The organism is Actinocorallia lasiicapitis, assembly GCF_054778695.1.
In genome coordinates this window covers 1-56941 of sequence record NZ_BAAGZI010000001.1, presented here as the reverse complement: position 1 = coordinate 56941, position 56941 = coordinate 1, and the positions used below count along the sequence as shown (strand labels likewise).

Below are 56941 nucleotides of genomic sequence, written 5' to 3'. Positions count from 1 at the left end.
GGCAAGACCATACCTGCTGGAAGAAGGGGATCTCCTTTTTACGCGGAGCGGCGCCACTGTTGGCAAGAGCTTCATGTATCGAAAGGGATGGGGGCCATCCGCTTTTGCCGGGTACCTAATCCGTGTGAGACTGGATCCTAATAAGGCGGATCCTCGATACGTTTCCCACTTTTGCAAGTCCTCTCTATTCTGGAACCAAATTTCCCGAAGCTCCGTTCAGGCCACGATTCAGAATGTTAATGCGGAGCAATATGGGAATCTGGAGATTCCCTACTGGAGCGTGGAAGATCAGCGGCGGATCGCGGACTTCCTCGACGCCGAGACCGCCCGCATCGACAAGATGCAGGATGCCCTAGTGGGGTTGAAGGCGGGGTTGCTTGAGCGCCGCGCCAGCGCTCTTCATGGTCACGTGACTGGTGCCCAATGGGAAGAGAGAAAGTCGTCTGGTCTCGCTTGGGTCGAGAAAATACCGCGACACTGGAAGTCGGCCCGACTTAACCTCTTTGCCCGGATGGGAAGTGGTCATACCCCGAGTAGGTCTCGCCCGGAGTGGTGGATCAACCCAGAATTTAACTGGATTACAACCGGCGAGGTTTCGCAGGTGCGAGATGATCGGCGGGAGGTCATCACTGCGACACGAGAAATGATCAGTAGAGCTGGTCTTGATAACAGCTCGGCTGTGCTCCACCCGAAGGGGACGGTGGTTCTTTGTCGTACCGCATCGGCCGGATATTCGGCGGTAATGGGTCATGAGATGGCGACCAGCCAAGACTTTGTAACTTGGACCTGCGGGAACGAGTTGAACACTTTCTATCTACTCTGGTGCCTACGTGCAATGCGGTCGGACCTGCTTGGGCGGTTGGCAATGGGATCTACCCATAAGACCATCTATGTTCCGGATCTCCAAATGCTTCGCATTCCGATCCCTCCGCTCGATGAGCAGCGGGTCATTGTCGAAAAGATCCGCGCGGGCAATGCGAAGGTCGATGCGCTCGTCGATTCCATTGATCGCCAGGCTGGCTTGCTCAGGGAACGGCGGGAAGCTTTGATTACGGCGGCGGTGACCGGGGAGTGGGATGTGACTACCGCGCGGAGGTAGTCACGAGGGGGCTAGCGGTGGCGGCCGTCGGGGTTGCGGATGGCGATGGCCACGAAGGTGATGAGCATCGTCAGGGCGAAGAGGGCGATGGCCGCTGCAGCGATGGCGGCGAGGATGGTCATAGGGTGCGCTCGATTTTCTGCTGGGTGGTGAGGGAGTCGCGGAGGAGGGTGGGGGTGTTCTCGATGAGGGTCATCGAGAGGCCGGCGAGGAGTTCGTCGTCGCTCAGGTGGGTGCGGTCGGTGCGGGTGGCGATGACGTAGGTGGCGTTGGCGGGGCGGCGGATGTGCCAGGTCGGGTGGGCGAGCTGGAGCGCCTTGCGTTCTTCGTCGGTCATGAGGCTGAGTCCTGTGGATTCGTTGGGGTATTTCCACGACGACCCTCGCAGGCGGGTATTACCGTGGGCTACGAACCGTTTACCCCCCTGACGGCACCCCTCCGAACTGGGATGACACCCGGCACAGGGGTTCGACACCCGGGAGACACCCGATGGCGAACCGGAACGGAACCGAGGCTTTCGGGCCACAACGGTCGTTCGTGACCGAGATGCGGGCGCGACGTGAGGCAGCCGGGCTGTTCGCCGCAGTGGCTGGGGAAAGTTGAGGGATTCGAGAAGCCGCCCTCCGAAGGTCTCGCCGACGACCTCGACACCTTCTTCCAGACCGGCGGAACCTTCCGGCGGCTGTGGGAGCAGATGCTGGAAGCCCGAAGAAGAGGGCTGATCTCGAGTGGCTTCCGGCCGCTCGTGGAAGCGGAGAAGGAAGCCACGCGGATGCTCATTTATGAGCCGCTGCTGGTCACCGGGCTCGTGCAGACGGAGGCGTTCGCCGCTCACATGTTCAGCACAGGCCCTCATCCCGATAAGGCGGCCGAACTGCTGGCGATCCGGATGGACCGGCAAGCACTTCTGGGTAGGCTTGACTCGCCGTGGATGTTCATCCTGATGCATGAACATGTCATCCGGGGAATCCCGGCCGAGTACAAGGAGGAGCAGTGCAAGCGGCTGCTCGACCTGATGGTCGATCCTAAGATCAGCATCCGGATCATCCCCGAGGGCGCTCCCGTTTACAACTCCAGCGGCTGCCAGCTGCTCAGCTTCGATGGAGCGGCTGACGTCGCCTACATCGACGGGTTCGGCGGGCATGGGCAAATGCTCACGGAGCCCCACGAAGTCCAGGAGCTTGCCGTACTCTTCGACATGATCAGATCCGCCGCGATGTCGGCGGCGGAATCCGAGCGGCTCATCCGTTCGATCATGGAGGGCAATTGACCGCGATCGACCTTTCGCACTCGCTTTGGAGAAAGAGCACATACAGCGATTCGTCGGGTGGGGCCTGCGTGGAACTCGCGAGTGCGGCGACGGTTGTGGGGGTGCGGGACTCCAAGCAGCCGGGGCGGGGAGTACTGGTGTTCGAGAGGGCGACGGTTCGGGAGCTGGTGAGGGGACTCAAGGGCGCGGGGCCGTTGTAGGGCCTTTCGGGGCGTCAGTTCATTGTTACTTTGCGGTGCTGGTATGGGGTTCTTGGCGCGGGTTCAGATGGGGGGATGCTGCGGGGCGGGGTGACTCATGGGTGACGCGCCGGTTGATGGGCGTGGGCAGACGGTCAAGGTTCTCTTCGCTGAGAAGAAGTTCGGGCTGGACGACTATCAGCGGGAGTACAGCTGGGCGCGGGATGATGTCCGGCGGCTGCTCGAAGATCTGTGGCGGCGGTTCAGCACGAGCTGGAACGAGCTGCATGACCGGCAGGCTGCGGTCGAGTATCCGTCCTACTTCCTCGGGTCGTACGTGTACTACAACCAGGGGAGCGTCACCTATCTGGTCGACGGGCAGCAGCGGATCACGACGTTGCACCTGCTGCTGGTCCAGTTGCGGCGGTTCCTGCTCGAGCAGGGGCTGAGCGAGGACGCCGAGACGGTGTCAGCGCTGATCGCCTCGCGGCGGTTCGGGAAGCGGACGTTCACCGTCGACATTCCCGAGCGGAACGACGTCCTCGAAGCCTTCATCAAGGGCGACGACTCGTTCCGGCCGCGAGAAGGGGCCTCGCTGTCGGTGCGGAACCTGTGGGAACGCGGACGGGACCTCGTCGAGGACTTCCCGCCCGGTCTGCTCGGTGAGGCGCTGCCCTACTTCCAGGACTGGCTGCTGGAGCGGGTCTGCCTGGTCGGGATCCAGGCGGCCGACCGCGAGCAGGGCTGGGAGATCTTCGAGACGATGAACGACCGGGGGCGGCGGCTCAGCCCCGTCGACCTCCTCAAGGGCTATCTGCTGGAGAACGCGCTCCCCGACCAGCGCGCCAAACTCAACGTCAAGTGGCGGCAGATGCTCACCCGGCTGGCCGAGTTCGAGGGCTCGACCGGGAGCGACTTCGTCAAAGCCCTGCTGCTCGCCAAATACGCCGACCTCGGCGAGGGCAGCCCCGATCCGGCGGCGATCGACCGGTCCTTCCACGAATGGATCCGACGGCACGCCGCGACCCTCGGGCTGCGGAAACCGTCCGACTTCGTGACGTTCGTCGGTGAGACACTGCCCCGGTTCGCCGACCACTACTGCACGCTGCTGCGGGCCTCGGCGTACCACGACACCTCGCTGCCAGCCGTCTTCTACAACGCGGTCAACGGGCTGAACCGGCAGTACCAGCTGATCCTCGCGGCCGTCGACGTCCGCGACGACCTGAGCACCTTCAAACGCAAGGCGCGGCTCGTCAGCGACTTCCTCGACCTCGTCCTCGTGCGGACGTTCGTCCGCGGGAACGCCGTCCACCCGTCCGATCTGGACGACCTGATCCGGCAGGTCACCCTGCTGCTGCGCGACTGCCGTACGGCCGAGGACGTGGCACGCGTCCTGGGCGCCCAGCTCACCGCCGAACCACTGAACGAGATCGCCACCCTCAGCCTGAGCTCCGGCAACTACCGGCAGGTCCGCTACTTCCTGGCCCGGCTGACGGCCTTCGTCGAAGACGGCTCGGGCAAGCACGGCCGGATCGCCGACTACCTCAACCCCGAACGGCCCTGGCAGATCGAGCACATCTGGTCCTGCCACTACGACGTGGCACTCGCGCCCAACCGCAAGGCGTTCGACATCCAGCGGAACCGCATCGGGGCGCTGCTCCTACTCGACCGGTCCGACAACGCCAGCTTCCGAGACGCGCCCTACCAGCAGAAAGTCGAACATTACTTCCGGCTGAACGTCCTCGCGGCGTCGCTGCACCAGAACACCTACCAGAATTTCCCGGGGTTCCGGAAGTTCGTCGAACGGCATGAGCTCAAGGGCGTCTTCAGGGCGTTCACCGTCTTCGACAAGGCCGCGATCGCCTCCCGCCTCGCGCTCTACCAGCGGCTCGCGCAGCTCATCTGGGATCCCGACAGGCTCGGTTTCCCGTTGCCCACCGTCCCCCGCTCGGGCCCCGAACATCGCACAAAGGCGCATTATGGGGTGACCGTCGCAAACCTCGTCCAAGCGGGCCTGCTCACCGCAGGTGCGACGCTGGTCGGCCAGTACCTACGCGTCGAGCATTTCGCGACCGTCCTCGACGACGGCCGGTTGCGGCTGGCGAACGGCTCGGTATACACCTCGCTCTCCGGCGCGGGTGCGGCCGTGAGGGGTGGGAGGGCCTGTGCCGGCTGGGACTTCTGGCATCTGCGCAACGGCGCCGACCGCATCCAGCTGAAAGAACTACGTTCTGAACTACTCCGCCGGACTCGCTGAACTCGGTTCAGGCACTCGGCCAGAATTTGGGCGGAGTCTCGGCAGGGACGCACAGCTTGTAGCGGGCTGCCGGGGTCGGGTCGACTCCGGTCAGTGTGACGAGATGCTGGGCGGAGGCCCCGGAGAGCAGATCCAGGACCTTGGGGAGGGCCGCGCAGACGGTGGCGATCGCGATGCCCGTTCCCGTCAGGCCGGGATGCTTGTGCGGGTACTGGATCCGGTGGATGCCTGAGTGGGCGATGGCCTCGACCTCGTGGCTGCGCTGCATCTGCTTGGCGTCGTTGGTCAGGACCGCTTCGAAGCCCTCGTTGGCCGCCATCGGCCACAGGGCCAGGTCCTTGGCGCCCTTCCAGCCGTCCAGGTCAAGGACGTGCGTGACCTCGTGTAGATCGTCGACGAGGTTCCTGATGGCGACGGCGATGGGGGTGGCGACGTTCTCGTCGAGCAGCAGCCTCAAGCGGCCGTCCCGGATTGGGGACGATAGCTGTCGACGTACTTCGCGAAGTCCAGGGCGTCCCGGGCGGCTTCGGGGGAGACCTGCGGGTAGAAGCGCTGGATGCGTTCGGGGGAGACACCGTCACGGAGGAGACCGGCGACCTCCTCGTAGGGCACCCGTGTGCCCTCGATGACCGGTTCGCCGCCGCGGACCTCGGGATCCACTTCGAGGTGCTCGCGGGGCTTCATGAGATCCGGGATCTGCCTGCCCTGGACGTAGAAGGGCCGCAGGACGTCGATGAACTGGTCGATGACGATCTGGCCGCCGCGTCTGACCAGGTCGGTCGCGTGTTCCGGCTCGACCAGGTAGATGGTCGACTGGTCGGCGACCAGCTTGTACGCCGAGAGGTGTTCGGCGAAACCGAGGCCGAAGCGGAGTTCGGTGAGGGCCTTGCGGATGCTCTGGAGGGACTGCTCGCGCCGGAGGTGGACGCAGGTGCGGAGGGCGACGATGTCCTTGAAGGAGTAGAGGATCGGGCGTTCGGGAGAGATCTCCGGGACGAGGATTGGGATCCCGTCCGGACCTGGCTTCCGCCAGTGCTGGAGCTGCCTCAGCGTGGCGCCCGACAAGGCGGCCGCAAGTCTCGGCTCGTATGACATGGAATCCTCACCCCCTCCCATCTGTACCCATCTTCGCAAACGAGTCCAGCGTGACACAGGTGAAGCGGAGAAACCGTCCAAACGGCTTAGCCGTTAGCGGCGTCAACGTTATGAAAGCGGTTGAGATGGCGCTCACGCCTGGAGTAGGCTGGATGCGCCGGAGGCGGAGCTTGTGTCGAAAGGGGACCAAGGTGAAGGTCGACAGGGAGATCGTGTTCGAGGCCGTAGCCGAAGAGGCTCTGGTCAAGAGCGGCTGGGTCGTTGGCGAACCGGTCAACTACGACCGGGAGCTCGGGCTCGACACCGCCGATCTCGTCGCCTTCATCGGCGCCACCCAGAACGAGCGCTGGGAGCGGCTGCGGAACGCCTACGGCGGAGACCCGCACACCCCGTTCGCCAAGCTCGTCGCCAAGGAGATCGACGCCCGCGGCGCCCTGGACGTGCTGCGGCGCGGCGTCAAGGACAAGGGGATCCGGTTCCGGCTCGCCTACTTCAGGCCCGCGCACACCCTCGCCGCCGGAGCACTCGACGAGTACCGGGAGAACCGGCTCGCCGTCACCCGGCAGCTGCACTTCTCCTCGACCCACCCCAATGCGTCCGTGGACCTCGCGTTCTTCCTCAACGGGATTCCGGTCGGGTCGGCCGAACTCAAGGAGAAGCTGAAAGGGCAGAACAGCGCCGACGCGCGCCGTCAGTACCGCCAACGTGATCCTCAGGACCTGTTCTTCGCGCGACGCAGCCTGGTGCACTTCGCCGTCGACGCCGACCTCGTGTTCCTGACCACCCGGCTCGCCGGTGAACAGACCCGGTTCCTGCCGTTCAACACCGGCTCGGAGGGCCCCGGCCGTTCCGGTGGGGCGGGGAACCCGGTCGAGACGCTGTCGGACTACCCGACCTCCTACCTGTGGGAGCAGGTCCTCGCGCGGGACGCCTTCCTGGAGCTGATCCAGCAGTACCTGCACATCGAGGACGCCGCCGCCAAGTCGGGGAAGGCCCCCTCGCACAAGCCCTACGCCGCGCACCGGCAGCCGCTGATCTTCCCCAGGTTCCACCAGTGGCACGCCGTCAAATCGCTCGTCGCGCACGCCGGCAGGCACGGAGCGGGCGAGAACTACCTCGTCCAGCACTCCGCCGGATCCGGGAAGTCGAACACGATCGCCTGGCTCGCGCACCGGCTGTCGTCCCTGCACAACGACGCCAACCAGCTCGTCTTTGACAAGGTCGTCGTGCTGACCGACCGGATCGTCCTGGACAAGCAGCTCCAGGACACCATCTACCAGTTCGAGCAGGTCACCGGAGTCGTCGAACGCATCGACACCGACTCCGCGCAGCTCGCCGAGGCCCTCACCGGCGCCAGCGCTCGCATCATCATCACCACTCAGCAGAAGTTCCGGTTCATCCTCGACAAGATCCAGAACCTGGGCGCGAACAAGTACGCGATCATCATTGATGAGGCCCACTCCTCGCAGGGCGGCGAGGACAACGCCGACCTGAAGCGGGCGCTCGGCTCCCGTACGAGCGACGAGTCCGGGGACCCGCTGACCTCCGCCGCGCTCGCCCGCGGCAGGCAGCCCAATCTGTCGGTGTTCGCGTTCACCGCGACGCCCAAGGCCAAGACGCTCGAACTCTTCGGACGGCTCAACCCCGAGACCGGCAAGCACGAGCCGTCGCACGTCTACTCGATGCGCCAGGCCATCGACGAGAAGTTCATCCTCGACGTCCTCGACAAGTACATCACCTACAACGCCTACTTCCGGCTCGCCAACAAGGCCGTCGAGGAGACCGAGAAGACGCTCGACCCCCGCAAGGCCAAGGCGCAGCTGGTGCGGGCCGCGCTCTGGTCGGAGCCGACCGTCGAACTCCGCGCGAAGATCATCGTGGAGCATTTCCGGAAGCACACGCTGCCCAAGCTCGGCGGACGCGCCAAGGCGATGGTCGTGGTGCCACTGCGAGCCGACGCCGTCCGGCTCTACCAGGCGATCCAGACCTACATCGACGAGCAGGGCATCGCCGGCTGCGGAACCCTCGTCGCGTTCTCCGGCAAGCTCCAGCTCGAAGAAGGCGGCCCCGAGTTCACCGAGGCCAAGCTCAACGGCTTCGGCGAGCGGGAACTCCCCGGCAAGTTCGCCTACACGCGCGCCGACGACGAGCACGCGGCGATCACGGCCAAGCAGGAGTACCGGATCCTCGTCGCCGCCGACAAGTACCAGACCGGGTTCGACCAGCCGTTGCTGACCACCATGTACGTGGCCAAGCCGCTGGCCGGGGTGGCCGCGGTGCAGACGCTGTCGCGGCTCAACCGGACCCACCCGCTGAAAGAACAGGAAGACCTCTGCGTCCTGGACTTCGTCAACAAGGCCGAGGACATCCAGGCCGCCTTCCAGCCCTTCTACGAGAAGACGATCGCCGAGCCGACCGATCCGCGACTGCTCGACGAGATGCAGCGCGAGATCCTCGACTACCGGCTGCTCGTCGAGTCGGAGATGCAGCAGTTCGCCGAGGCGTACCACGTCGCCGCCGCTCAGGGGGAGAAGCGGCTCCTCAAGGCGCACGGGCAGCTGCACCGCTGGCTCGCGCCCGCCGTCGACCGGTTCACCAAGCTCGCGGCGGAAGAGCCGTTGAAGGCGGAGGAGTTCCGAGCCGCTCTGCGCGGCTACAAGAACGCCTATGCCTGGCTGGCGCAGATCATCGGATATGACGACGACGAGCTCGAGCTGCTCTACCTCTACGGACGCTACCTGCTGACCGTCCTGCCCCCAGGCCAGCAGGACCCGGCCGTCGACGTCGGCGGGACCCGGCCGACCCACCTGCGGATCGACAAGAGCGGCGAGCACAGCCTGAAACTGGAGAAGATGGGAGAAACCGAGATCACGGGTCTGCTCGGCGGCGTCCCGACGTTCGACGATCCGCAAGAGCTGACGCTCGCTGAGCTGATCGATCGGATCAACGACGAGTACGGTGCGGGCCTCTCGTCCGGCGACAAGATCATCGTCGGGCAGTTCGCGCTGGCCATCGCTGAGGACCCGGACCTCGCCGCCATCGCGTTGAACAACTCGCAGGAGGTCTTCGACCGGGAGGTCGAGAAGGACGCCGACAGGATCATGATCGAGCAGGCGGCCTCCAACGATGCGCTGCTCGTCCGCTACTTCGACGACGAGAAGGTCAACCGGCTCTTCAAGGCCGTCGCGAAGCGGCAGGCGTACGAGATGATCCGGCGTCCCGTCCGCCGGGAAGCCGAGAGGCGAGCCACTCAGGACCGAATCGCCGAGATTCGCGAGACTCGCGGCAAAGATCCCCATTAGTTTGGGATTCTCGCCGGTGCTCCGGTGAATCCGAGAGGGAAGGACCTTCGGCATGGACGTCGGCGAGGAGAAGACGGGACGGCTCATCGCCGGGCGGTACCGCATTCATCAGCTGATCGGCCAGGGCGGCATGGGCCTGGTCTGGATGGCCTATGACGAGAACCTTGACCGCAAGGTCGCGGTCAAGGAGATGCTCGTCGAGTCGGCCGACGCCATCGCTCAGGGCGACTTCCTCGAAGATCTGGAGACCCGGCGGGAACGGTTCCTCAGGGAAGTCAAGATGACGGCGAAGGTCGAACATCCGGGCGTCCCGGCCGTGTACGACGCGGGCGTCGACCCGGAAAGCGGACGTCTGTACGTTGCCATGCAGCTGATCAAGGGCCGTCAACTCCGGACCCTTCTCGACGAGACCGACCACCGGGCCGATCCCCTCCCGGTCTCGTTCGCCGCCGCCATGGGAGCACAGATCGCGGCCGTTCTGCACGAGGTCGGCAAGCACGACATCGTGCACCGCGACATCAAGCCGGAAAACCTGATGTTGACGCCTGGCGGTCTGGTCAAGGTCCTCGACTTCGGCGTCGCGGCCCTCCTCGGGTCCGGCGACACGCTGCGGCTGACGAAGGCGGGTATGACGGTCGGCACACCTCCCTACATGTCGCCCGAGCAGACCCTGGCGAACACGCTGGGTCCTGACTCTGACGTCTACTCCCTGGCGTGCGTCATCTACGAGCTCCTGACCGGGCGGCCGCCCTTCGTAGAGACCGTCAACCGCTCCCACCTTTGGCACCACGTCCATTCCCAGCCGCCATCGCTGCTCGGGCTACGCCCGGACGTGCCCGAAGAGATGGCCGAGCTGCTGCTCGGCATGCTCGCCAAGTCGGCGGCCGCACGTCCCGACGCGGGAGAGGTCTACGAACGGCTCCTGCCCGCAGCCCGAAGGAACGACGGAGACGAGCTGACCGACCTGGGCGACCTGGACTGCCGCCTCCCCTTCACGCGGCCCCTGGGCGGCGCTGTGCGGCGTCCCCAGAAGGGGAAGCCCCGCCGGACCGCGGGTCCCTCGATCTCGGAGCAGGAGATCGAGGAGATCGTCGCGCTGGCGGATGAACTCCTGAAAGAGCAGCGCTCCACTCAGGCGATCGACCTGCTGGCGGACGCGCTGAGCCGAACCACCGACCAGGACCTGGAGATCCATCTGACCTTCTCCCTGGCCCATGCCTCGTTCATCGGAGGCCGCTACACCGAGGCGGCGGAGCTGTTCACGACGGTCGCGAAGCACTTCGGCCCCGGCGACGAGGACACGCAGATCGCCCAGTACTACATCGGCCAGTGCAAGGCCGAGCTCGGCGACGTCGCCGGCGCCATCGAGGCGTTCCGCACGGTGGCCGCCGGACAGGAAGAGGGCTTGGACGCTCAGGGCAAGGAACGCGTGCTCGACGCGGTGGCGTTCCTTGTGCGGCTGTACGCCGCGAGCGGCCGACGGGACCTTTTCGAGCGTTCAGCCGCCGAACTCCGGTCGAGAACCCAGCGATACCATCCCGCGTCCGCTACCGAACTCGCGGATGTCGACGCCTACGTGGACCGCTTGACGCAGTACCTCGATGAGGCTCAGCCTGACTGACAGTGAGGCTGGGTTTCCCCCCTACCGCACTTCGTCGGGTGGAGTCGTATTGCGATGAACCGGCGTCATAGCCCGCTTGGTCCGCCGTTGGAGAGATATCGGCGAGGAGAGGCGGCGGGCAATGAATCAGATTCGTTGGTGGCGGCGGGTCAGCGGGCCAGGGCCGGGGTCCAGATGTCGCCGCCGTCGGCCCAGGTCCAAAGCCATTCCCGCAGCGAGGCGGTGGTGTGTTTGATCCCCTGTTCGATCATGGTGCCTTGGCCTTCGCACGCGTTGGCGTCGAAGAGGATGACCGGGTGGTGTGGTTCAGTCAGCGCGGTGTACCAGTACATCGAGCAGCCACCTGGGGTGAGTTCGAGCCAGGATGCGGGCAGGCCGGCCTTGCGATCGCGCCGGTAGAGCTGTACCACCGATGGCCATACGACGCCGCGTGGATCGCGGTTGCCGTACCGCAGGCAGCCGAGGCCCCGGGCGCCGGGGCCGAAGCCTCCGTCGCCGACCTCGGTGTAAGCGCGCCGGAGGATGGCGGGGAGTTGGTGTCCGATCCGGGATTCGACGTACGCGACTTCGGCCGAGGAGGCCGGTGGGAACATGGGTCCGCGCGGGGCGTCCCGGTGGTACTCGGTCGCCTCCTCAGCGCCGGCCGGGAAGTAGATCGTCCCCTCGCTGTCGATCGCATAGCTGTTTCGCCAGGCGAGCTCGACTCGATCCTTCCCGAAGCGGCTTTCAACCCATTCGCTCGGGACGGTCGCCTCGTCGAACCGGCGGGCAGGGTCGTAGGCGCGCGCCCGGAGCTTTTCGATCAACAGATCGTCGTCAAGAACACCGTTGATGCTGGCCATGCGTCATGTACCCGTCTGTTCGGCGGCGGAGCGGGAGGGACGCGAGAGCTCGATGCGCCGCCGCATCACATCGATCTGCTTGATCTGCACGGTCACCGTTTCGCCCACTGCTGGCGGTTCGACGCCGAGCTCGGCACTGGGAAGCAGGCCCTCGAACCCGCCAGCCGTGTCCTCGATACGGACGAATACGCCGATCGGCGCAATCTTGGTGACGGGACCGGTGACGACCCGGCCGATGCTTTCCAGCAGGTCGCGGAGCGGGTCGTCTTCAAGGGCTTTGAGGGAGAGCGAGACGCGGCGGCGTGTGAGATCGGCGTCGAGGATCTCGGCGGTGATCTCTTGGCCGACAGCGACGACGTCGCTCGGATGGCCGATCGGCCGCCACGACAGCTCGGGGATGTTGATCATCGCGGTGAAGCCGCCGATGTCGACGAACGTGACGCCGAAGCTGGCGATCTCGATGACGGTCCCTGTGATGATCTGGCCGCGGCGCAGAGTCCGCAGGAGGTCCAGTTCCGGGTCGTGATCCGGCTGCTCGGTCATCAGGGGCGCCTGTTCGGGTCATCGGCGTGGCCGGGCGTTGTCGTGTCGTTCAGCAGGTCGAGGGCCTCGGTGTAGGAGCGGCGGCGCTCGGCGATGAGCTGCTCGACTTGCTCGTCGGTGACGTCGGACAGCTTGCGGAGATCGTCGAGGACGAGGTCCCGTTGGGGATGGTCGCTTTCGGTGACGTATCGCAGGGTGGGTTCGACGCCGGCCGCATACAGGAGTTGGTGGGGCATGATGCCCCAGGTGTCGAAGCTCCGGTTGATGGCTTCCCACAGGAGCCAGACATCGTGGACCTGGCGGTGTTCAGCGACCAGGAGGGCCGCGATCTCGATGCCGTGGCGAAAGCCCCAGGAATGCCCGTGCGACTGCGTCTCCTGAGCGAGCAGGTAGCGGGCGAAGCCGAGGTCGACGAGGCCTGGCCGGCGGATCAGGTCTTCGAGGACCTGCTGCCGGTCCTCCCCGGTCCCATCGGAAGGCAGGCCGCGTTCGTCGGTGCCGCCGTCGAACGCGAGGAGCGGCCAGAGGTCAGGGTCTTGGAGCAGCCACTCGGCTCGCAGGGCGGGTGTCAATTTCCGAAGTCCTCTGCAATCGGGTTCAGGCTCAGCTCAGCGTTTGAGGGCACGGTACTTCTTGAGAAGAGCGGTGATCTTCTCGGGGTCCGCGGCGCCGTTCAGTTCGGCAAGCAGGTCGTCTGGGCACAGATCGTAGAGCTCTCCCCACCATCGGCGTGCCTTGGTGTTCCAGATCCTGTAGCCGCCCGGCACTCCTCTGGCAACGTAACGTTTTCTACTCACTGACGGCCTCCACACTGGCCAGGGCGGCGATCTTGACGAGCCTACCGACGTAGGCTGCTGCCGTTCCTCGGAGGCCGAAGGAAGGATCGTGCCATGACCGAGACCGAGCGAGTGCTGGCGAGAGCACTTATGGAGATCATCATTTCGATCGATCTCAGCGACGATGAGGATATTGACTCTGACGTCGCGGCGGCGCTCCTGGAGCCCATTGCTGCGCTGCTCCAAGCAGCTCACGCTGGAGATCGGAGCAGGATCGTGGCGCTCTTCACGGAGCTCGCTCAGGCCGAGTCGGCTACCGATAGGAGGATGACCGCCCTCGACTTGCCCGGGGCACTTGGGCTTATCGGTTAAGCGGGAGTGCTCAGCGAGCGGTGGGATCCGAGGACGCTGACAGTAGGCGGGGGCCGCTGGTTGGGGCGCGCCTCAGCACGGTCCGACTCGTGAACAGAATCCCGGCTGCATGGCTGCTCCACCCAGGCGGCGTGGTCGGGCCGCGTCGTGCGTTGGTGTTGTCCCGCCGATTCGTGGCCGGGCATGCGGGTTCATGACGGGCGACACGAACCATTTGCACGTGCTTCCGTTACGCCCATTGGGCAAGGTCTGCCGCGTCCGAGTCCCCTGATCGTCGTCGCTCACGATGCCAGATCCCAGCGGGGGAGTAGGCGCGTGAGTGATTGCGCTAATTGGACCCGCCGTCCGAGCCCTCGTGGTGGCCGGAAGCGTGATGGAACTGGTTGTACCAGGTCCAGAACTCGTTGTAATAGGGGCCGCCGGGGCGGTGAGACTGGCGGTTCCAGACATCCATATCCTCGGACTGGACGAGAGAGTGGACCCAGAAGGCTAGGCCGACGGCGATGTAGGAGTGCCAGAACGGGGCCGAGCGGCGGACGTACACAGCGCTATCTGCGATATGGGCCGAAGTGCCGGTGGGAATGAAGCCCGTGTAGGTGCGGCTGCCGAGCGGGACGAAGGCCCGCGAAGCGCCGAACGCGATCTCGACCCGGCTGGAGCAGATGGCGGGGCCGTAGAAGGTGGCGTAGGCGCGCATCCGTATCGGGTAGCGGAGGTGGTGGAACGCGACCCGGACGCTGAGGATATGTGGGCGGTCGGGGTCGGGGCCGGCTTGCCAGAAGTCCGGGTCGGTACCGAGGTTCAGAGCCGAGAACGTGCGGCCATGGGAGTTCCGTCCGTGGTCGCGGTCGTAGCAGGCCATCGGTTCGACGGCGAGATGGCAGCCGATCGGGACGCGTTCCCGGCTCAGCTGGACGAGGTCCGACTCGAACTCTGGAGGCTCCCATGTGGGTGGTGAGCCTGTGGGTGACAGCCACACGTGGATCGTCTGGTTCCGCTCCAGGACGGGCGGGGCATCCAGTGGTCGGAGCCCCTCGCCGCTGAGGAGCTGGGCGGCGTTGACAGCGTTGCCGGAGGGATTCCAGAGGAGCTGGTGGAAAGGGCAGCGCAAAAGGTCATCGATAACGAGACCGTCGTCGAGGTCGGCACCCAGATGGGAACAGAACCGGTCGAGGGCCACAACCCGTCCCGAGGCACCCCGATACAGCACCAGGTCACGGTCGCAGACATGGACCGCCCGGATCGTGCCCTCCGGCAGGTCGGCTGAGCGCAGCACTGGGTACCAGGTCTCGGGGTGACCGAGCACGTCCCAGCCCCGCCGGTCAGCGGGAACGGCCGACGGCTCGAGTGCCTTTCCCGCCTGGAACATGCCGCGAAACACGCGGATGGCCAGGGCAGCCTTCCTCAAGTGACGGTACCTCTGCTGGTCTGGGCGAGCCGGTCCTGGAGGTCGGCGTGCCGGAATTGGTATACGGGTCCTATCTGGCGGACGAGACCGAGTCGGTGGGCGTCCTCCAGGAACGGCATGAGGCGAAGCGGAAGGCGTCCGCGGAGCGCGTACGTCAGGACTGTCATCCGGTAGGTGGTGCTCGCCTGAAGCTGAAACCGCGCGTAAAGGATCTTCGGTGCGATCCGGGATCCGGTTTCGGTGGTGGTACCGAACTTGAGGCATCCACTAAACCCAAGGAACAGGCCGAGAACGAGGGCGCTGAGAGACGTCGCCACAATTTGAGTGCCCGTGTCCCAGTCGGTGCGGTCGGCTACGAGCGCGCCGATGATGCCGAGTACCGGAGCCACCGCGAGGACGACGGTGAAGATGCGGACGGTGGACAAGATCGTGTCCCGGCGCAGCGTGACGGGCGGGGTTTCCGGATCGTCGCTGGGAAGTGAAACCCGGACCCAGTCGACCACGCCGCCGGCGATGCCCATGGCGATTCCCAGCAGCATCCCCGACAGCAGCCCGGTGCCCCATCCCGTGAACGGCACGAGGAACAAGGCGAGCAGCAGTCCGCTGGGCGGACCGAGAGCCAGACCGATCGCCATTTGCCGCAGGAGCGGCTTGAATCGGCCGCGCAAGCGCAAGCTGGCGTAGGCGGGAGGTTTGCCCGGCAGGGTCGTCAGTCCGACGGTCAGTCCGTGCGCGAGCCCAAATACGGCGCCGGCGATAAGACCAGTGGCGAGCGCCGACAGCCAGTGGCTCGTACCACTGAACGTGAGGGTCAAGGTGAAGACGAATCCACCGACCAGACCGCCGAGCAACGCTACGGCGAGCGCACTGCCGAGAGCGACCAACCGCTGGACGGACCGCTCCTGGAGATGCCACCACGTTAGATCGCGGCGGCCGTCGAGCTGCTGAGCGAGCTCACCCAGCCAACGGTTGGCATCGTCGGCCTGCCACCGATGTCGGGGCCGGACCGGGTTGACGGGATCGGGCTCGTTGGCCGCGATCAGCGATTCGACAAGATGGTCGAGCAGATGGTCGGTGATCTCCTCGGCGGTGGAGAATGCGAGCAGCTCGTCAGGTGATCGGCCGGTCTCTATGTAGACCTTGCGCAATAGCCACAGCCACAGCGGCGTGGTCAGGACCTGGGCTGCGGCCCCCGTGGGGCGGCTGGTGGCGTCGTCCAGGAAAGCATCCCATGAGGGATGTCCCGGGTAATCGGCCAGACAGCGGTCTAGAAAAGCACGAGACTCCGCGGGATCGACGGGACGGGGCGTGATGACGCTCGCCCGTGCCGCAGGTACGGCCGCCTCAGCATATTCAACCGTCCGGCAGGTCAAAATATATGGATCACCCTGATTGAGCCCGTTATTGAGGGCGCGCAGCGCCTCACGACGCCGGTCAAGCGGCAGGTCGTCCAAACCGTCGAGGATCGGCAGGATTGCCTGCCCCGTAACGAGGTCGCGTGGCATGTGCGGGCCGAACTCCTGCGCGCTAAGCGCCGGATAACCCTCCGTCAGGCGCGACGTGAGCCAATCGGCGAACCGGTCGCGGCTGGGCACCCAGTCGGAGACCGGCAGCAGAACCGGGATGGGGGCGCCGTCCCGTGCGTCATCCAGCAACGATCGGAGCAGGAGGACGGCGAGTGTTGTCTTCCCACTGCCGCCTTCTCCGAGGATCACCAGCCGCCGCACCGGTAGCGCTCCAAAAGCCGCGGCGAGGGCGTCGACGTCGTCGGCACGGCCGCTGATCCCCTCGACTCCCGGCACAGAAACAGGGTCGAAGTGGACGGCTAGCCGGGCGGGATGGTCAAGCTGCCGAACGATGATCTCATCGCGCCACTGGCTCAGGACCTGCCCCAGCAGGACCCGCCGCGCGTCATCTCCTTGCGTCATCATCGGCCCTCCCTTGAGCGCCTTGAGGAGCTGCCGGAGTGAGGCGAGGAGCAGTACCCATAGGCTGATCATGACCGAGATGACCTGCGACTGGTCCGAGGCCTCGCCCGAGCCCTCCCTGCCGAAGACAAGTCCGATCCAGACCGCCAGGCCGAGGAGGACGACGGCTCCGGCGCCCACCCAGAGCGCGTTCCGCCGTTTCCTCACCAGGCCTCCGCTTCGACCTGATCATTATGCCGAGTCCACTTTGGGGCCTTCCTCCCATGGCCGAAGGTGGTCTACGCGCCTCCCTCAGGAAACCCGACCCCGGACCCTGCGACAAGGCTCCGGGAGAAAGAGATTGGGCACCGGTCTGGAGCATCGCCCTCTCCGCCAATCCAGACGCGGTGGTAGGCAGGTGCCGCGCGGGGAGCGCGATGATGCCGGCCAGTTCGAGGCTTGAGATCCCGATGGCCCACAAGGGTGGATCGGATGCGACCCAGAGCGCGATCACGGCGACCGCAGCGGGTGCGGGGAAGACTGCCAGTTCTACGAGTGCTTGGCCGATCTTGAACTTGGGTCGATCGGCGACGCGTCGGTAGAAGGTCTCCCAGGCCGAGAGGTTGGCTGCTCCTGGGAGCTTCTTCGGTGTGTGGGATGAATCCTGTTCGGATGTAGTCGCCGATGTCGGTGATTTCTCGGTCGTTGGCGAGGTAGGTCCAGCCGAGGAGGAGGCCGGCCAGCGGTAGTGCGAGCAGGGGGAGGGGCCCGGTTAAGAGGATTCGGCGCCCGCGGGAGTGAGGGCCGACTACCTCAGGCCGCGCCCCGGCACGGGTCGACTCGGGAACGTACACGGCAAATGCCTGCACCCGCCACGGCTCCACAGCCCTGGCGGGTCCTGATCCTCACCGGCAGGTTCGACGGCCCGGATGGCCGCCCCGATGCACTCGGTTGAGTCCTCCTGCTGACCGCAATCCTGTTGGTGGACGCATCCTCACCGTGTCTGCCGATTGCGCCAGTCGCTGTGGGGCTCAAGGGTTTGACTTCCGCCCGCCCAGGTCGTGCCGCACACGTGGCAGATGACGTGCCACTCGTCGCCGGCGGCGCGCTCGAAGTCCAGGCGTCCGTTCAGCCCGGATCCCGGACACAACTCCAGCGCGGCGGCCAGGCCGCGAAGCCGCGGCGACTCCGACCACGTCACCCCAGCCTCGGCCGCCGCCATCGCAACGGCCGCGCCATGGACGCAGAGACGGGCCTCGGAGTCCGGGATCTCCGGGGGATCGAACAGCGAGAACGGTTCGTTGAAACACTCCTCGCATTCGTAGGACAACTTGCCATCGGTGATACCGACCCAGACCTTGTACGTGGATCCGCCGCTGGGCTCCTCGACTTCCCCCAGGACGCTGCCACCCATGGCCTTGTAGCTGACCTGAATGCCCTGCTCGTACCAGCGGATGCCTTCGTAGGCGCGGCTTGTCTGGGCGATGTGCAGGACGGCGGCGGGTGTGATCTCTGCGGACAAAGGACTCCTCCGAGCGGGGGTAGCGGAACGTCTCGATGTTGCCATTCCCGTCCGACAATCTGCCGCTATCGCGGGCGGATCGGCTACCTGGGTTAGGAACAAGACGGCTCGCCTGTGACCTTCAGGTACAAGCGGGCTGGCTACGAGGTTGTCGTGTGCGACGCTAGCGCTGCCCTCTGGCCTGCTCCACTCGGGCCAGGAGATTGCGGACGCTCTCCGTGAAGGGGTCGTTGGGTCCGAGGACGGACTCAGCGTCGGGCAGGAGGTCACCAAGGATCGCGAAGGCCTTGTCGAGGTCTGCGAGGGATGCATGCAACCTGCCCATCGCGAACAAGATCCTCAAGGTCTCCACTCCACGATCACCGAATGCGCGCAGGCTACGTCCGAGGAGTCCGCTCAGGACCTGCAGGGCTCCGTCCAAGTTGCGAGCCCGGGAGTGTTGAGCTAAGGGCTCTGTCCCGTAATCGGTGGTAGCTCTGTGTGATGGTGTTCATGGGAGCAGGATGCGGTGGCGGAGGAGGTCGAAGCCGGCGCGGCCGTGCATTTGTCGCATAATCCGCTTGGTGCGGGTGTTCACTCCCTCGGTTCGGCCGTTGTGCCAGGGCAGCGTGAGGGCGGCGTCGACCGCGGAGCGGTCGAGGTCGATGCCTTTGAGCATGCCGTGCAGGTGGGGCAGGTCGGCGGGGCGGGCGTCTGCGATCCAGGTGGTGAGGCGTTCGTCGTTGCCTGGGGCGGGGGTGAGGAGCTGGCCGAAGACGCCGATGAGGCGGGTGAGCTCGGCCAGCTCGGGGCAGGCTGCGGTCAGTTCCTTCAGGAGGGAGGCGTCCTTGTCACGCAAATGCTCGGGACGGGTTGGAAGGAGCCGGGCGACATGGCGTGGGGTGGTGACGGGCCGATCGCCTTCGGCTCGGCCCTGGTTGAGGTAGCGGTAGAGGAGGTTGAGGCTGCCGGTGTAACCGAGTTCGGTGATCTCCTTCAGGAGTTGGGTGACCGGGACGGCGGGGTCTTGCGCGCGGCGGGTGCGCAGGTGGTCGCGGTAGGGGTCGACGAGGGTGGGCCGGTAGCGCGGAGCGATCCGCAGTGTTTCGGGTTCGCCGCGGCGGGAGTAGCGTTTGACGGTGCCCAGGGACATGTTCAGCCGGCGGGCGCATTCCAGCAGGCCGACGCCCTTGCCCAACAGGTCGTGGACCTGCTGCCAGCGCTCCCGGGTGGTCTGCTCGCGGACTCCTCCCGGCCGGGGCGGATTGATCGTGGCCCAGCAGGCGGTGTGGGAGCGGACCTCGGCCAAGGTCTTGTCGCAGAGGTTCCGCCACAGCTGCCACCGGTCGCTGACCTGCACCGCGTCCGGGAGCGCCCGGCGGATCGCCTCGGCATAGACCAGGGAGCCGTCGCGGCAAACGACCTCCACCCCGGGATGCGTGCGGAGCCACTCCTCCAGCACCGTCGCGCCGCGGCCCGGCAGCACGTCCACCGGCTCGCTGGTCTCGGCGTTGATCAGGATGGTGGCGTAGCGGTGCCGGCGCTTCAACGCGAAGTCATCAACCCCCAGCACCCTCGGCACCCGCAGCGGCGGGAGCGGCAGCCGTGTCAGCAGCCGCAGCGCACTGGATCGCGACAGTCCGATCGCCAGCGCCGCCGACAAGCGGGCGCTGGCCCTACCCGCCAGCTCATGCACCACGGCACCGAGCTGGTCGGCCAGGCGGCTGGTCCGCCGTTGATACCGCTCCAGCAGGCCCGGCACCTGCTCCCGGAACGTCCGTCGTGAGCAGCTCCACTGCCCGCACCGCAGCCTCCGCACTCGGACACCCACGACCACCCGGCGGCCGTCCACCGGCACATCCGTGACCGTCCGCGCGCACCAGCCATGCATCTGACTCGTCAGCGCCCCGCACGCGGGACAGGGCACCGGATCGTCACGAGTCCGCGCTGCCACCCGGATCCGCTTGCCCTCATCCACCACGTCCTCGATGACCAGCGCGGACAACCCCGAGAACACCGCGCTCACCAACGCGTCGACCTCCAGCACCCTCCAGGCTGACATGAGATCACGCAGAGCTACCACCGATTGCGGGACAGAGTCGATTGCGGGACAGAGCCCTTCGGCGAACACTCCCATCGGGAGGCGGGGCGATGGACCGTCTCGCCGGCATCGCAGGAGTGGCCGGCGAGTTCCTATTCATGGTCGACTCCATGAAGCAGTTCCATGACTGCTGGTCGGGTGGAGTGTGCCCGAGTATCCTGGGAGGATCATCGGGCGTGATCGACGCTAATGGATTCGACACGGGAGCAGGCGAATATATGGTCTCCTGATGTGCAACGGTCAGCGGTCGTTCCGTCGGCCGCTGACCGTCTTCTCCGCTTCGATAGGAATGGTTCGATCCTTGATAAACTCAGACAATTTTGCCGATTTTCTCAAGACGGCCATTCCGGGGGTCTCGGCCTTCCTGGATGCTTACGAGGAGGACGTGGAAATGGCGCTTTCCTCGAATCCTTATGGCGTCATGTCCGAAGTCTTCTGGTGGAAGATTTTCGAGCCCGCCCTGAAGCTGGGCGACGGCGAAATGATCTCCAGATGTTTCGCCGTGACCGAAGCCTTGCTCTCGGAGGGAACTGAGTTCATGCGCGAATGCGCGATCATTCGAGTCATCCCTTATCTCGCTGGATTCGAGGCCACCCAACACCTCGCCGGCCCTGCGACGCTTTCGGTCCTCTCCTCATAACGGCAGAAGCGACGAGCGAGACGGTTTTCATTGACTGGATCACCGACGGGCTCGGCCAGCTGCTGGAGTGTCTCCGATCGGTCGGACGGCAAGCGGATCGACGCGCTCAAGAACGTCCGCATCCAGCTGTTCAGCGACGCCGAATGCGGTGTCGAGGGCGGCTTGCTGGTGGGCGGAGTGTGTTCAGTGAACGGGACAGAGCCGTTCACTGAACACACCCATGATCATCTGAGCAAGGGTCTTTACAGGAGTTGCCGGAAGGTGGGGGTGTTCAGCCAGGTGAAGGTGTCGGCGAGCTGGGTGTGGAGGGCGGTGTTGACGTTGAGGGTTCCGGGCCAGGAGGTCAGGCCGCGGCCGTGGAGTGCGACGTAGGCGGCGGACAGGCCGTGCCGCAGGTTGAGGACGGTGATCCGTTCGCGGGGTTCGGGGTCCTCGCTGGTGAGCCAGTCGCGGTGCAGGGCGGTCATGGATGTGCGGGTCAGCTCGGGTTGGGTGACGTCGAGGCGGAGTTCCGTGCATACGTCGACGAGGCGGCGGGAGGTTCCGGTGAGGACGTCGCCGACGTCGTAGCGGGAGTCGATGACCAGGGGGCTGTTGGTGGTGTCGCGGCGGGCGTGCCAGCGGTTGCGCAGGGTCTCGATGTGGGGGAGTCGTTGGGTGCTGGCGTTGCGGAGGATCGCGAGGTCGCTGGACACCTGGTGGCCGATGATGATGTCGGCGTGCGCGGTGATGGTGGCGATCTCGGCTTCGGCGGAGTCGATGAGGTCTTGGGTTTCGCCGCTGTCCTGGACGTAGACGCTGGTGTATCCGAACTCGACGGGTGCCGGGCCGGCTGGGGGGAGGTCCAGCCAGGTGACCGACCAGCAGAACGGGACGTTGCCGTTCTTGATCCGGTAGTTCTTCGTCCATTCCACGTCGAGGGAGGCCACCCGGAGGCGTCCGTCGCGTGGGGGCGGGACGTGGCCAGGGCCGCCGAGATTGCTGTTCACGATCATTGATGTCCTCCTCTTGGCGGGTGTCGGCCCGAGCTCATCACGGGACCGGCCGGGCCGCGGGGATTTCGTCGGCCCGGCCGGGATCCGCCTTCAGGAAGGAAGGTGGGACTGTGGCGGCGTGGTGAACGTCGAGCCGAACGTCTGGGTGGGGAAGCAGTCGCTGAGGTTGGTGTTCATGGCGTGCCCGATGTGGAGAGGGCCGTTCCACCGGTACCGGCCGAGCCGGTGTAGGGCCGTCAGCCCGGCGACCAGGGCACTTTCAGTCGCGGACGCGCCGAACCATTCGCTGATCTGACGTCGTGTTCTGGTGCGCCGGCCGTCGTCGCCGTCCAGGGCGAGGCCGGGCAGGTTCGGGCCGCGGGCCTCCGCCAGGAGCTCGTCGAAGGTGTCTTGCGGTTCGAAGGCCCGCTGCACGCTTACCGGTGGGATCCCGGCGGCTGCGGCGGCGTCGATGAGGGCGGTGCCGGGCGGGGTGGCTTCGGCCAGTTCGGCCATGCTGGGGCCGTTCTCGCCGGTGTCCCAGGCGTGGGCGAGGGCGCGGGTGCCCCGGCTGGCTCCGCTGGTGGGGGCGAGGGTCACGATGGCGTGGAGGGCGTCGCCGAGCTGGTGGGCGGCCACGATCCGGGCGAGGCGCCGGGCGCGGGAGGCGTCGAGTTCGAACAGTTCTAGCAGGGCGGGGAGCTCGGCGTCGGCGACGGCCGTCACGGCGCGGAACCCGAAATGCGGGCCGTTGGAGGCGTCCACCGGCTTGGTTCGGTGCAGGGGAAGGTAGACGACGGAGTAAGCGACGGGGACGGCGTGCTGGCCGTCGTCGACGAACTGGGCGGCGAAACACGCGGCGAGCTGCGGCTCCTTGCGCCATAGCTGGCCGGTGCCGTACGGGTCTTCGGGCCAGGAGAGGTTGGAGTGGACGGCCATCAGGCGGCCGCCCGGTCGCGGGTGAGGATGCTGGTGCCGAGGTATTTGGCGAAGTGGTTCTCCTTGTAGGGGTAGCGCTTCCACAGTTCGGTGATCGGTTCGTCGCGGACGTTGCCGAGGGGGAGCCACAGGTCGGGCTGGTCGTAGACGGGCCAGGCGTTGGCGTTGCCGTTCGGCTCGATCACGATCATGTGGCCTTCGGTGTTCTCGGTCCATGGGGTCATGCGGACCGCTGGGCTCCAGTCGTGGGTGGTGCGTAGTTCGGCGAGCCGGTCGAAGTGGCCGGTGGCTTCCTCGACGGTGATGAACTCGTGTTCGGGGAGGTCGAGGGCGTTGCCCTTGCGCAGCGGGAGGATCAGTTTGACCTTGCCCGCGCCCAGGACGTCGGCGATCTGCACGAGGTAGGGCAGGCCGTGCAGCGTGGAACGCAGGACCACGGCGGAGAAAGAGATCGGGATACCGGCTTCTTTGAAGGCGTGGACGCCCGCGAGGACCTTGTCGTAGTCACCGCGGACCCGCCGGAAGATCTCACGAGGCCCGTCGAACCCGATGTTCGCGAACTCGATCTTCCCGGCGAGTTTCAGGGCGACATCCATGCCGCGGGTCGCGTTGGTCGGCAGGCCGATGATGAAGTCGTCGAAGACGTCGACCACGTCCAGCAGGTCGCGACGGAGCAGCGGCTCCCCACCGGACAGGAACACGCGGTGGACTCCGGCGAGGTTCGCGGCCATGACGCCGAGCTGGTCGAGCGACGGGTCCTTCATCTGCATGGTCTCGCTGCAGAACGTGCAGTCGAAATCGCATCGCTTGGTCACCTGGAGGATCACCGACAGCGGCGCCGTCGCCGTGCGGGCGAGGGAGGCGACGTCGGCGGCACCGGACAGGGCGAAATGGTGGCCGTTGGTGAAGGCGAGCGCGCTGCCGTCCAGGAGGCGGGTGGTTCGCGGCGGGACCTCAGGCATTCCGAGCAGGGTCATGCTGAAGCTCCGTTCCGGTTCAGAGGGTTCGGCGATTGCCAACGCCAGTGAACGCGGACGGATCGAGGCCAGGCTAGAGGAGATCAGAGGAGAAGATCATTTATCGGAGGGGGACGCTCGCGATGACGTCCCAGCGGTAGGTGGTGTGTTCGCGGCGCAGCTCCACCAGCTCGACCGAGGTGACGCGCAGGGGGACGGGGTCGAGGTGCTGCAGCGGGCGGAGGAGCGCACGGATTTCGGAGGCCGGTCGTTTCCGGTTGTTGTAGGCGACGCCCAGATGGGGGCGGAACTGGCGGGTGGGTCGTCCGCCGGGGAGCCCGGCGTCGTTGGTGAGGTGCGTCAAGTTCTGGTGGAGTTCGACCAGGGGGCGCCAGGGGGTGATGGTGAAGCGGGCCGCGCCGCGGGAGGCGGTGAGGGGGTGGGCGGTGATGGTGAACGCGTCGGGGAGGGCTCCGATCGCGGTGGCGGCGAGGCGTTCGACGGTTTCCCGTTGCACCGTGGTGGTTTCGCTGATCTTCGGGAGGGTGATGTGGAGGCCGTCTTCGGGGACGTCGTCGAGGCCCAGCGGGGCCAGCGCTTCCTGGCATCGCCTGGCCAGTTTCACCAGTTCCGGTGCGGTGGGGAAGGTCAGCATCCAGTAGTAGGCGCGGTAGTCGGCGTGCCAGCGGTCGCGGTCCCAGTGGTCTTTCATCCAGTCGAGCTGCTCGAACGCTCGACGGTCATGCTCGATGATCGTCTGAGGGGCGTCGAGGTCGGTGGGCGGGGTGACGGGGAAAGCCCGCTCGTCTGCGGTGAGAGGCGTCGTCATCAGGTTGGTCCTAGGCGTTCTCGGTCAGGGTGGCCGCGCGTGGTCCCGAACCCCATTGGTCGAGTGAGTCGCGGAACGCGGTGGTAGCGGGGTCGGTCTCCCACCGGTCGGCTTGGCGGGCGAGCTCTTGGGCACGTTGTCCTACCGAGCGGATCGGTGCTTGCGCTGTGACGTCCAGGGCTTCGCGGCCCAACGCCATCGCGCGTTCGACCTCCGGGGCCTGCTGGGTGAGGAGGGCGGTGGCGACGTCGAGACGGACCAGGGCTTTGCTCCAACGCGAATCGGAGCCTTCGACCAGCTCGTCCACCTGGTCAGCGTAGCGGAGCACCTGGTCGGGCCTGCCGAGGGACAGGTAGGCGGTCACCGCGTTCGCCGTCGTGCGCGCCGGACTGTACGGGGCGAACGCGATGCACGACGACATGCCGCCGGGCAGGTGTTCGGAGCTGTCGGACAGCGCCAACGCCGTGCCGATCATCCGTTCGGAGTCGGTGCGGTCGCCGGTCCTGGCGAGGGCGCGGGCACGGCCGTTGATCAGGAGCCTGATCGCGTGAGGGCTTCGCGGGGCCAGCGCCACTCCGGCGGCGGCAGCTGCGTCGGCCTCGGCATAACGCTCCTGGTAGTACAGCCCGAACGAACGCGTCCCCAGGATCCACATCTGAAGCTCGGCGTCGTCGGCTTCGCGGGCGAGCATCGCCGCTTCCGTCGCGTAAGCGTCGGCGAGCACGGGCCGTCCCATGTTGACGGCCATGTAGGACAGCAGCCCGGAGACCTGCCCGGCCAGCACGAACAGCTCCCGCCGCTGGGCAAGAGACTGCCGGCCTTCCAGGAGCACGTGGAGCGTGGCGCGGAGACCGCGCATGTCGCCGACGAGCGGCCATGGGCCCTGCCCCTCGTAGGCGGCGATGACGTGGTCGATGGAGCTGCGGGCGATCTGAAGAACGGCTTGGTCGACGTTGGAGGAGACCAGGGATCGGGGCCTGCGCGAGGATCCCTGTCGGATCATCCATCTCGACGACAGGCCGTGGGCCGTCCGCAGGGTTCACACCGGCATCGGCCTGCGCCCAGACGCGCCGGTACAGCTCGGTGTAGACGGCACCGGGTTGGTGTTCGCCGCTCTCGTGGTAGCGGATCTCGCGGATGATCGAGCTCCGTGACGGGAGCTGCTTGCGGGTCGCGGCGTCCGCTGCGAGCTCCAGCCGTCGCGCCAGCTCATTCTGCGTCCAGCACAGCCGAAGCCGCCTGACGTGAATGTCCTCGGCCCAGCCCGGCCGCGACTGCCTGCTCATAGCCCGAACTCACCCCGGCTCCGCCCTACGGCATCTCCTCCGACAGCACCAGTCTCCCCACGAAACGCCGGTTCCGCAGCCTTTCCGCATCGCGGCTCGACGCGCGGGTAGGAGCGCCGTCTCAACAAGGGCCTCGCCTGGTCGACGGCATCGGCCGCTGGAGGAACGCGCCGATTCTGGGTACCCTGAGCCAGCCCGTGACCGAACCTGAATACGCTGAAACCGGACGTGTACTGACAGGGTCTAGTCAAGGGACGCGCGCGCAACTCCCTACTGCAGTTGATTGGCCTTGCGGAGGCCCGGTGAAAATCCAAGAGGTGTCAACTCGCCTCTTTGCCGACGGGGCTCGCGCAACGATCTCCGTTACCCCAGCTCAGAGGCCCCGAATCAGCGATGGGGTCAGCAGCCCCGCCCGACTCGGAGGGCATAGAAACTAGAAGCGCGGCGCCTCGAGGCGGATGTGGCGAGGGGTCAGCAGCTCCGCCCGACTCGGAGGGCATAGAAAAAACTCGTAGTAGGCCATCGCCGTCTTGTTGACGGGGCTCCGTCAGCAGCCCCGCCCGACTCGGAGGGCATAGAACTTGCGTCTGCAGCGCCGACGAGACGAAGCGTCAGCAGCTCCGCCCGACTCGGAGGCATAGAAACGAGACCGAGGAGCATGTCGGCGGTGATGAGCCGTCGGCAGTTCCGCCCGACTCGGAGGGCATAGAAACGCGGGCCTTGAGGATGTCGCGGGGATCGCCCTTGTCGGCACGCCGTCAGCTTGCGGGTGGCCTTGTGGAGCTAGGTCATAGGGGGAGTTGGCGGGTTTGCCTGGCGTGGCGGCTTCTGGGTGGGTAACGTCGAGCCCTGGTTGTTCTCTGGTGCGGGTATTGCAGGGCGAGATTCCGTTTTCGTGATGGCCTCGTCTGGCCGCTGGGGATTACGGGGTGGCGGCGGCTAGGTGGGTTCTGAGGCGTCAGGGGTTGCTTTGGGTGATCTGGTCGTCTTTGCGGTGCCGGGTGGCGACGTCCCCGGACTGCGGTCCGGTGTGCTGGCGGTGAGGGCAGCCGGTGGAGTTCGTTAATCCGTACACGTTCGTGCCGTTGCCGGAGAACGTGGTGCGGGAGCGCCCGGCTGGTCATGCGCGGGCCGTTCCGGGGAACGTGAGCGGCCGGATGACGGTGACGTGGACGCTGCTGACGCCGCTGTTGCTGCCATCGGGGCATGGGCCTGCGGTGGGGCGGGTGGTGGTGCCGGGGTCGGCGGTGAAGGGCGCGTTGCGGTCGCTGCACGAGACGTTGGTGGGTGGCTGTCTGCGGATTCTGGATGATGAGTTCGTGCCGGTCTATCGGCAGCCCGCGGCGGCGAAGGACGAACGCTGGTCGCTGGGTGTGGTTCGGGCGTCGACACGGGACGGGCGTGCGACGGAGATCGAGATGGCGACGCGCACGGTGTGGGTTCCTATCGAGGCGGTGCGCGGCGCGTTGGGGCGCGTCCCGCAGACGGGCGATCGGATCGGGATCGAGGAGTGGGCGATCCAGGCGGGCCTTCTGGGCCGGATGGAGGCAGATGGGGGAGGCGTCCGCGGAAACGGCTCGTGGACGGTTCTGGTCGGGGACGCCGGGGCCAGGCAGAACTCGAAGAAGTTCTTCGTCGCGGCGGGGCTGCTGGAAGGTGACAAGGGAGAGTTGCTTCCGGTGCCTGAGGGGGTCTGGGACGACTACGCGGGACTGTGCGAGGGCACCGACGATATGCGCCGGATTCGGGCCGCCGCGGGCAGGCGGCAGCCGTCTGATGACGTCAAGGGGTGGCGTACCGAGCGGCTGTTCAAAGACGTGATGTGGCAGAGGCGAACCGTCGGCCGGCGGCGGCAGGTCACGGGCAGATTGTGGCCCGGCGATGTGGTCTGGGTGCGGCGTGAGGACGGGGTGGCCGCGCTGTCGATGGCGGCGATCTGGCGGGAGCACGGCGAGTTCCCGATGGGGGACCGGGTTCCGTTCAGTGCCTGCTACGACCCTGACCTCGGCGGGGATGGTGATAGCCCTGACGACGGGAAGGGCCTGTGTCCGTCGTGCCGGTTGTTCGGTTCGGCCGACACCAGGGGATCGGTGCCCGGCGAAGAGGCCGAACAGCACTCGTATGCGGGGCATCTTCGTGTGGGTGACGCCGTAGCGCACAAGGTGACGACTGAACAGATCGATCGTTTGGCGCCGATGGGCGCACCGAGGCCGGGCGCCGGTCAGTTCTACCTGAAGATGAGCGACGTCAGCGCAGCGAGTAACGAGTCCGAGCTTCCGTCGGCCTCCTGGGGCAGTGAACACGACGGCACACCGCCGAGACGGGTCCGTGGCAGGAAGTTCTACTGGCATGGCGATCCCGCGGCGCAGGAACAGCCCCGGCATATCGCCCGGCCCGAGCAGAAGAACGAGGCCATGTCCGGTGCCAGGCACGTCGTCCCGGCAGGGACGACGTTCACTCAGCGGATCGCCTTCGACAACGTGTCGCTGACGGAGCTGTGCTCCCTTCTGATGACGCTCCTCCCCGAAACGGTCTTCCGGAAGGTCGAGAAGCAGCCGGATGCGAAGTACGCGTTGCGGCTCGGCGGTGGCAAGCCCCTCGGGCTGGGGAGCTGCACCGCGGAGGTTTCGGATCTTCATTGGTGGGTCCCAGCCGACCGCTACACGGGTGTCGCTGAGACGAGGGCGTCGGCGGAGCAGTTCGTGGACGAGTTCCTCGGATCGGTGTACCGATCGGTCGGGCGGCAGGCCGCCCAGTACTGGCCCGTCCTCGGCCGTGTTCTGCGCCAGGACGGCGTGGACGCCCAGCTGATCTGGTATCCCCAAGGTGGCCCAGGCAAGAATCTCGACCGGTCGTTCATGTTCTTCAAAGACACGAACGGCCGGTTCCTCAAGAATCCGAAGAAGATCGTGCCGCTCCCGGATCCGGCGGACCCTGCGGACGATCAGACGATCAGATTCGGGGGGTCCTGATGCCCGCCTACGTGGATGTCGGGGTCGTGCGCATCCAGTCCTATATCGCGCGCACCCCCGATTTGAGGCTCCGCCGCGGAGCGTCCTGGCTGCTGAAGAACGAAACGTCACGGACTGCTCTCGCGTCTTGGCTTCCGGACGGGGTGACCATTCATGAGGAAGCCGGAGACGTCGACGGCGTCGTCCACCTCATGGTCCCCGAGCACCACGAAGCAGAGATCGCCACCCGGCTTCTGCTCCATCTGCGCACCCGCCTCCCCGGCGCGGACCTCCAGGCGATGTGGGCGAGCGCCGCCTCCTATCCGGACGCCCGGCCGAAAATGATCGACCGGATCGACGCTTTCCCACCGCTCCCTGATTTCCCGCCCGCCACGACCTGCGAGGCGTGCCGGGTGGACGTCCGGGTGTATGAGCGCCGGTGCGCGGACTGCCAGGCCAGGGAACTGGCCGGAGGTCGCCGCAACACCGGCGACCAGGACGACGACGCGTTGGGCACCGAACGTGATCTGCTGGAGGAGCTGCGGTCCCTGACCGGAGGCCATCTGCGCACGGCGAAGGAGTTCAAGGAGCTCGCTGCTCTGGGCGGCCGGGGAAACCATCTGGCCACGATCGCGTTCGACGGCAACGGTCTCGGCGCTTTCTTCGACGCTCTGGACGCGTCGCAGAAACGTACGATCTCCGCCGCCATCTCGGCGGCGACCTGGAACGCCCTGGTCAACAGCGCTGGGAGCGTCATCGACACGGGTGATCAGATCGTGCCGGTCGTCCCGCACGTCCTGGGCGGTGATGATCTCGTCGTGTCGGTCGTCGCCGACCGTGCGTGGCGGTTCGTCCGTCGTTTCCTGGCCGAGTTCGAGGTGCAGGTGGCGGGTCTGGCCCCTGATGGTGTGGCGGCGCCCACGATGTCGGCGGGCGTCGTCTTCGCCCACCACAAGTTCCCTTACGCTCGCGCCGTCCACATCGCTGAGCAGACGCTCCGGAAAGCGAAACACGACACGAGCGGGGCGCACGCGGCGGTCGCCTGGACGGATGTCACGGAGGACGGCGAAGCGTCCCCCGCATGGCGGCAGGCGATCACCATCGACCGGCTCGACCGTTACCGCGAAGTCCTCACCCAGCTGACGGCCATCCCCAACAGCGGCCGTCAGGAGCTCGCCCGCCACCTCAGCCTGCCCGGGCGGCAGGAAGCGGAGGCGTTGTCGCGGGTGTGGGCTCGCCGTAACGGCCACCCGATCGTGAGGTCCGTTCTGGACGAGCTGAACGTCACCGAGACCAGGAACCTCGTGTCGATCACCCGGTGGTGGCGGGCATGAGGTTCACGCTGCGGTTCCACGTCCCGTTCCGGGTGTCGACCGGTGCGGCCTCCGACGGTCTCGACACGACCTTCGACCCGGTCAACCCGCTGCCGGCCTCCAGCCTCAAAGGCATCATGCGCGCCAACGCCAACACCATCCTCAAACTCGACAAGGCGCTGTGCGACGAGGTTTTCGGTTCCGTTTCCGGCCGTTCGCCCTGGTGGTGGAGCGACGCCACCCTCGCCGAGACGACCGCGGCGACCAGAACCCGGCTGTCCATCGACCCGTCAACCGGCACCGCGAGTGACGGCGCGCTCGTGACCGGCGCGGAGCTGTGGGCCGCCACCGGCTGGTTCGAGCTCCTCGACCGCGACCGGATCGACCCCGAACGACTCGACCTGCACCAGACGGTACTTACCGCGAGCGCCCTGGCCATCACCTCCCTCGGCTCGAACCGCAGACGAGGACTGGGCTGGGTCAGCGTCGACGCGGAGCAACCCTGGACGAAAGATCAGCAGGAGCTGCTGCGCGCCCATCGGAGGCTCGATGCGTGACGTCACCATCACCGCCCACCAGGGTCTGATCCTCGGCGGCCCCGCCGAAGTCGGTTTCGACAAGACCTCACTGGACTACATCCCCGGCAGCGTCCTGCGCGGCGCGCTCGCAGCGGCCTGGATCAAGGAGCACGGTGTGCCCGCGCGCACCAACCCGCACCGGAAGGAGTTCATCGACCTGTTCGAGGGCGAGATCCGCTACGGCCGGCTCCTCCAGGACGGAACGTCCGTGACGCCCCTGACTGCGCAGCGCTGCAAATACCCGCGGACCAGCGACTGCCTCGCCTGGAGCGCCGATGCCGCCGTCGACGAGGAGGCCGTCCGCTGCCCGAACTGCGGCGGTGGAATCGACGCGGGAAAAGGTGAGATCGTCGGCGTTCAGGTGCGTCGCGTTCTGCGCGCCGCGCTCGAGGACGACGGGCGGGCCAAGGACGGCCACCTCTACGCCCGCCGTGAACTGTCGAGCGCCCGCACCTACCGGGGCACGATCACCGGCTCCCATCCCTATCTCGACCAGGAACGGCATCTGTGGTTGGGCGGCCGGACCACCACCTCCGGCCATGTCACCCTACGGACCACGCCCGCCGCCCCCCGCGCCGTCCCAGATTCGCCTCGTCCGGACGGCGCTCTCATCGTCCAGTTGACGGGACCGGCCATCGTCGTCGACGACGTGGGCCGCCCGAGCCTGGACCCGGTCCCGGAGATCCTCCGTCTGCTCGGCCTGCCCGGCAGCGCTCTCAAAACGTCCCGGACGTGGACGCGCCCGCAACGTGTCGGCGGCTGGCACGCCGCCTCCGGACTACCCAAACCGACCGAACTCGCCCTGAACATGGGGTCCGTCACCGTCCTGCACCTGTCGGAGGGCGGCGACACCGAACGACTCGCCCGCGAGGGCATCGGGCTCCGCCGCAGCGAAGGCTTCGGCACCGTCCAGCTCAATCCCGCACCATGGCGGCTCCCCGCGCGGAGTTCGGAGACGCAGCAGCCGGAGCCGACCGCTCTGGACGCGGTGCGCGACCTCGGCCTGCTGGACCGTGAACGGGAGGTCCGCTGGCTCCTGGACCGCGGACGGCAGGCGCTCGTGGCGCGGGAACGCGGACGCCCAGCCGTCATCGCGGATTTCTTCCAGGAACGGGTCGCGATCCACTTCGACGACCCGCAAGCCGAGGCCGTCCGAGAACTGTTCAATTCCGAGCAACTCCCGGCCGCGCTCGCCCTGCTGGAACTGCGGCTCGAACAGGTGGCCAACCCATGATCATCACTCTGATCAAGGCGGTGATCGACGCAGAGGCGGGCTGGTCCATCGGGGCATCTGACGTCGGGGCGGCAGCCGTCGACAAAGAACTCCTCACCGACCCCGCAGGCCGGCCATGGATCCCGGCGACATCGCTCGCCGGATCGCTGCGCGCCCACCTACGAGACAAGGGCCTGGCCGAGAAGCTGATGGGAAGCCCGGCAGGAGCAGCCGATCTGCAACCCTCACGGCTCTGGCTGCTCGGCGCCAACATCCTCGCCGCGCCCGCCACGGCCGTGATCTCCTCGACGGCGATCGACCCCCAACGCAAAGCAGCGCGCGCCAAATCACTCCGACACGCACGGATCGTCGACGAAGCGACCGTCATCGAGCTTTACGGGATGCACGAAGGCCCGCTGACCGAAACCGAACTCCAGGCGCTGGCATCCTGGCGGCCCGCCATCGGCGGCAACCGCACCAAGGGCGCGGGACGAGCACAACTACGGTCTCTCGCCTACCGTGCCATGGACCTCGACCAAGACGACGACCTCCACGCGTGGCTCACCACGACCGGCCCCGGCAGATACACCGCACTCACCAACGTCGACCTCCCCGACGTCGACGACGAGCCGCTGATCGACGTCCGCTTCTACCTCAGCGATGCCCTGCACATCGGGACCGGATCGCAGGAAGCGGGCACGAAAGCGGCGCTCATCAGGAGCCGCGGTACCACCCCGCTCGTTCCCGGCAGCACTTGGAAAGGCCTGTTCCGCTCCCGCGTCGGCTTCATTCTGCGGACCGTGCGCCCGGACGTCGCCGCCTGCACCGAACAGCGTGGTTGCGGTTCCTGCCCGCTCTGTGATCTGTTCGGATCCACCCTCGGGCGAGGCCGCCTCATCTTCACCGACAGCCCCGTTGAAAAAGCCGTGACCGAACAACGCACCCACGTCGCGATCGACCGAGTCACCGGTGGGGCCCGCGACAAACTGCTCTTCACCGACCACGTCATCGTGAGAGGCGAGATGAACTTGCGGATCCTTCCCCTGGGAACCGTCTCCGACTGGGAACGCAACCTTCTGCTCCACGTCGTCCACGACCTCAACGACGGTCTGATCGGCGTCGGTGGGGGAGCCCAGCGTGGGCAGGGCACGATCCGCCTCGTCCCCTCATCGCCGGCCGAACCGGCCGAGCCCGTGGCCGTCCCATGAGCCGCGCCACCCTGATCGGACACGGCCGAAAGAGCTGGCCGGAAGCACGCGAACTCCTCGACGGCCACCGCTGCGCCTGGGCCGACCTGGACGGCTTCACCGTCGGCGCGGCCCCCGAAGACCCGCCGCTCGCCACCGTCCTGTGGGCGTGGAACGACACCAGCCTCCTGCGCCTGCGTATCGACGGACCGGAAGCGGTGATCGGCCAACTCGACCTCACCGGCGACGAAGTCGACGTGACCGTCCGCACCAGCAGGACGTGGCCGGCCGGCGAGGGCCGGGTCTCGGTCGCCGACCAATGGCGGGATCTACCCGTCGTCCTCTACGAAGTCGCGGGACTCATGCCACTCACCTTCGCCCGCCTGGACCAGCCATGATGGCCCAAGCCCGCCGCCAGCTGCGGAACATCATCGGGGGGCTGCTCGTCTCCCTCGGCACCGCCATGTTCGCCGGCGCTGTCTCGCTCCTCGTCGACGCGCTGGCCAAGGACACCTCGCTGCGCTGGTGGTACCTGGCGGGATTCTCGCTCCTCGGTCTGCTGCTGTCCGGCGGGGGAGCCTGGCTGCTGGGCACCCTGCGCTCCGGTGTCGCCCTGTCGGTGCTCGCCACCGACAGCGCAGGAGACCAGGGCCGCTACCAAGACGAAGCGGACGCCTTCGCCCACTACGGCGCGGGACGTTTCGTTTTCCAAACCATGGTTCAAGTCCCTGTCGACCGGCCCGAGGACTTCCCCGAGCTCCGTACGCGCACCGACTCCGCCATCCATACCCTCGGCCGGGCCGAACCTCGGGCACGGAGCATCGGCCTGCTGTTCGTCGGCAGGCAAGAGGTCGCCTTCCACCTCGGCGGGGGCCTGCGCGCGGGCAGCCGCCGCGTCGACCTCTACTACTCCGCGCCCGGCGCCGCCGACTCCCATTTCCTCGCGGTCCGGCTCACCCCCACCCCGCCCGGACAGCCGCGACCCCTCGACCTCAGCATCGCGACCACCGCGGACCCCGTACCCGTCACCCTGACCGACCTGCCCACGAAACTCACCCCGGGCACCCCCATGGCCCTGGCCGTCAACCTCAGCGGACCCACCGGCCAGGCGAGCTTCACCCAGCAGGTCCTGGCCTCCGCACGTCGGGAATCCGTGACCGCCACCGTCATCGCCACGCTCCCGGCCGCCGGCATCGAACCGACCACGAGCGCCTTCGAGTCGACCGTCGCGGCCATCCTCGCCACCGCCGCGGCCATGCCCGCCGCCCCCGGGCTGCTCTATCTGCGAGGCCCCGTCGTCATCTCCGTGGCCGTCGGCCGCTACCTCCACGCGACCGGCTGGACCCCCATGCGCCACAACCGAACGACCTCCGACTACGACCGCTACGTCCCGGGGCCTTGACCGTGCCGTCTCACCTCACCCTCCACCTCGTACCCACCTACCCGTGGAAACCCGACGTCCGCCAGGCCCACGGACTCGCCTGCCGGCTCTTCGAAGGCCCCCGCACCGAACACACCTCGCAGACCAAACAGTTCACCCTCCGCCCGCCCGGCCCCAACCCGGACGACCCCGCCGCGATCGTCTTCCACTTCACCTGGCTGGGCGACGCCTCCCCACCCCTCAACCTCGCCACCCTGCAAACGGTCCGGCTGGGGCACGTCACCTTCCACGTCCGCGACGCCACGCTCACCACCGAGTCCTACGCCGAACTCCTCACCCCCTCCACCGCGACCCAAGCCACCCTCACCTTCCGCTCTCCGACCTACTTCTCCCGCGACGGCCGAGCCGAACTCCTCCCCGACCCCCGCCTCATGCTCAAGGGCTACGCCCGCCGCTGGAACGCCTCCCTCCCCAACGACTCCCCGCTCCACCTCCCTGACGACCTCGTCGACGACCTGGCCAGAGCCGCCTACCTCGCCGACTACGACCTCACCACCCTGCACATGGACTCCGGCTACGGAAAACCCCGTCCCGGTTTCGTCGGCACCGCCACCCTCAACCTCCCCACCAACACCCCACCCCCCACTCGCACCGCCTTCACCACCCTCACCCGCTACGCCACCTACTCCGGCACCGGCGCCCAAACCACCCACGGCTACGGCGCCACCACCACCGAACTCACCCAACCAAGGCACGAGAACCCAACCGTGGCCCGCAGGGCATAGAAACATCGTGACCGCGCCGCTCCAGAAGAACAGGATGACCGCGAAGCCGGCTCCGCCAGACCGCAGAGCATAGAAACTTGATCACCTGTGCTGCGATCACGCATGGTCGCGATCACGAAGCCCAGCCCGCCTCGGAGAAGGCATAGAAACGCGTTGACGGCGGCGTTATCGAACGACAAGGAGGTCACGAAGCCTGGCCCGCCTCTGAGGGCATAGAAACCGCGTACTTCGGTGCGTACGCGTACCAGAGCTAGTCACAAAGCCCGGCCCGCCTCGGAGGGCATAGAAACTTGCGGTAGAGCTCGCCGAAGGCCATTGCGGTCTCGGTGGCGGCGTCACGAAGCCAAGCCCGCCTCTGAAGGTATAGAAACTGTAGTAGTACATCCGGTCGGTCTTGACGAGCTTGGTCGCAAGCCCCAGCCCGCCTCGGAGGGATAGAAACAGACCGGCGTTGCCGGAGGTCTTCGGGCACCCTGTTAGAAGCCTGGCCCGCCTCAGAGGGCATAGGGGAGCTGGAAGTACGCGCCTCGGATGGCGTCTCGCCGGGGGCGTGTGGATGTCCGGGGCGTGCGCCGGAGGGCCGCCGTGGCTTTCCGCGAACACCTCCGCAGCCTCATCGACCCCGACACCGACCAGATCCGCCTCTACCCGCTGACCACGACCGGCCTCGCCCAACGCCTCATATCTACGGAAACCGTACTCTCGAAGAACGCGTCGACTACTGGATAGTCTTATCCGCAACTCGAGCCAGTCAAAACGGTCATCTGGGCTGAAACCTCGCTCTTATATCTAGGTCCGGTCAACCTCTGCGCGCGCAAATCTCATCGCTCCAGCTCAATCCCCATCGGACTCTCGGCGAAGACCCTTGACATGCCCGTAAATTGTCCTGACCTCGACCCCCGCGCAACGATCATCAAAGCACCAGGTCAAACAGACCAGAAACGGCCTGGGGTCACGAAGCCAAGCCTGCCTCGGAGGACATAGAAACACGATCAGGCTGAACGTGATGCCGTTGGACGGGACGATGTCACGGAGTCAAGCCCGCCTCGGAGGGCATAGAAACCCACGATCTGGCCCAGCTCGGAAGGTTCGGCGTGAGCAGTCACGGAGCCAAGCCCGCCTCGGAGGGCATAGAAACCGGCGGTGAAGCCGTGTTCCGCCATGAGGTCCAGCGTCACGAAGCCCAGGCCGCCTCGCAGGGTATAGAAACGCCGGGATGTGCACGCGTGAGCGGCTTTTGGTCGTTTTGTCGCGAGCCAGCCCGCCTTGGGGGCATGGAAACGCGAAGATGGCCGTGATCACGATGATCACGCCGTCGTCATGAAGCCCGGCCCGTCTTGGAAGGCATGGAAACCGTGTTCCGGGGCCCCTTCAGTAGCTAGCCGTTGAAATCGCGAAGCCCCAGCCCGCCTCGGCGGCGTAGGGGAGCTGGAGGGGCGTGCCTCGGAGAGCGTCTCGCCGGAGTCGTGCGGATGTCGGGGAGTGCTGCGCTGGAGGGTGGGGGCGGTCGGCGTCCAGGCTTGTGTTTCGGGGCTGATCTGGGTTGGTCTGTTCGGCGTAGGGTCGGGTGGTATGGGGCGTTATTTGGAAGTTCGGGTGACGGCGGCGAGTTGGGAGCAGGCGGAGCGGATTGCGGAGGTGGTTGTCGGGGGGCGGTTGGCGGCGGGGGCGCAGGTCAGTGGGCCGATTACGTCGGTGTATTGGTGGGAGGGGGAGGTCCGGCGAGGGGAGGAGTTTTTGGTCTTGATGAAGACCACGTCGGGGCGGTTGGAGGAGTTGGTGGAGGTGGTGCGGGGGGTGCATTCGTATGAGGTGCCGGAGATCGTGGCGGTGCCGATCGAGGGTGGGCTTGGGGAGTATTTGGGGTGGATTACTGCAGAGACGGCTGTTTCGCTTGGGGACGGGTAGCGGCGTACTCGGTGCGGAAGGCGCGGACGGCCGGGTCGTGGGATGGGGCGAGTTCGGCGGTGAAGGTGTCGAGCCGGTCCCAGCCGAGGGGGTGCGCCATTCGGGTGGTGGCGTCGAGGGCTGAGCGGGCGCAGGTGAGGGCTTCGGGGACGTCGCCGAGACGGTAGTGGGTGAGGGCCATCTCGGCTTGGACGACGCAGAGTTTCTTGGTTTCGGTGTCGGGGCCGAGGTGTTGGTGGATGTCGTCCATGGCTTTGAGGGCGTCGTCCGGGCGGTGGAGCCGGGAGTAGACGGTCAGGCTCATGGAGGCGAAGCGGCCGGGGTCGAGGAAGAACGTCCAAGGGCGGGTGGTGGGGTCGGCGCCGGTGTAGGTGTCTTCGGCGTCGCGGATGGAGTCGAGCGCGCCGGGCTGGTCGCCGAGGAGGGCGGCTTCCTCGGCGTGGCGGGCCAGGAGCCAGGCTCGGGTGGCGGGGTCGTGGCCGTTGAGGTGGGTGAGGGCGTCGCGGGCGATGCGGACGCTGCGGGCCCGGTCGGTTCCGGTCATGTAGGTGCGGTAGCCCGCCATGCAGGCGGCGATCGCGGGGTCGTCGGCGTGGGTGGCGGCGACCGTGGCGAGGCGGGCGTGGGTGGCGGCTGATGGCCCGTCGCCGTGTTCCCAAGCGAACCAGGAGGCCAGGACGGCGCTTTCGCCGGCCACCGTCGCCAGGCGGAGGCGTTGCGGTTCTGGGGGTCTGGCTTCGAGGAGGGCGCTGACCTCGTTCAGGTGGGTGAGGAGCGCCGGGTAGAGGAGCTTTCCGGGGAGGTGTTCCTCGAGCCGGTGGAAGCCTTTGGTGCGGTCTTCGAGGTGGGTGATGGTCGTGTCGTCGAGGCGGTGGCGGCCGGCGAGGGCACGCAGGAGGCGTTGGGCGGGATCAAGGGCCGCACCGGCGGCTGTGGCGGTGGTGAGCTGGAGGAGGGTGCGGCGGTCCATGCGCTGGTTCAGCCTCCCTACCGTCCAAGCGAGTGCCAGCGGGTCGGTGGCCGGCTCGGGTGCCGGCGGCGCGGCCCGTTCGGGGTGGCGGGCCCAGACGCGTCGGTAGAGCTCGGCGTACAGCGGTCCGGGCTGGTGGTCGCCTGATTCGTGGAAGCGGACTTCCCGGATGATCGAGCTGCGGCTGGGGAGTTTGGTGCGGGTCTTGGGGTCCGCTGCCTGTTCGAGGTGGCGTGCGAGGTCGTTCTGTGTCCAGCATCGGCGGAGACGCCTGGCGCGGATGTCTTCCGCCCATGCGGGCCGGGTGTCATCGTCGCTCATTTTAGGCCTGCTTCGTGGCCGGTACCTGGGGATTCTCCTGGCATCTCCTCCAGTCTCCTCCTGACAATCCCCATTTCGCAGGTGTTCGCTTTCGGTGACCGGATCGGTACGCGTGCGGAAGGTGAGGGACTCGTGGGAGAGGAAACGAGAGCGGAGGGGTTGGAGCGGCAGGTGGAGCGGCTGATCCCGGTCGCGCAGGTCGCGATGCTCAACATGGTCCGGATGATGGCCGCGGCGGGGATTCCCCGTGAGGAGCTGGCTTTTCAGATTCCGGCCGGCTGGCCGACGAACCTGAAGCGGGCGTTCACCGAGGCGCTGCCGCGGTTGAAGGACATTGCGCGGGTTCTGGCGTTGGCCGAGGGCGGTGAGGGCTGGGACGGGCTTCCGGTCGAGCGCAAAGCCGTCCACTTCGCGGCGGCGTTCGTCCGGGTGATGGAGAGCCCGATGGCCGAGGTTCCGCACGCGAGCGGCGTCGAGACGGAGGGGAGCTTGTGAGCTGGGCGTTCTCGGATGGGCGGGGGTTCGGTGACTTGACCGGGTGTTGGGAGGTGGGGCCCGATGGGCGTCCGCCGGGCTGTTGGGGTTCGGCGGTGTTCGTGGGGGAGGGGCGCATGGTGGGGAGCCGTGGTGCGGGGGAGCTGCATCCGGACCTGGTCGATGATCTGGCCGGGTTGTACAAGGCGGCGGCGCGGCTGGTGGAGGAGTGGGAGCTGGCGGAGGACGGCGGGTGGACGTGGCTGGTGGAGGAGGCGCAGGTGTTGGTGCCGTCCGTCCAGGCCGTGATCACGCGGTGGGGTGTGTGCGCGGTGGTGGAGCCGCTGGTGGATGCGTGTGACTTCTTCGTCGGTCGGCTGCTGCGTAGCGGCGAGGTCGGGGCGGGTGACGTGGTCGGCAGGGTGCTGATTCTGGCGGATCGGATCGCCCGGCCTGCGGGTGGGCCCGCGCTGCTGATTCCGCGTTCGCTGGGGAGCCGGGAGCAGTGGCGGGTCACGGTGGCGGTTGCGGAGCATCAGGTTCCGTTGGCGGTGGGGCTGGTGTGGATCGCGGCGCTGGCCGTGCCGACGGTCCGGAACGCCGAGGAGGTGTCGGAGCAGGGGCGTTGGCGTGGGGTGGTCGAGCGGTGGTGGAAGAAGCACGGGTGATCGCGTTCAGGAACGACCGGCCGGGATTCGGGCCCGGCATCACGGAGAAGGACGGGAAGGAAGAGATGGGCATGGCGCGCAGACGGTGGACGACCAGCTCGGCCGAGGAGTGGCGGGCTGAGGGAGGGCCGTTGACGTGGCGGATGACGTTCCCCGGGCAGCGGGATCAGGTGGCGCGGGCCCGTCATCTGGTGGAGTTGCTGTTCGCGGGGACGGGGCGTGAGGAGGACGCCGGGCTCATCGTGACGGAGCTGGCGGCGAACGCCGTCTGCTACACGCGCTCCGGCCAGCCGAAGGGCTGGTTCGGTGTCGACGTCAGCCTGGGTGAGCTGGCCTATCTGGCGGTGACCGACCTCGGCGGGGCGGGGTGGCTCGTCGGCGGTCCGAAGCCGCCTCGCCCGGCCGCTGAGCCTGACGAGTTCGACGTTGAGCTGGGTGGAAGGGGTCTGTTGATCGTTTCGGAGCTCGCGACGGCGATCGGGATCCATGGAAGCCCTGACCTCGGACACACGATCTGGACGGATCTGGATCTGTCCGGTCACGCGGATACCGGGACGTCCGCGCGGCGCCTCGACTCCGTCGGATGACATCAAGCGCAGCGCCCGCTGCGAACCATCCCCAGGCGACCGAGTGGCCCGCTGCTATCGGGCCGGTCGGCAGCCACCTGAAGATCGAAGGGCTCCGATGACCAAGGATGAGCTGGTGGTCTTGCTCGCTGACCGCTATCCGATGTTCCGTGGCGACGTGCGGTCGCAGGTGTTCGCGCTGATCTGCGACGTGACGTTCGTCTACGTGACGGAGCTCGGCGGGGAGGGCGGCTTCGACAACAACCTCGACTGCACGCTGGACGCCCTCGGCGACAACATCACGATGATGATGCGGGCACAGCACGAGGAGACAAGCGCCTCGGCCTGAGCCGAGGGGAAAGGCCGGCGGTGCCCATCGGTGCGGGTGGGCACCGCCTTCTCGACTTCAGACGACCGCCGTCGTAGCCGTCCCGTCAGGGCCTTCGTCTGGTTGTCGGAGATGGACGCTGGAGGAGCGCGTCGATTCTAGGTAGCCTGAGTTGGCTCGTAGTTGAGCCTCAATACGCCGAAACCGGACATCCGCTGACAGGGTCTAGTCAACGGGTGCGCGCGCAAGTCCATTACCGCAGCTCATCGGCCTTGCGGAGGCTCGATGAAGATCTACCAGATGTCAACTGGCCTCTTTACTGGCGGGGCTCGCGCAACGATCTCCGTTGCCGCAGCTCAGGGGCTCCGAAACAGCGACGGGGGTCAGAAGACCCAGCCCGTCTCGGAGGGCATAGAAACGCTGACATTGTTCCGGCTCCTTGCGCGGTCGGGTCAGAAGGCCCAGCCCGTCTCGGAGGGCATAGAAACTCGATCATGAAGCTTTCGAGCTTCGGCCTCTTCTTGTCAGCTAGGCCCAGCCCGTCTCGGAGGGCATAGAAATATGTCGACCGGACTGAGGCTGTCGAGGACGATCGTCAGTAGGCCCGGCCCGACCCGGAGGGCATAGAAACGCTGGCTGGCCGGGGTCATCAGAGCGAGGACGTCCGTCAGCAGGCCCAGCCGCATAGAAACACCGTTCGACGGTCTCTTGCCGTTCCCGGGCGCGCGTCAGCAGGCCCAGCCCGTCTCGGAGGGAATAGAAACGGGCACCATGCTGGCGCTGTCCGAGGGGACGCCCGTCAGCAGGCCCAGCCCGTGTCAGAGGGTATAGAAACTCGATCAGGTAGCCGGGTCGTGCGAACAGGTTGTGAGTCAGCAGGCCCAGCCCGACTCGGAGGGCATAGAAACAGAGGAACGGCTCGCCCGTCCTCAGACCGTTGAAGTCGGCAGGCCCAGCCCATCACGGAGGGCATAGAAACACGAACCGGTTGGGGTCGTCACAGGGAGGGGCGGCGTCAGCAGGCCCGGTCCGTCCCGGAGGCATGGAAACGCCATCCCCGCGCGTAGAGCCTGGGCGCGATCTTGATCGCTAGCAGGCTCTGCCCGATTCTTCTGTGTCCTGCCGAGCAAGCCGTCTTTTGAGTCAGGCGACCGGTAGCGGGTTGGGGAGGTTGGCGGTGGTGGTGATCAGGTGGGTGTGGAGGAATTTGCTGATTTTGGTGTAGGCGGCGAGTTCGTTGGTGCGGTTGGTGAAGCCGTGGCCTTCGTCGGGGTAGACGTCGTAGGTGACGTCGATGCCTCGGGCTCGTAGGCGTTGGACGATCTGGTCGGATTCGGTTTGGGGGACGCGGGGGTCGTGGGCGCCTTGGACGACGTAGAGGGGTGCGTTGATGTTGTCGGCGTAGGTGACGGGGCTGCGTTCGAGGAGTTGTTCGGCGCGGGTTTCGGGGTCGCCGAGGACGGTGGAGACGAACGTTTTCCAGGTGGGTGGGGCGGCTTTGGCGAGGGTGAGGAGGTTGGAGGGGCCGCAGATGGAGACGCCTGCGACCCAGTGGTGGGGGAGGCGGGCCAGGCAGGACAGGGCGGCGAAGCCTCCGTAGGAGCCGCCCATGGCGGCCAGGCGGGTGGTGTCGGCCCAGGGGAGGGTGTTGAGGTAGGTGATGGCGTGGTCGAGGTCGTCGAGGTCGGTGCCGCCCCAGTCGCAGTAGATGAGTTTCTGGTGGGCGGTGCCGTAGCCGGTGGATCCGGCGGGGTTGGGGGCCAGGACGGCGATGCCCTGGTGGGCTAGGTGCTGGTAGAGGCCGGATCGGCCGTAGACGGGGCGTTCCTGGGCTTCGGGTCCGCCGTGGATGCACAGCAGGACGGGGTGGGGGCCGGGGCCGTCGGGGCGGTAGAGGACGGCGTGGACGGTGCGTCCGTTCGCGGCGGGGTAGGCGATCATTTCGGGGGCGATCGGGTCGATGGTCTGCAGCGCGGCGGGCCGGGTGTCGGTGAGGTAGCGGAACGCGCGGTGTTCCAGGTCGATGACGGCGAGTTCTGGGGGGCGGGCCGCTGAGTCGAGGAGGACGACGGCGCGGGTGGCGTCACTCGTCAGGGACAAGACCGCGACCACGCCGGGTGGGACGGCGGGGAGCGGGACGGGGACGCCGTCGCGCTGGGCGTGCAGGACCGAACGTCCGCCTTCGTTGACCGACCAGAGGTGGACGCCCGCCGCGGCGTCGATCACTTCGACGTCCCAGGGTGGGGCGGCCAGGGGCGCGAGGGTTTCGGTGGTCAGGTCGTAGAACGCGGCGGCTGTGAACTCGCTCCAGTGGTCGGTGAGGACGTAGAAGCCGCTGGAGTCCTCGGCCCAGGTGCCGGGGTCGAAGACGCCTTCGCCGAAGGCGGCCGACACGCAGCGGGGGGAGGCGTCGGGGTCGTGGAGGTCGGCGAGGTAGAGGGCGATGTCGGTGTGGGAGCGGAAGCCCGTCGACAGGAGCCAGCGTCCGTCGGGGGAGATGCCGATCGCTTCGAACGCGATGCCCTCGGGTGGGGTGAAACGTCGCAGGGCCGCGGTGGCCAGGTCGTGGACGATGAGGTCCTGTGAGGCGGGGTCGCGGTCGTTGGCGGTGTAGGCCAGGAGGCGGCCGGTCGGGTCGAACGGGGCTCCGGCCAGGACCCGCTGGCAGACGTCGGCGGAGCTGATCTCGGTCAGGTCGCTGCCGTCCAGGCCGACGCGGTAGATGCGGAACTGCTCGTCGCCGGTCTCGTCGGCGGTGAACACCAGCTCCTGGCCCGACGGCGCCCACGCGATCTGCCGGACGGTCCGGTCGTCGAAGCCCGCGACGCGACGCGGCTCCCCACCGGCCACCGGAACCACCCACAGGTCGTACCGGCCGGACGCGTGGCTGGAGTAGGCGACCAGCTCGTTGTCCGGTGAGATTTTGAGGGTCGGCTGGAAACGCTGATGAGGAACGAACTCCAGGTACTCGGGCATTGCTCTTCCTCTCGGGTTCAGTCGATCCAGCCGCGGCGCACCGCTGCGGCTCCGGCGGCGAAACGGGTGTCGACACCCAGCTCGTCGCGTATGGCGGTCCAGTGGCGGCGCATGGTGTTCACGCTGATGTCCATTTGCCGGGCGATCGCCTCGTCCGACAGGCCTTGGGTGAGGAGGCGGAGCACCCTGGCCTGCGCCGGGTTGAGGCGGTCGGCGGCCGCGGTGTCGCCGAACGGGATCGCGCGCTCCCACAGCAGCTCGAAGTACTCGCGGAGCGCCGCGACGATGACGGGGGAGCGGACGAGAAGCGCGCCGCCCATCCCCGTCGGGGTGAGGGGCAGCAGCGCGACGGCCTCGTCGGCGAGCTTCATCTTCATGCCGACCCTCGGAAGCAGGCGGGCCTGCTCGCCGGCCGCGACCGCCGCCTCGATCGTCTTGACGCCGATGGGGTGCTCGGCGCAGCGCGTCTCATAGATGGCCCGGCACTGGACCTGGCCGTCGAACACCGGTAGCGGCGGGAAACCGGTCGAGTCATCGAGCGGCGCTTCCAGGACGTAGTTGTCGAGGGTCAGCCAGTCGTGTCTGGCCGCGTTGATGAGCGCGTACGACAGACGGCTGATCTCGTCACGTTCGACGACGACCTGCACGAAACGTTCCGTGCCCGCCGGGGCCGACGACGTGGGGGACTGGTGGAACTCGCTCAGCCGCGTATGCCCGGAGATGAGGCGTTCGTGGTCGCCGGCGAGACGGCGGGTGAGGTCCGTCAGGACGCCTTGGAGCGCGAGCTCCGGTGGGGCGGGCACGAGACGCGGCGGCATCAGCGGGCCGTCGGGCCGCAGGTGCGCCATGCCGCGTGACGTGAGTTCGCTGATCTGGTCGCGGCCGCCGAGCAGGTCGTGGGCGTCCTCTTCCGAGCAGCCGCGTTCGGCGAGCAGCTTCGTGTACGACGTGAAGATCCACTCGGGGACGACCCCGTCGAGGAGCCGCTGCGCGTTGATCTGATCCTGTCCGTCCATCATCACCTCATGACTGAGAGTAATTCTCCGCGTGCTCGTTGCGTTGATCTTTCGTCTGTCCGTGTCGGCATGAGTGGTTGTGCACGATGGTGAGTTCTCATCACGTGAGGGGTAGGCGCGGAACGCCCTCTGGACAGGGGTTTCTGGCGGTCTGGCTGGACGGCGGACGGTCGGTAGTCGCCGTGGAGAGTTTCAAGATCGTTTCGGGTGGCCGCCGGACGGTGTGATCGAGGCGAACGGTCACACCGGAGGAGGGTTCGTGGGAATGCGGATGGCAGGCAGGATGACCAGGTCGTCGCTCGTGATGCTGGGCGTTGTCGGGATCGCGGCGGCGGTGTGGCGGAGCCGCGGCGAAGCGGAGCCGTCCGTGGTGGCCCCGGTGGAGGTCGCCGCGGTGGAGGCGTTGCCGTGCGAGCCGCAGGAGGCTTCGACGTCGCGGCGGCTGGGCGTCGTCAGGCTGCTCGGGCAGTGCTCGGTCGAGGTGGACGGGCGTAGCGCCGGTGGTTGGAGCACCGACACGTGGGCGCTGCTCGGGCTGCTCGCCGAGCACCGGACGTCGCTCCTCACCCGGGAGGCGGCCTGCGCGAAACTCTGGCCCGACGAGGAACGCGCCGAAGACCGGTTCGCCGGCCTGCTCAAAGGGACCCGGGCGAAACTCTGCGAAGTGCTCGGCCTGCCCGGCCGCTACGGGCGCATCGTCATCGAGTTCAAGGGCGGTATCGGATACCGGCTGAACCCCGACTGGTTCACCTGCGACGTCTGGCAGATCCGTGACCTGCTCGCCGTCCAGGGCGCTGGCCGGGGCCGTGCCCTCGGCACCGCGGCCTCGCTGTACACCGGCCGGTACCTGCTCGACGTGCCGCACGGCTGGGCCCGCAAGGAGTCCGACGGGCTGAACCGCGCCATGGTCCAGGCCCACGCCCGGCTCGCCGACCTCGAGCAGACCGCCGCAGGGAAGGCCGGACACCTTGAGCGGGCCACCGCGCTCGACCCCGCCGCCGAGCATCTGCTCCAGGAACGGATGCGGCTCTACGCCCAGCTCGATCAAGGCCAGGCCGTTCACTACTGCTACGACGAGCTCGTCGAGGCGCTTCGGGCTCGCGGCAGAAAGCCGACCTCGAAAACCGAAGAGCTCTACCGGAAGATCTCCGAATCGGTGTGAGAAGGCCTTCTCCTCGGCCGACTTGACGGGCCGACGGAAGGTGATCATTGATAGGTGTGTTCGCGTGTTCGCGCGATCACCATCGGTAGATCGTGGGGGTAGTGGTGGTTGTTCATTACGGCATTCCTGCGCCGTTGATCGGGGAAGAAGGCGAAGTTATCCGGTGGCGCAGGTCATTTCATGGACGGGCTGATCAGATTCTCGAAGCCAAAGCGTTCTCCCGCTATCTGCTCCATGAGACCGGAGTGGCGGAGCACGTCGAATTCACCATCGGGGAATTCATGCGGAACGCGATCAGCCACACGAAGTCAGGGGCCGCTGGGGGATTCCTGCGGGTCTATCTGGCGGTCGGCGCGACGATCTGCGTGGGGGTCCGGGATCTCGGCGGCCATGGCGTTCCTCGCCTTCGGCGGGCGCGGGACGGTGACCGGGGGAGCGGGCAGGGGATCGCCGGGGTCGCCGCCAGGTCGATGAGCGTCGGCTGGAACGGCAGTCCCGAGGCCGGGCACCTGCTGTGGGCGCAGTTCCGCGACTACCGGGACCACCGGAGGGCCTGAACAGGCAAGAGATCGAGAAGGGACCAACCGACTGCTATTCGGCTGGTCCCTTCGCCAGCGTAAGGCCTCCGAGGCGAGGCGGCGGGCGATCGGGGTGGGGCGTGTCGGCCGGGCTACCGATCGGGGGTGATGTCGGGCTACCGCCTTGACCGGTAGGGGCAGGGGGTGGGCTGGCGGCCGACCCTGGCGGGCGTGCAGGGCGCAGATGGTCCGCCCGACTCGTCATCAACGAAGATCCACGTGCATGATTCGCGCGCCCCGTCATTTTGTCGGACTGCACTCCGATCCTTCGACCGCCTTATTAATTCCTCCCTCCCTATCTCGTCTTCTTGTTTCTCTGCCTTATATGCCTGTAGGACGCCGGCCTGGCGCGCCGCGCAATTCGCTATTCGGCCAGCTCGGACGGAGTCAAGCGTGTTGCGATAAAGAATTTGTTGCCTCGCTTGGCCTGGGCAGGTGAGGTATTTTCCGTTCGCTTCATTCAATTCGTTTGCGTCGTCGCCGGAATCGAGAAATGGTCGTGGTGTTCGAAGAAATTCGGGACCGGCGAACGGCGGTCCCGGGGAATTGATGAAGGGGAAAGAAAAATGACCGTGAACCAGATCGCCGAGGCCGTCACCACGAGCGAGTTCCGTCCCGAGGGCGTCGCGGCGAAGGTGTGGGAGGCGCTCATCGGGAACCCGGGCGCGTCGGCCGTCACCCTCGTTACGGAGTCCGGCGTCTCGCGGGCGTCGGTCAGCAAGGCCCTCGCCGCGTTCACCGAGGCGGGGCACGCCACCCGGACGCCGGGCGGCCGCAACGAGGAAGGACGCGCCCTCCCCGACACCTGGACCGCGACCAACACCCGGGCCGACGCCACCCCGGAGACCGACACCGACACCCCGGCCGACGTGACGCTGTATGCCGACGCCCCGGACGCTGACGCCCCGGACGCTGACGCCCAGGCTGCGCCGGACACCGAGCCTGACGCCGACGCCGACGCCGACGCCGACGCCGACGCCGAGCAGGATGCCGCCACGCCCGACAGCGACCCGGACGAGGAAGCCCCGGTGGCGGTCCCCGCCCCGGCGGTATCGCTCGAGGATGCGCTGAAGATCGTCGCCGGTGAGTCCGGCCGTCGCGCCGACGCCGAGGCACGCCTGGCCGCAGCCGAGGCTGACGAGCATGCCCGCCGCGCCGCCGCCGAACTCGCCCTGGCCAAGGCCCGCACCACCGAGGAGATCCGCCGCGCCCTCACCGACCTCCTGGGCGCGGTCACCACCGCCTACGCGGCCCTCCTGTCCGACGAGGACACCGCGCTGGCCACCGGCCTGGAGGCCGTCTACGCAGGTGCGGCGGACGTCCGCAAAGCAGCCCGCATCACCCAGCCGAAGACCGGTGCGGCGTGGGGATCGTCGCGCGGCGAGCGGAGCGCACCCCGCCCGCTGCGTCCGGCCGTCCTCGCCCACCTGACGAAGTTCCCCGAGTCGGCCTTCACCGCCAACGAGATCGCCAAGGTCCTCGGCCGGTCGTCCGGCGCGGTCGCCAACGCCCTGGACACCCTCACGAACCACGGCGACGCCGTCCTCATCGGTGAGGCCCCCAACCGGTTCCGCCTCGCCGACACCCAGGAGTCCTGATCTACCCGCTCACGGGCCCGGCCGGTATGGCCGGGCCCTGGTCACGAAGGGAACAACCCATGCGCGATGAGGTGTTCACCCTGCTCGGGTGGGCATGGGACGTCGACCTGGCCACCCGCCTCGCCCGCCGCCACCCCGTACGCCCGGCTGCTATCCGGACGTTGACGGGCGTACGCGGCCTGATCCGGGTAGACCCCGCACACGCAGCCAACTCCGACCTGAGCAAACCGCTCATCGTTGTCCCGCTACCGTGCGCCCCGCCCCCGGGCAACCAGCTCGTCATCGACGGCTGGCACCGCATCCACCTGGCCCTCCACCTGGGCCTCGACCACCTACCCGCCATCCACCTAACCCCAACCGACGAACTAACCTGCCGCCTCCGCGGCGGCACCATCTGACCAAAAGGGGCGGCCCCATCGAGGGGCCGCCCCTACGCACTCCGGCGGGCAGTGACCCGGCACGTCATCCCGTGATCCACTCTGGCGAGGCGGATCAGCCGGTCCGTGGAAACATGGCAAGACCATCCGGCAGTGGGTATTTCGATCTGGGGCTCTGGCGAAGTTGAACCATAAGAACAAGAACGATCTCGGCCTTCTCGGCAAGTGGCTGCTGGCGGGGCCGGTGTTCCTGGCGGTGAACGCGCTGCTGGTCCACGACCGGGTAACGCCGATCATCGCGGGCTGGGTCGGATTGGGAATCCTCCTGCTCTGCTGGGGCCTCGCCCGGAAGCGGCTGTCGCGGCGGACCGGCTGAGTGTAGGTCCTCGTTCTTCTTGGCCAACCGAGGGAGCCCGCCCTGGAGACCTGCGACATGGCTCTCGGAACCTGTGACTCCCAGCGATAGTTGGCACCAAGATCGCACTGGAGGGGCTGTGGTCCTTGTGAGTGGGGTCTCCGGTTGAGCCGAAGCACGGTAGTTGTCACATAGGCAGGCTTTCTGTCACCTGTGGGCTCCGTGATCGGCCGGGGAGGGCGGGGGCGCGGGCTCGGGCGTTCCGCTCAGGGTGTGTGGTTCCGCTCAGGTCTGCGGGTCCTGGCGGGCCCGTTCCTGGTCGGCCAGGAACCTGTCGAGCAGGTCGAAGAGGACGCTGATGACGTGGGTCTCCTCTTCCGGGGTGAGGTCCGCTCTGAATTCGTTTTGCCGAGGGCGATCTGTTGGATCTGGGCCTCCCAGACGAGGTTGGTGCTGACTTGGTGGCTCCGCGCTGCCCACGCTCGTTCCCGGAAGAGGGCGTTTCGCGTTTCAGGACCGATAGCGCCAGATCGCCAGATGTTGCTATTCTCCGAATGAAGTACCTGTCGATGAAGATCACGAATTCGCATCCGTATCGTAATCAGGGCGACTCCGAACGGAGACACTCATGGCTTGTCCGCAATGTGGGGACACCTCTTATCGACTGGTGAGTCCGGGTATTGCACGATGCAACGGCACTCGTGAAATTTCTACAGGCTTGGATCCGACCGGGGTAGTCACTCCCCCTGGGCCCGCTTCGTATTCGGTCGATTGCGGCATGGAGTATCAAATTCCGAATCCCAATCCCGTTCCGCTTTGCGAATGCGGCCTCCAATCGGTGGGACGCTGTACTCGATGCAGCAAACCCCTTTGCTTCAACGACCTCAGGCGCTGGGAGGGGAAGGTTATTTGTCTTTCCCGCTACGAAGTACACCAGGCGGAGATAGCAGAGAGAAAGAGGCAAGAGACCCAGCAGAAACTTGACGAAAAGGCAAGCATCGAAGCAGGAAAGGTAAAGGCCCAAAAGGAGAGCGATCTCCTTATCCCCCGGCTAGTTAAGACCGGACTTCCCGGTGCAGAGAGGCGATATCGAACCGAAATAAAGCGCGCCATAATGGGTCGACACAAGGACCAATATGGCCGTTACAATCTTAAGGAGATCGACGTTGAACCTGCCTACATCCTGGGCAGTCTTCAGTGGCGGCGAGAATGGATTAGTCCAGAATACGGGACAAAAGAAACGCATTATAGCGAGATCATTACCGGGCTGACCATGTCAGGGAAACTTGTCCAGATGGGCGACGGAAACGGGGGATGGACGGGTTGCGTTAATAATTACAGAGGGGGTTCCTATATTTATTGTGGCGACCCCCATAGATTGCTGTTTTTCCTTCGCAGGGCCGCCCAAAAACTCGGTGTCAAATAGCCTGCTCCGCCTCGACGGAGACCCCAGGCCCTGGCCGTGCGTCAGGTGTGGGACCTGCTGCGCGGCAGAAGACCAATGAAGATCGAGATCGAAGCGGAACCGCAGTAGCCCAATCGCACCCAACGGAGTCCCTGGAGCGGGCACGCCCGGCCGGGGGCCAGATCACGGACAACTCTTTCGAGAACTGGTCATCTCTCTTGAGTCCCTACACCGAGATTTCGGAGGGTGGGGCGGGCTACGCCGATGAGGTCGTGGCGGGTGGTCCATGGGGTGATGCGGATGGTGAGGCCGGTTCTTGGGGCTTCGATCATGTGTTGGGCGTCGAGGATGAGGCCGACGTGGCCGGGGTTGGTGGGGGTGCCGGTGGAGCTGCGGAAGAAGACGAGGTCGCCGGGGGCTTCTTGGCCGGGTGGGACGTGGGGGAGGGCGTGCCATTGGTCGGCGGCGATGCGGGGGAGGGTGATTCCGGTTTGGTGCCAGGCGTAGCGGGTGAGGCCGGAGCAGTCGAAGCCGATGGTTGATGATCCGTGGGCGATGCCGAGGGTGGGGCCGGTGAGCCCGCCGCCGCCCCAGGAGTACGGGGTGCCGAGCCAGCGGAGTGCGGCGGTCACCGCGACTGCGCCGGGGCCGGGCGGGGGGATGGTGAGGGCGCAGCCCGGGTCGGGGGCGGCGGCGTAGGTGGGGTGGGCGAGGTAGTCGGGCGGGATGTCGGTGGGGGTCGCGCAGGGCTGGGTGGGGCCGTCGCCGGGGATGAGGATCGACGTCACGGCGAGGAGGAGTGCGATCAGTGCGCACGCGCTGGTTCCGATGGCTGTGGTCAGGTATTTCATGCGGACGCCGGGGGGTGGGGGGTGTTCCAGGCGTCGCGTAGGGCGGTCAGGGGGCGGCGGGGGCCGGTGGTCGTGGTGGGTAGCCAGATGGGGCCTGCGGGGCCGTCGGGTGTGTGGACGGCGGTCGCTACTTGGACGTCGGTGCGGGTCAGGTGGGTGCGGAGGTTGGTTTCGCGGGTGGGGTTGGGGAGCCAGAACAGGACGGGTGTGGTGATGTTGGTGGCGTCGGCGAGGGCGGCGTAGCCGTCGAGTTTCGCCAGGAGGCGGGGGAGGGGTTCGGTGCCGGTGTCGTGTTCGAGGAAGAAGTCGACGGTGGTGGGTGGTCCGTGGGGGGTGGGTTCGGTCCAGCGGCCGTAGGCGTCGGGGCGGGCGAGGTCGCCCCAGAGGGTGGCGCAGCGGCGTTCGGGCCACCATTCCAGGACGCGGGATCCGTCGGCGCGGGTGCGGGCGGTGCGGTGGAGGTGGGCGAAGAAGTCGTTGACGCCGACCTGGTGGGTGAGGCGGGAGGAAAGAGCGATCGCTGACGCCGAGTCGGGTCGGTAGCGGAGGTCGGTGACGGGGATGCCGCGTTGCGCGGCGAGGTGGTGGGCTCCGGCGGGGCCGAGGATCCAGTGCCAGGGGCGGCTGCCGGTAGGGGCCCAGGGGCGGAAGCGGTCCAGGGCGCGGAGCTGGTGGAGTTCCAGGAGACGGTGGCGGGCGCGGTGGATGCTGGGGAAGAAGATCGCGTTGAGCTGGTCGGTGGTGAGGGTGCGGTGTTCCCAGACCGCTTCGATGATGTGGGAGTCGCGTGGGGTGAGGCGTTCGGCGAGGCCGGTGATGAGGTTGCGGGTGGCGAGATGGCGTTCGGTTCGGGCGGGCTGAAGGCGTCGGGGTGTGCGGGAGCGTGTCATGCGGGGTCCTCCTGGTGTCGCGGGTCTGGGGTGAGGCGGGGCCGGGTCGGGTGGGTGGCGGGGCGGGCGAAGGCGGCGCGGGAGGCGTCGCGGGCCGATTGCCGGCGTCCGGGGATGGGGTCGGGGAGGGGCCGGGTGCGGAAGGTGAAGGCGGGGGAGGGGGCGCCTTTGCCGGTCATGACGCGTCCGGCGGCCTGGTAGGCGCCCAGGTGGGCGAGGTCGTGGGGGGTGAGGATCGGGCCGACGTGGCGGGCCAGGTCGTGGGCGTCTTCGGGTGAGGCGGCGAAGTAGACCTTGTTGCGGGCGTCGGCGGAGACGGCTTCACGCAGGTCGCGGGGCAGCTGGGACAGGTGCTGGTGGGCGAGGGTGAGGGAGAACCGGTAGGCGCGGGCTTCGGCGAGCAGGTCGCTGACCGAGCCGGGCATGTTGAGGAAGTTCTGTGCTTCGTCGATGTAGGCGGCGGCGTCGCGGCGTTGGTGTTCGGGGACGCGGATGCGGGGGGTGATCGCCTGCCAGGAGTGGGCGAGCAGGAGCGAGCCGAGCAGGCGGGTGGCGTCCTCGCCGAGGACGCCTTTGGGGAGGCGGGCCAGGACGAGCCCGCCGCTGTCGAGGGTGCCGGCGAGGTCGAAGGTGGAGGAACCGCCGGACAGGGCGTCGCGGACGAACGGGCGGAGCAGGACGGCGCGCAGCTTGTTCATGACGGGGCCGATGACCGAGGCGCGGGCGCCCGGTGACAGTTCCTCATACGACGCCCAGAATCCGCGCAGCAGCTCGTCGTCGAGCTTGCGGGTGATCCGGGCGCGGAACGGGGTGTCGGTGAGGAGTTTGGGCAGGTCGGCGAGGGTGGCGCGGTGGCCGTGGGCGCGCACCAGGGTGAGGCAGGCCGAGCGCATCAGGTCGTCCAGGCGCGGCCCCCAGGAGGAGGCGAAACAGCGGTGGAAGATGGTGACGACGGAGTCGACGGCGTAGGCGGGGTCGGGTCCGGCGAGGATGTTGAAGCAGGGCGGGCTGCCCGGTTCGGACGGGTCGAACAGGACGGTCCGGTCGATGGCGCGTTCGGGGAGCCGGTCCAGGACGTCGTCGATGAGGTCGCCTTTGGGGTCGATGACCAGGACGCCTCGCCCGGCGTGGGCGTCGGACAGGATCAGGTTGGCGAGGAAGGTGGATTTGCCGACGCCGGTCTGGCCGAGGACGTGCAGGTGTTGACGTCCCGGGGCGACACCCAGCCCGACGGGGCGGGGGTGGCCGCTGTCGGCGTCGCCGAGAACCCGGATGTCCAGACCGGTGGACGGCACCAGCGGGGACGGCGGGACGGGGCGCGCACCGGCCCGGGTGATGCCGGGGGCGGCCAGGTCGTAGGGCAGGTGGGCGACGGCGGCCAGTTCGGCGACCGACATCAGATGGCCGTGGCCCATCCAGCGGCGGCTGACGCGGCCGGGGACGTCGGGGCGGCGCAGGCGTCGCAGGTATTGGTGGCCGGAGGCGAACAGCGCGAACGTCCCGGCGATCTCGTGGGCTCGGCCGCGCAGGCGCGCGGTCTGGCCGGGACGGTCGCTGGTGAGCGTGTAGGAGATCTGGACGGCGAAGCGGGACTGGGCGGCTTTGGCGAGGATGTCGCGGATCTCTACGGCGCGTTCGGGGAACAGGCGGGCCAGCTCGCCGGGGCGGGCGCGCGCGGGCCGTCCCGGGGTGAACAGGTCGAACAGCTCGGCGCGCAGGGTTCCCGAGGTTCCGTTCCGGAGTGCTGAGGCGGCCCGGTAGGCGGCGGCGAGGCGTTTCCCGGTGATCGGCCGCGCCAGGATCTGGACGGCGGCGTGTTCTCCGGGCCGTAGCCCCGACAGTGCGCCGAGCAGGGCGCGCAGCGGGTCGCCGTCGTGCCGGGTGAGCAGCGGATAGTGGTCGGGGCGGGCCGGTGTGAGCCGTCCGCGTGCCGTGCTGCGGGCGGGTCGGGGTGTGGGCGGTGCGGCGGGCCGGGTGGTGACGGTCGCGCCCGGCCACGCCGAGCGGACCGCCATCTCGACCAGGTCGGGTGGGACGGCTCCGGGCACCCACACCTGCACCTTGGTTCCGGCGTGGTCAGCGAGGAACTCCCACGCCAGATGGGGTTGGCCGAACAGGGCGCGTTTCCAGCGGGGCGCGGTCAGCCCCATGATCTGTGACCACCAGGCCGTCGCGCTGCCCGGTTCCACGTGCGGCGGGACGGCGATCTCCACCAGCCGCGCCGACCGTGCCAGCCACGCGTTCCGCGCCCACCACAGCGTGGCCTGCGCGACCGCGACCAGCGCTCCGATCGTCAGGGCCGCCCAGAGGATTCCCGGTTCCGGGGCGATCACAGGTCGCCTCCGTGGTCGGCCGGGGAGGTGGTGGCGAGGGCGTGTTCGTAGGGGTCGGCGACGGCGGTGAAGGCGGCGCGGTCGCCGGTGCCCGCGCAGACGAGCCCTTCGCCCTGGCCGGCCGACAGCAGGAAGAGACGTTCGCCTTCGGTGAGGTCGAACGCCTCGGTGATCTCGTCGATCGCCTGCGGGGCCTGGCGGAGCAGGATCTGGGTGGCGGCGTTGGCGACGACCGCTTTGCCGAGGTCGGAGGCGAGGAGGTCGGCGGCGTCCTGGGTGACGACCGCGAGACCCGCCCAGTGCTTGCGGGCGGATTTGGCGAGCCGGTACAGGAACTTCGCGCCTTCCGCCTCCCGCATGAGGGTCCACGCCTCGTCGACGACGACGAGACGCTTGCGCCGGTCGGCGGGGTTGGCGACGCGCCGCCAGATCGCGTCCAACGCCAGGAGCATCCCGACGGGCCGGACCTCTTCTGCCAGATCCCGCAGCGAGAACACGATCAGATGGCCGTCGGGGCGGGTGGTGGTGGGTCCGGCGAACAGGCTGCGGTAGGAGCCGGAGGTGTAGGGGGCGAGACGTGCGGCCAGCGCGGAGGCCTCGGCGCCGTCGCTGGCCTCCAGCATGGTGGCGAGGTCGGCGAGCAGCGGGGCGGGCCGCTTCCAGGTGCGGCGGTCGCAGGTGATGCCGGCCGCGGCGTAGGTCGCGATGACCGCCTTGTCGAGGGTGGCTTTCTCGGCCGGGGTGAGGGGCTGGCCGAGCATGGTCGCGACGAGGGTCTGCAGGAACATGGCGCGCCGGTCGAGGACGTCGTCGCCGTCGGCCTGGTCGGGCAGGTCGAACGGGTTGAAGCACGTTCCGGGCGTGCCGAGCGCCAGGTGGGTTCCGGCGACGGCGTCTGCGAGGGGCCGGTATTCGTCTTCGGGGTCGATCACGCACACCTCGACCTGGTGGAACAGCAGCCGGAGCACCTCCAGCTTGGTGAAGTAGGACTTGCCCGCGCCGGAGCGGGCGATCGTCACGGAGTTGTGGTTGTCGTGGGCGAACCGGTCCCACAGGACGACACCGCAGGAGTAGGTGTTCAGGCCGAGCAGGACCGGGGTGTCGGCCAGGCGCGGCCGCAGGTCGGGGGAGGCGAACGGGAAGGAGGCGGCCAGGGCCGCGGTGTCGAAGGTGCGGCGGGTCTGGAGGGGGTCGGTGCCCAGGGGGAGGGTCGCGGTCCAGCCCTGCAGGGCGCGGAAGGTGGTGGGGTGGGCGTCCAGCAGGAGCGAGGCGGCGAGGGCTTTGACGTGCTGGACTTGCGCGTCCAGGTCGTCGGCGTCGGAGGCGTGGACGGTCAGATAGAGGCCGACGCGGAACAGTCGCCCGTGGCCTCGGGCCAGCGCGGACGCCAGCTCGGCGGCGTCATCGGCGGCGGCTTCGGCCGCGAAGTCGACGTTGCGGCCGGTCGCGGTGGCCGACTCCAGGCGGGCGAGTTGGCGGCGCAGCCGCTGTGCGGCGACGAGCGGCGGGATCGGCTCGATGTGCAGGGAGATGTCGAGGTGGCCGGGATAGCCGGTGAGCGGGGCGAGCCAGCCCGCGCCGACTTCACGCGGGTAGCCGGCGATCGCGAAGGAGGCGCACAGGCCGTCGGGGAACTCCACCGAACGCGGGTTGATCTTCAAGGTGGACGGGCCGGGCAGGCGGGCGGCGGTCGCGATGAGTTCGGAGGCGAGTCTGGTCAGTTTCATGCGTGGTCTCCCAGAGTGATCAGCTCGTCGGGGCGGGCGGTGCCGACGGGTTCGGCGCGGCGCGGCGACAGCGACCGGACGAGCAGGTCACGGGTGTCGTCGGCGTCCAGGGCAGCCGCGTTGACGCCGAGCGCAAGGAGCGACCGGACGGCTTCCTCGGCGCGGCGGGTGACGATCACGGCGGCGCTGTCGCGTCGGGCGGTGTGCCGGGCGCGGTGTTTCCACAGCGGCTGCTGGTCGGTGTGCTGGTGGCGGAGGACGATGAGGACGTCACGGGTCAGCAGGTCACGGTCGGTGCCGAGGTCGGCGAGGAACGCGGCGTGCCTGCGGGCGGCTTCTTCGAGGGCCGGGTCGGCCAGGGTGTGGGCGTCGCGCTCGACACGGTCGGCGAGATCGGTCAGGTCGACGGGCCGGGCCTGCAGCAGGATCTGCAGCGGGACGTCGAGGGAGTTCAGCCAGCCCGCGAACACCCCGACCAGCGCGGCCTGCTCGGCCTCGGTCCGCAACCCGAACGGCACCGTTCCGGCACGGATGACGACCGCGGTTCCGCCGTCGGCCAGATCCATGACGCCGTCCTCACGGATCGCCCGGACGGGCAGGCGCAGCGGCCCGGGCAGACGCCCCCGGACCCGGCACCAGGCGGGCGGCTCGGCCACCTGCCCCTCGACGGCGACCAGCCGCCGATCCCGGCGCAGAAAGGTGAAGGCGTGCAGGGCGAGCTGGTCGAGGCTCAGCCCGTCCCTGCGGCCCAACGCCAGCACACACCCGCAGACGATCACCGGCAGGACGACCGCGACCAGGACCGGGAGCGGGAGCCGTTCACCGGCCACCAGATACACCCACGCGGCCAGCAGGCCGGTCGCCGACAGGATCGCGACCTGCCGGACGTTCAACTGAGCGATGATCTTGTCGGGCATCTCGACGTCGGCCGGGATCTTCGCGACGAGCCGTTCTCTACTTGCGTGGCGCACGACGTTCTGCCTTTCTGCGACGGCGGGGAGCTTCGAGACGGACCTGCACCTGCGGCGACGCCTGGCGGGCGGGCCGACGGGCCGGAGGCCGGACGGGACCGACCGGCATGGGCGGGCGGCGGTCACGGGCGATGTTCCGTGGGGTTCGCGGCGGCCGGTCGG

52 protein-coding genes (1 of these 52 cut by a window edge) are annotated in these 56941 nt (G+C 67.6%); 27 read left to right on the top strand and 25 right to left on the bottom strand.

Translation table 11 applies throughout. The features are described 5' to 3' along the window. Positions 1–1099, top strand: partial view of a restriction endonuclease subunit S gene (locus tag ACYVE7_RS00260; RefSeq protein ID WP_460362102.1) — the 3' portion only. It extends 179 nt beyond the left edge of the window; the window shows 1099 of its 1278 coding nt (coding positions 180–1278); its start codon lies off the left edge, out of view; it ends in the stop codon at positions 1097–1099. Between the two features lie 118 nt (positions 1100–1217). Here ACYVE7_RS00260 and ACYVE7_RS00255 read toward each other — a convergent pair whose 3' ends face one another. Further along, a complete protein-coding gene (locus ACYVE7_RS00255) occupies positions 1218–1436 on the bottom strand; it encodes a hypothetical protein (protein WP_460362100.1) in 219 nt (72 codons plus the stop codon). Between the two features lie 222 nt (positions 1437–1658). Here ACYVE7_RS00255 and ACYVE7_RS00250 point away from each other — a divergent pair, with 222 nt between their 5' ends. The 3 genes from ACYVE7_RS00250 (at position 1659) to ACYVE7_RS00240 (ending at position 4805) form a co-directional block, all read left to right on the top strand. Beyond that, on the top strand, positions 1659–2369 hold the full coding sequence (locus ACYVE7_RS00250; protein ID WP_460362099.1) for a DUF5753 domain-containing protein: 711 nt from the start codon (positions 1659–1661) through the stop codon (positions 2367–2369). Positions 2370–2437: 68 nt separating this feature from the next. Continuing rightward, positions 2438–2569 (top strand): DUF397 domain-containing protein, encoded by a 132-nt coding sequence (locus tag ACYVE7_RS00245; RefSeq protein WP_460362097.1) that lies wholly within the window; start codon positions 2438–2440, stop codon positions 2567–2569. Between the two features lie 97 nt (positions 2570–2666). Continuing rightward, a complete protein-coding gene (locus ACYVE7_RS00240; RefSeq protein ID WP_460362095.1) occupies positions 2667–4805 on the top strand; it encodes a GmrSD restriction endonuclease domain-containing protein in 2139 nt (712 codons plus the stop codon). A gap of 7 nt (positions 4806–4812) precedes the next feature. Here ACYVE7_RS00240 and ACYVE7_RS00235 read toward each other — a convergent pair whose 3' ends face one another. Together ACYVE7_RS00235 and ACYVE7_RS00230 are read right to left on the bottom strand one after the other, a co-directional pair. After that, positions 4813–5262, bottom strand: a complete 450-nt coding sequence (locus ACYVE7_RS00235) for a DUF5615 family PIN-like protein (RefSeq protein WP_460362093.1) — start codon at positions 5260–5262, stop codon at positions 4813–4815. Then, a complete protein-coding gene (locus ACYVE7_RS00230; RefSeq protein ID WP_460362091.1) occupies positions 5259–5900 on the bottom strand; it encodes a DUF433 domain-containing protein in 642 nt (213 codons plus the stop codon). Before ACYVE7_RS00230 ends, ACYVE7_RS00235 begins: the two co-directional genes overlap by 4 nt. Positions 5901–6091: 191 nt before the next feature. Here ACYVE7_RS00230 and ACYVE7_RS00225 point away from each other — a divergent pair, with 191 nt between their 5' ends. After that, positions 6092–9202 carry a type I restriction endonuclease subunit R gene (locus tag ACYVE7_RS00225; RefSeq protein WP_460362089.1) on the top strand — a complete coding sequence of 1037 codons (3111 nt, stop codon included), beginning with the start codon at positions 6092–6094 and terminating at the stop codon, positions 9200–9202. A gap of 52 nt (positions 9203–9254) precedes the next feature. Then, positions 9255–10823: a protein kinase domain-containing protein gene (locus ACYVE7_RS00220; protein ID WP_460362087.1), complete on the top strand. Its 1569-nt coding sequence runs from the start codon at positions 9255–9257 to the stop codon at positions 10821–10823. A gap of 149 nt (positions 10824–10972) precedes the next feature. Here the strand turns inward: ACYVE7_RS00220 and ACYVE7_RS00215 are convergent, their stop codons facing one another. The 4 genes from ACYVE7_RS00215 to ACYVE7_RS00200 are packed head-to-tail and all read right to left on the bottom strand — an operon-like array spanning position 10973 to position 13005. Continuing rightward, positions 10973–11665, bottom strand: coding sequence for a hypothetical protein (locus ACYVE7_RS00215; protein ID WP_460362085.1), 693 nt, complete (start codon positions 11663–11665; stop codon positions 10973–10975). Between the two features lie 3 nt (positions 11666–11668). Beyond that, complete coding sequence (locus tag ACYVE7_RS00210; RefSeq protein WP_460362083.1) at positions 11669–12208, bottom strand: S1 RNA-binding domain-containing protein; 540 nt, start codon at positions 12206–12208, stop codon at positions 11669–11671. Further along, positions 12208–12780, bottom strand: coding sequence for a hypothetical protein (locus ACYVE7_RS00205; protein ID WP_460362081.1), 573 nt, complete (start codon positions 12778–12780; stop codon positions 12208–12210). Before ACYVE7_RS00205 ends, ACYVE7_RS00210 begins: the two co-directional genes overlap by 1 nt. Positions 12781–12816: 36 nt before the next feature. Next, positions 12817–13005, bottom strand: a complete 189-nt coding sequence (locus ACYVE7_RS00200) for a hypothetical protein (RefSeq protein WP_460362079.1) — start codon at positions 13003–13005, stop codon at positions 12817–12819. A gap of 93 nt (positions 13006–13098) precedes the next feature. On the opposite strand from ACYVE7_RS00200, the gene ACYVE7_RS00195 reads away from it, so the two are divergent. Beyond that, the gene (locus ACYVE7_RS00195) at positions 13099–13356 is read left to right on the top strand and encodes a hypothetical protein (protein WP_460362078.1); all 258 of its coding nucleotides are present in this window, start codon (positions 13099–13101) and stop codon (positions 13354–13356) included. A gap of 328 nt (positions 13357–13684) precedes the next feature. On the opposite strand, the gene ACYVE7_RS00190 is transcribed toward ACYVE7_RS00195, so the two are convergent. From ACYVE7_RS00190 to ACYVE7_RS00170, 5 genes are all read right to left on the bottom strand, one after another. Then, positions 13685–14725, bottom strand: coding sequence for a Rieske 2Fe-2S domain-containing protein (locus ACYVE7_RS00190; protein WP_460362076.1), 1041 nt, complete (start codon positions 14723–14725; stop codon positions 13685–13687). A gap of 35 nt (positions 14726–14760) precedes the next feature. After that, a complete protein-coding gene (locus ACYVE7_RS00185; protein WP_460362075.1) occupies positions 14761–16899 on the bottom strand; it encodes an MFS transporter in 2139 nt (712 codons plus the stop codon). Positions 16900–17665: 766 nt separating this feature from the next. Then, complete coding sequence (locus ACYVE7_RS00180) at positions 17666–18193, bottom strand: hypothetical protein (protein WP_460362073.1); 528 nt, start codon at positions 18191–18193, stop codon at positions 17666–17668. A gap of 163 nt (positions 18194–18356) precedes the next feature. Further along, complete coding sequence (locus tag ACYVE7_RS00175; protein WP_460362071.1) at positions 18357–18518, bottom strand: hypothetical protein; 162 nt, start codon at positions 18516–18518, stop codon at positions 18357–18359. A 165-nt stretch (positions 18519–18683) separates the two neighbouring features. Next, positions 18684–20234: an ISL3 family transposase gene (locus tag ACYVE7_RS00170; RefSeq protein ID WP_460362070.1), complete on the bottom strand. Its 1551-nt coding sequence runs from the start codon at positions 20232–20234 to the stop codon at positions 18684–18686. Positions 20235–20502: 268 nt separating this feature from the next. On the opposite strand from ACYVE7_RS00170, the gene ACYVE7_RS00165 reads away from it, so the two are divergent. Continuing rightward, positions 20503–20913, top strand: a complete 411-nt coding sequence (locus ACYVE7_RS00165; protein ID WP_460362068.1) for a hypothetical protein — start codon at positions 20503–20505, stop codon at positions 20911–20913. Between the two features lie 242 nt (positions 20914–21155). Here ACYVE7_RS00165 and ACYVE7_RS00160 read toward each other — a convergent pair whose 3' ends face one another. The 5 genes from ACYVE7_RS00160 to ACYVE7_RS00140 form a co-directional block, all read right to left on the bottom strand. Further along, the gene (locus ACYVE7_RS00160; protein ID WP_460362067.1) at positions 21156–21908 is read right to left on the bottom strand and encodes a hypothetical protein; all 753 of its coding nucleotides are present in this window, start codon (positions 21906–21908) and stop codon (positions 21156–21158) included. 90 nt (positions 21909–21998) lie between these two features. Next, a complete protein-coding gene (locus ACYVE7_RS00155; protein ID WP_460362066.1) occupies positions 21999–22826 on the bottom strand; it encodes a hypothetical protein in 828 nt (275 codons plus the stop codon). After that, positions 22826–23803: a radical SAM protein gene (locus ACYVE7_RS00150; protein ID WP_460362065.1), complete on the bottom strand. Its 978-nt coding sequence runs from the start codon at positions 23801–23803 to the stop codon at positions 22826–22828. Before ACYVE7_RS00150 ends, ACYVE7_RS00155 begins: the two co-directional genes overlap by 1 nt. 100 nt (positions 23804–23903) lie before the next feature. After that, positions 23904–24611, bottom strand: coding sequence for a 2'-5' RNA ligase family protein (locus ACYVE7_RS00145; RefSeq protein WP_460362064.1), 708 nt, complete (start codon positions 24609–24611; stop codon positions 23904–23906). A gap of 10 nt (positions 24612–24621) precedes the next feature. Then, the gene (locus ACYVE7_RS00140; RefSeq protein WP_460362062.1) at positions 24622–25614 is read right to left on the bottom strand and encodes a hypothetical protein; all 993 of its coding nucleotides are present in this window, start codon (positions 25612–25614) and stop codon (positions 24622–24624) included. A gap of 1368 nt (positions 25615–26982) precedes the next feature. Between ACYVE7_RS00140 and ACYVE7_RS00135 the strand changes: the two genes are divergently transcribed. The 9 genes from ACYVE7_RS00135 (at position 26983) to cutA (ending at position 37213) form a co-directional block, all read left to right on the top strand. Then, a complete protein-coding gene (locus ACYVE7_RS00135; protein ID WP_460362060.1) occupies positions 26983–28869 on the top strand; it encodes a hypothetical protein in 1887 nt (628 codons plus the stop codon). Continuing rightward, on the top strand, positions 28869–30182 hold the full coding sequence (locus ACYVE7_RS00130; protein ID WP_460362058.1) for a Cas10/Cmr2 second palm domain-containing protein: 1314 nt from the start codon (positions 28869–28871) through the stop codon (positions 30180–30182). The genes ACYVE7_RS00135 and ACYVE7_RS00130 overlap by 1 nt, the downstream gene beginning before the upstream one ends. Further along, the gene (locus ACYVE7_RS00125) at positions 30179–30718 is read left to right on the top strand and encodes an RAMP superfamily CRISPR-associated protein (RefSeq protein ID WP_460362056.1); all 540 of its coding nucleotides are present in this window, start codon (positions 30179–30181) and stop codon (positions 30716–30718) included. Before ACYVE7_RS00130 ends, ACYVE7_RS00125 begins: the two co-directional genes overlap by 4 nt. Next, positions 30711–31973, top strand: a complete 1263-nt coding sequence (locus ACYVE7_RS00120) for a type III-B CRISPR module-associated Cmr3 family protein (RefSeq protein WP_460362055.1) — start codon at positions 30711–30713, stop codon at positions 31971–31973. Before ACYVE7_RS00125 ends, ACYVE7_RS00120 begins: the two co-directional genes overlap by 8 nt. Further along, a complete protein-coding gene (locus ACYVE7_RS00115) occupies positions 31970–33160 on the top strand; it encodes an RAMP superfamily CRISPR-associated protein (protein ID WP_460362053.1) in 1191 nt (396 codons plus the stop codon). Before ACYVE7_RS00120 ends, ACYVE7_RS00115 begins: the two co-directional genes overlap by 4 nt. Beyond that, a complete protein-coding gene (locus ACYVE7_RS00110; protein WP_460362052.1) occupies positions 33157–33537 on the top strand; it encodes a hypothetical protein in 381 nt (126 codons plus the stop codon). The genes ACYVE7_RS00115 and ACYVE7_RS00110 overlap by 4 nt, the downstream gene beginning before the upstream one ends. After that, a complete protein-coding gene (locus ACYVE7_RS00105; RefSeq protein ID WP_460362051.1) occupies positions 33534–34541 on the top strand; it encodes a hypothetical protein in 1008 nt (335 codons plus the stop codon). Before ACYVE7_RS00110 ends, ACYVE7_RS00105 begins: the two co-directional genes overlap by 4 nt. 2 nt (positions 34542–34543) lie before the next feature. Continuing rightward, positions 34544–35305, top strand: a complete 762-nt coding sequence (gene cas6, locus ACYVE7_RS00100; protein WP_460362173.1) for a CRISPR system precrRNA processing endoribonuclease RAMP protein Cas6 — start codon at positions 34544–34546, stop codon at positions 35303–35305. 1572 nt (positions 35306–36877) lie between these two features. Next, positions 36878–37213, top strand: a complete 336-nt coding sequence (cutA, locus tag ACYVE7_RS00095) for a divalent-cation tolerance protein CutA (protein WP_460362171.1) — start codon at positions 36878–36880, stop codon at positions 37211–37213. Here cutA and ACYVE7_RS00090 read toward each other — a convergent pair. Further along, positions 37176–38504: an XRE family transcriptional regulator gene (locus ACYVE7_RS00090; RefSeq protein WP_460362049.1), complete on the bottom strand. Its 1329-nt coding sequence runs from the start codon at positions 38502–38504 to the stop codon at positions 37176–37178. The two genes, cutA and ACYVE7_RS00090, sit on opposite strands and share 38 nt — an antisense overlap. A gap of 132 nt (positions 38505–38636) precedes the next feature. Here ACYVE7_RS00090 and ACYVE7_RS00085 point away from each other — a divergent pair, with 132 nt between their 5' ends. The 4 genes from ACYVE7_RS00085 to ACYVE7_RS00070 all read left to right on the top strand — a co-directional run bounded on the left by ACYVE7_RS00085 (position 38637) and on the right by ACYVE7_RS00070 (position 40561). After that, a complete protein-coding gene (locus ACYVE7_RS00085; RefSeq protein ID WP_460362047.1) occupies positions 38637–38999 on the top strand; it encodes a hypothetical protein in 363 nt (120 codons plus the stop codon). Positions 39000–39115: 116 nt separating this feature from the next. After that, on the top strand, positions 39116–39646 hold the full coding sequence (locus ACYVE7_RS00080; protein WP_460362046.1) for a hypothetical protein: 531 nt from the start codon (positions 39116–39118) through the stop codon (positions 39644–39646). After that, positions 39643–40233: an ATP-binding protein gene (locus tag ACYVE7_RS00075; RefSeq protein ID WP_460362045.1), complete on the top strand. Its 591-nt coding sequence runs from the start codon at positions 39643–39645 to the stop codon at positions 40231–40233. Before ACYVE7_RS00080 ends, ACYVE7_RS00075 begins: the two co-directional genes overlap by 4 nt. Before the next feature lie 115 nt (positions 40234–40348). Further along, positions 40349–40561 carry a hypothetical protein gene (locus ACYVE7_RS00070; protein WP_460362044.1) on the top strand — a complete coding sequence of 71 codons (213 nt, stop codon included), beginning with the start codon at positions 40349–40351 and terminating at the stop codon, positions 40559–40561. A 1122-nt stretch (positions 40562–41683) separates the two neighbouring features. Here ACYVE7_RS00070 and ACYVE7_RS00065 read toward each other — a convergent pair. Next, a complete protein-coding gene (locus ACYVE7_RS00065; RefSeq protein ID WP_460362042.1) occupies positions 41684–43516 on the bottom strand; it encodes a S9 family peptidase in 1833 nt (610 codons plus the stop codon). Between the two features lie 17 nt (positions 43517–43533). Further along, positions 43534–44535, bottom strand: coding sequence for a helix-turn-helix transcriptional regulator (locus ACYVE7_RS00060; RefSeq protein ID WP_460362041.1), 1002 nt, complete (start codon positions 44533–44535; stop codon positions 43534–43536). Between the two features lie 268 nt (positions 44536–44803). On the opposite strand from ACYVE7_RS00060, the gene ACYVE7_RS00055 reads away from it, so the two are divergent. From ACYVE7_RS00055 to ACYVE7_RS00030, 6 genes are all read left to right on the top strand, one after another. Further along, positions 44804–45694, top strand: a complete 891-nt coding sequence (locus ACYVE7_RS00055) for an AfsR/SARP family transcriptional regulator (protein WP_460362039.1) — start codon at positions 44804–44806, stop codon at positions 45692–45694. A 281-nt stretch (positions 45695–45975) separates the two neighbouring features. Further along, positions 45976–46251 carry a hypothetical protein gene (locus ACYVE7_RS00050; protein WP_460362038.1) on the top strand — a complete coding sequence of 92 codons (276 nt, stop codon included), beginning with the start codon at positions 45976–45978 and terminating at the stop codon, positions 46249–46251. Positions 46252–46838: 587 nt separating this feature from the next. Next, on the top strand, positions 46839–47870 hold the full coding sequence (locus ACYVE7_RS00045) for a hypothetical protein (protein WP_460362037.1): 1032 nt from the start codon (positions 46839–46841) through the stop codon (positions 47868–47870). Positions 47871–47929: 59 nt separating this feature from the next. Further along, a complete protein-coding gene (locus tag ACYVE7_RS00040; RefSeq protein WP_460362035.1) occupies positions 47930–48268 on the top strand; it encodes a hypothetical protein in 339 nt (112 codons plus the stop codon). Positions 48269–48431: 163 nt separating this feature from the next. Further along, positions 48432–48623, top strand: coding sequence for a hypothetical protein (locus tag ACYVE7_RS00035; protein WP_460362033.1), 192 nt, complete (start codon positions 48432–48434; stop codon positions 48621–48623). A gap of 757 nt (positions 48624–49380) precedes the next feature. After that, positions 49381–50028, top strand: coding sequence for a hypothetical protein (locus ACYVE7_RS00030; protein ID WP_460362031.1), 648 nt, complete (start codon positions 49381–49383; stop codon positions 50026–50028). 188 nt (positions 50029–50216) lie between these two features. On the opposite strand, the gene ACYVE7_RS00025 is transcribed toward ACYVE7_RS00030, so the two are convergent. From ACYVE7_RS00025 to ACYVE7_RS00005, 5 genes are all read right to left on the bottom strand, one after another. After that, the gene (locus ACYVE7_RS00025) at positions 50217–50858 is read right to left on the bottom strand and encodes a C40 family peptidase (RefSeq protein WP_460362030.1); all 642 of its coding nucleotides are present in this window, start codon (positions 50856–50858) and stop codon (positions 50217–50219) included. Beyond that, entirely contained in the window at positions 50855–51748 is an 894-nt protein-coding gene (locus ACYVE7_RS00020) for a replication-relaxation family protein (protein WP_460362028.1), read from the bottom strand. The genes ACYVE7_RS00025 and ACYVE7_RS00020 overlap by 4 nt, the downstream gene beginning before the upstream one ends. Then, positions 51745–54081: a type IV secretory system conjugative DNA transfer family protein gene (locus tag ACYVE7_RS00015; RefSeq protein WP_460362026.1), complete on the bottom strand. Its 2337-nt coding sequence runs from the start codon at positions 54079–54081 to the stop codon at positions 51745–51747. Before ACYVE7_RS00015 ends, ACYVE7_RS00020 begins: the two co-directional genes overlap by 4 nt. Continuing rightward, positions 54078–55808, bottom strand: a complete 1731-nt coding sequence (locus ACYVE7_RS00010) for a VirB4 family type IV secretion system protein (protein ID WP_460362024.1) — start codon at positions 55806–55808, stop codon at positions 54078–54080. Before ACYVE7_RS00010 ends, ACYVE7_RS00015 begins: the two co-directional genes overlap by 4 nt. Further along, the coding region (locus ACYVE7_RS00005) for a PrgI family protein (RefSeq protein ID WP_460362022.1) at positions 55805–56941 on the bottom strand (1137 nt) is incomplete at its 5' end. The genes ACYVE7_RS00005 and ACYVE7_RS00010, both read right to left, overlap by 4 nt.

Coding starts and splice junctions, on each gene's coding strand:
- ACYVE7_RS00255 (WP_460362100.1), bottom strand. CDS start 1,436: ATGACCGACGAAGAACGCAAGGCGCTCCAGCTCGCCCACCCGACCTGG.
- ACYVE7_RS00240 (WP_460362095.1), top strand. CDS start 2,667: ATGGGTGACGCGCCGGTTGATGGGCGTGGGCAGACGGTCAAGGTTCTC.
- ACYVE7_RS00230 (WP_460362091.1), bottom strand. CDS start 5,900: ATGTCATACGAGCCGAGACTTGCGGCCGCCTTGTCGGGCGCCACGCTG.
- ACYVE7_RS00220 (WP_460362087.1), top strand. CDS start 9,255: ATGGACGTCGGCGAGGAGAAGACGGGACGGCTCATCGCCGGGCGGTAC.
- ACYVE7_RS00215 (WP_460362085.1), bottom strand. CDS start 11,665: ATGGCCAGCATCAACGGTGTTCTTGACGACGATCTGTTGATCGAAAAG.
- ACYVE7_RS00210 (WP_460362083.1), bottom strand. CDS start 12,208: ATGACCGAGCAGCCGGATCACGACCCGGAACTGGACCTCCTGCGGACT.
- ACYVE7_RS00195 (WP_460362078.1), top strand. CDS start 13,099: ATGACCGAGACCGAGCGAGTGCTGGCGAGAGCACTTATGGAGATCATC.
- ACYVE7_RS00190 (WP_460362076.1), bottom strand. CDS start 14,725: ATGTTCCAGGCGGGAAAGGCACTCGAGCCGTCGGCCGTTCCCGCTGAC.
- ACYVE7_RS00175 (WP_460362071.1), bottom strand. CDS start 18,518: ATGGGCAGGTTGCATGCATCCCTCGCAGACCTCGACAAGGCCTTCGCG.
- ACYVE7_RS00170 (WP_460362070.1), bottom strand. CDS start 20,234: ATGTCAGCCTGGAGGGTGCTGGAGGTCGACGCGTTGGTGAGCGCGGTG.
- ACYVE7_RS00165 (WP_460362068.1), top strand. CDS start 20,503: ATGTGCAACGGTCAGCGGTCGTTCCGTCGGCCGCTGACCGTCTTCTCC.
- ACYVE7_RS00160 (WP_460362067.1), bottom strand. CDS start 21,908: ATGATCGTGAACAGCAATCTCGGCGGCCCTGGCCACGTCCCGCCCCCA.
- ACYVE7_RS00155 (WP_460362066.1), bottom strand. CDS start 22,826: ATGGCCGTCCACTCCAACCTCTCCTGGCCCGAAGACCCGTACGGCACC.
- ACYVE7_RS00150 (WP_460362065.1), bottom strand. CDS start 23,803: ATGACCCTGCTCGGAATGCCTGAGGTCCCGCCGCGAACCACCCGCCTC.
- ACYVE7_RS00145 (WP_460362064.1), bottom strand. CDS start 24,611: ATGACGACGCCTCTCACCGCAGACGAGCGGGCTTTCCCCGTCACCCCG.
- ACYVE7_RS00140 (WP_460362062.1), bottom strand. CDS start 25,614: ATGATCCGACAGGGATCCTCGCGCAGGCCCCGATCCCTGGTCTCCTCC.
- ACYVE7_RS00130 (WP_460362058.1), top strand. CDS start 28,869: ATGCCCGCCTACGTGGATGTCGGGGTCGTGCGCATCCAGTCCTATATC.
- ACYVE7_RS00125 (WP_460362056.1), top strand. CDS start 30,179: ATGAGGTTCACGCTGCGGTTCCACGTCCCGTTCCGGGTGTCGACCGGT.
- ACYVE7_RS00120 (WP_460362055.1), top strand. CDS start 30,711: ATGCGTGACGTCACCATCACCGCCCACCAGGGTCTGATCCTCGGCGGC.
- ACYVE7_RS00115 (WP_460362053.1), top strand. CDS start 31,970: ATGATCATCACTCTGATCAAGGCGGTGATCGACGCAGAGGCGGGCTGG.
- ACYVE7_RS00110 (WP_460362052.1), top strand. CDS start 33,157: ATGAGCCGCGCCACCCTGATCGGACACGGCCGAAAGAGCTGGCCGGAA.
- ACYVE7_RS00105 (WP_460362051.1), top strand. CDS start 33,534: ATGATGGCCCAAGCCCGCCGCCAGCTGCGGAACATCATCGGGGGGCTG.
- cutA (WP_460362171.1), top strand. CDS start 36,878: ATGGGGCGTTATTTGGAAGTTCGGGTGACGGCGGCGAGTTGGGAGCAG.
- ACYVE7_RS00090 (WP_460362049.1), bottom strand. CDS start 38,504: ATGAGCGACGATGACACCCGGCCCGCATGGGCGGAAGACATCCGCGCC.
- ACYVE7_RS00080 (WP_460362046.1), top strand. CDS start 39,116: ATGGTGGGGAGCCGTGGTGCGGGGGAGCTGCATCCGGACCTGGTCGAT.
- ACYVE7_RS00065 (WP_460362042.1), bottom strand. CDS start 43,516: ATGCCCGAGTACCTGGAGTTCGTTCCTCATCAGCGTTTCCAGCCGACC.
- ACYVE7_RS00060 (WP_460362041.1), bottom strand. CDS start 44,535: ATGATGGACGGACAGGATCAGATCAACGCGCAGCGGCTCCTCGACGGG.
- ACYVE7_RS00055 (WP_460362039.1), top strand. CDS start 44,804: ATGGCAGGCAGGATGACCAGGTCGTCGCTCGTGATGCTGGGCGTTGTC.
- ACYVE7_RS00050 (WP_460362038.1), top strand. CDS start 45,976: ATGCGGAACGCGATCAGCCACACGAAGTCAGGGGCCGCTGGGGGATTC.
- ACYVE7_RS00045 (WP_460362037.1), top strand. CDS start 46,839: ATGACCGTGAACCAGATCGCCGAGGCCGTCACCACGAGCGAGTTCCGT.
- ACYVE7_RS00040 (WP_460362035.1), top strand. CDS start 47,930: ATGCGCGATGAGGTGTTCACCCTGCTCGGGTGGGCATGGGACGTCGAC.
- ACYVE7_RS00030 (WP_460362031.1), top strand. CDS start 49,381: ATGGAGTATCAAATTCCGAATCCCAATCCCGTTCCGCTTTGCGAATGC.
- ACYVE7_RS00025 (WP_460362030.1), bottom strand. CDS start 50,858: ATGAAATACCTGACCACAGCCATCGGAACCAGCGCGTGCGCACTGATC.
- ACYVE7_RS00020 (WP_460362028.1), bottom strand. CDS start 51,748: ATGACACGCTCCCGCACACCCCGACGCCTTCAGCCCGCCCGAACCGAA.
- ACYVE7_RS00010 (WP_460362024.1), bottom strand. CDS start 55,808: ATGAAACTGACCAGACTCGCCTCCGAACTCATCGCGACCGCCGCCCGC.